Consider the following 53,317-nt stretch of genomic DNA (forward strand, 5'->3'; position numbering starts at 1 on the left):
TTAAAGAGCGTTTGGTTAAGAGCTTTTCGTCTCAACCGAGGCGCGCATTCTACGCTTTCCTCAGAGCCTGTCAAGCGTTTATTTTGAAGTTTTTTGCGAGAAACTCGTTTAGCTTCAAACACTTGGCTCGCTGCGATCTCTCGTAGCGGGAGGCGAATCATACAGCGTTTAAAAGCACTGTCAACCACCATCTTAACCGCTTGCGATCATTCGATCGTAGCCCTTTCAGCACCTTTCGAATCGGCTAACTCATTGAATCTCAAGGAGTTTGTCGTTCCGTTGTCGCTGGAAGTGGGGCGCATTATAAGGGGATTCGAGAGGGCGTCAACCCTTAATTTCAAGAAACTTTAATATCGCTGAAAAACAAAGAAGGGAGGCCTTTCGGCCTCCCCTCTTCTATATAGCTACGCCACCAGGCGCTCACTCGGCCTTGAGTGTCACCCGGCCAAACGACTTCTTGCCCGCCCGGCATACATGGGTAGCACCGAGCGCAAACATGAAGTCCTTGTCGACCACTGCACCATCAACCTTCACCGCACCTGCACCCAGCAGGTCCCGCGCTTGCGCCGAGTTCTTCACCAGGCCAGCCCGGTTGAGCACGGCAGCAATCGGCAGGTCTTCCGCCGCAGCCACTTGGATCTCCGGCAGGTCCTCCGGCAGTTCGCCTTCCTTCATACGGTTACCCGCAGCACGGTGAGCGTTGGCCGCAGCCTCTTCACCGTGGAAGCGCGCAACAATCTCTTCCGCCAGCTTGATCTTGATGTCACGAGGGTTGGCACCATTGGCGACATCGGCACGGAACTGCTCGATCTCTTCCATCGAACGGAAGCTCAGCAGCTCGAAGTAACGCCACATCAAGGTATCCGGGATCGACACCAGCTTGCTGTACATCACCCCGGGCGCCTCCTGGATGCCCACATAGTTGCCCAGCGACTTGGACATCTTCTTCACGCCATCAAGCCCTTCGAGCAACGGCATGGTCACGATGTTCTGCGCTTCCTGGCCGTAGGCGCGCTGCAGTTCGCGCCCCATCAGCAGGTTGAACTTCTGGTCGGTACCACCCAACTCGACGTCCGCCTTCAGCGCTACCGAGTCATAACCCTGGACCAGCGGGTAGAGGAACTCGTGAATGGCGATCGGCTGGTTGGTGGTGTAACGCTTGTCGAAGTCGTCGCGCTCAAGCATGCGCGCCACGGTGTACTGCGACGCCAGGCGAATGAAGTCGGCCGGGGTCAGCTTGTCCATCCAGGTGGAGTTGAACGCAACCTCGGTCTTGGCCGGATCGAGAATCTTGAACACCTGCTGCTTGTAGGTCTCGGCGTTGTCCAGCACCTGCTCACGGGTCAGCGGTGGGCGCGTGGCGCTCTTGCCACTTGGGTCACCGATCATGCCGGTGAAGTCACCGATCAGGAAGATGACTTGGTGGCCCAACTCCTGGAACTGGCGCAGCTTGTTGATCAGCACCGTGTGGCCAAGGTGCAGGTCAGGTGCAGTCGGGTCGAAGCCGGCCTTGATGCGCAGAGGCTGGCCGCGCTTGAGCTTCTCCACCAGTTCCGACTCGACCAGTACTTCTTCCGCGCCGCGCTTTATAAGCGCCAGCTGCTCTTCAACCGACTTCATAGACAAACCCGCAAGGCTCAGATTCAGGGGGAGCCAACCATACAAGATCGGCCGTCAAATACAAGTTTCGCAAAGGAATGTGACCCGGACACAGGCTTGCGGCGTCTACGCGCCCTTGCGTGAAAATGGATTTGGTTATATTTTATACAGTTATTTCATCTTCATCATGTCATTCATCTTTTCCATTTCACTTTTTTCAAAGTCACCTTGCCCATGACCAACGAACCGCCTAAAGCGCCCCCGCTTTATCCGAAAAGCCATCTGTTGGCCGCCAGCGGCATAGCCGCCCTGCTCAGCCTTGCTCTGCTGGTGTTTCCGTCCAGCGAAGTGGAAGCCAAGAAAACCACCCTCAACCTTGAGCTGGAGAGCCCTGCCGAGCAGCTGAAAGACGAATCCCGCGCTGCCCCCCTGGTGCAGGCCGAGGGCGAGCAAGGCTCGCCGTTCGCCCAGATCGAAGAGGCAGCACCCGAGACCCAGAAAGCCGAACAGCAAGCCCCTGCGGTCGAACCCGTCGCCGAGGCTGCCAAGGAGCCTGGCCACCGCGAAGTTACCGTGGCCCGTGGCGATACACTGTCCACCCTGTTTGCCAAAGTTGGCCTGCCGGCCAATGCAGTGCATGACCTGCTGGCAAGTAACAAGCAGGCCAAGCAGTTCAGCCAGCTCAAGCACGGCCAGGTACTGCAGTTCGAACTCGACAAAGACGGCCAACTGGCCAGCCTGCACAGCAAGGTCAGCAACCTGGAAACCATTCGCCTGACCAAGTCTGCCAAGGGCTACACCTTCAACCGTGAGATCAGCAAGCCGGTGGTACGCACCGCCTATGCACACGGCGTGATCAAAAGCTCGCTGTCGGCCTCGGCCCAGCGCGCCGGCCTGTCCCACAGCATGACCATGGACATGGCACGTGTGCTGGGCTACGACATCGACTTCGCCCAGGATATTCGCCCAGGCGATGAATTTGATGTGGTCTACGAGCAGAAGGTGATGGACGGCAAGGTGGTCGGCACCGGCAACATCCTGTCTGCCCGCTTCACCAACCGCGGCAAGACCTACACCGCCGTGCGCTACACCAACAAACAGGGCAATACCACCTACTACACCGCCGATGGCAACAGCCTGCGCAAGGCCTTTATCCGCACCCCTGTAGATTTCGCCCGCATCAGCTCGCGCTTCTCCGCAGGCCGCAAGCACCCGATCCTGAACAAGATCCGCGCCCACAAGGGCGTTGACTATGCCGCCCCTCGCGGTACGCCAATCAAGGCTGCAGGTGACGGCCGCATCGAACTGGCCGGGCGCCGTGGCGGCTATGGCAATACCGTGATCATCCAGCATGGCAACCGTTACAAGACGCTGTACGGCCACATGCAGGGCTTTGCCAAGGGCATCAAGACTGGCGGCACCGTGAAGCAGGGCCAGATCATTGGCTACATCGGCACCACGGGCCTGTCCACCGGGCCTCACCTGCATTACGAGTTCCAGGTCAATGGCGTGCATGTCGACCCACTGAGCCAGAAGGTTCCGATGGCCGACCCGATCGCCAAGAACGAGCGCCAGCGCTTCCTGCAGCAGAGCCAGCCCCTGATCGCCCGCATGGATCAGGAAAAGGCCACCCTGCTCGCAGCGAACAAGCGCTAAGCCCATGGCGCTTTACCTGGGAGTAATGTCCGGCACCAGCCTCGATGGCCTGGACATTGCGTTGATCGAACAAGGCGAGCAGCTTGAACTGCTCGCCACCCATTACCTGCCAATGCCAGGTGACCTGCGTCAGGATCTGCTCGCCCTGTGCAGCAGCGGCCCCGACGAGGTCGCACGTGCGGCGCTGGCGGAAAACCGCTGGGCCAGCCTGGCAGGCGAAGGCATCCGCCAACTGCTGGCCCGTCAGGGTCTGCAGGCCAATGCCATCCGCGCCATCGGTAGCCACGGCCAGACCATCCGCCATGAACCGGCTCGCGGCTTTACCGTGCAGATCGGTAACCCGGCGCTGCTCGCCGAGCTTACCGGCATCAGCGTGGTTGCCGACTTCCGGCGGCGTGATGTGGCTGCCGGCGGCCAAGGCGCGCCACTGGTGCCGGCCTTCCACGAAACCCTGTTCGGCCACCTCGGCCAGCGCCTGGCAGTCTTGAACGTAGGCGGTTTCAGCAACCTCAGCCTGATCGAGCAAGGCAAGCCGGTGCACGGTTTCGACTGCGGCCCCGGTAACGTGTTGCTGGACGCCTGGATCGAGCGCAAGCGCGGCCAGGCCTATGATGCCGACGGCGTCTGGGCCGCGTCTGGCGTGGTGCAGCCCGGCTTGCTCAGCGCATTGCTGGCCGACCCGTTCTTCGCCGGCAGCGGCCCCAAGAGCACAGGCCGCGAGGTGTTCAACCTGCCTTGGCTGGATGGCCACCTGGCCCGCCTGCCTGCCTACCGCGACGAGGATGTACAGGCGACACTTTTGGAACTGACCGCACGCAGCATCATCGATTCGCTGGTCAATGCCCAACAAGGCACGCAAGCACTGTTGGTATGTGGTGGCGGCGCACGCAATGGTGCACTGATGACCCGTCTCGGCCAGTTGTTGCCCGAAGCGCGCGTCACCAGCACTGGCGCCCATGGCGTTGACCCGGATTGGGTAGAGGCCATGGCGTTTGCCTGGCTGGCCCACTGTTGCCTCGAGGGCATCGCCGCCAACCGGCCCAGCGTCACGGCCGCCAAAGGCCTGCGCGTACTGGGCGCGATCTACCCGGCGTAACCGCTACGCCAGAAAGCAAAACGCCGCGCAATTGCGCGGCGTTTTCGTATGGCCAGGCTTCAGATCGAGAACGAAGACCCGCAACCGCAGGTAGTGGCGGCATTCGGGTTCTTGATCACGAAACGCGAGCCTTCCAGGCCTTCCTGGTAGTCCACTTCAGCACCGGCCAGGTACTGGAAGCTCATGGGATCGACCACCAGCGATACGCCTTCACGCTCGACGATGGTGTCGTCTTCGGCCACATCCTCATCGAAAGTGAAGCCGTACTGGAAGCCCGAGCAACCACCACCGGTCACGAACACCCGCAGTTTCAGACGTTCATTGCCTTCCTCGTTGACCAGGTTTTTCACTTTCTGGGCTGCCCCATGGGTGAATTCCAGGCCGGTAGGGGTGAAGGTTTCGACGCTCATGTTGATTCTCCCGGCGCGGTAGCCGCCTTAAAACTCGATGACGCGCATTATCCGCTTCTCCGAGAAAATTGGTCAAGAATTGTGCGGCTTTAGTCGTGACAAACAAAAAGGCCCGCACAAGGCGGGCCCTTTTCTGCACCTCATGATTACGGCAGCAGGCCCGCGTGGGACAGCCCCATGCGCTCGTCCAGGCCGAACAGGATGTTCAGGTTCTGTACCGCCTGGCCCGACGCACCCTTGACCAGGTTGTCGATCACCGACAGCACCACCACCAGGTCACCACCCTGCGGGCGATGAACCGCAATGCGGCAGACGTTGGCGCCGCGCACGCTACGGGTTTCAGGGTGGCTGCCCGCTGGCATCACGTCGACGAACGGCTCATCGGCGTAACGCTTCTCGAACAGCGCCTGCAGGTCAACCGAGGTGTCGACCACATTCGCGTACAAGGTGGCATGGATACCACGGATCATCGGCGTCAGGTGCGGTACGAAGGTCAGGCCGATGTCCTTGCCAGCCGCCAGGCGCAGGCCTTGGCTGATTTCAGGCAGGTGACGATGCCCCTTGACCGCATAGGCCTTCATGCTTTCACCGGCCTCGCAGAACAGCGACCCCACTGCCGCACCACGGCCAGCGCCGCTGACACCCGACTTGCAGTCGGCGATCAAACGCGACGGGTCGGCCAGGCCTGCTTCCAGCAGCGGCAAGAAGCCCAACTGGGTTGCGGTCGGGTAGCAACCCGGCACAGCAATCAGGCGCGCCTGGCGGATTTTCTCGCGGTTGACCTCAGGCAGGCCATATACCGCATCCTTGAGCAGCTCTGGCGCACCGTGCGGCTGGCCGTACCACTTGCCCCACTCGGTGGCATCCTGCAGGCGGAAGTCGGCCGACAGGTCGATCACCTTGGTGCCAGCCGCCAGCAACTCGCCGGCCAGGGCATGGGCAACACCGTGCGGGGTGGCAAAGAACACCACATCGCAGGCAGCCAGGGCCTTGCTGTCCGGCACGCTGAACGCCAGCCCGTCATAGTGGCCGCGCAGGTTCGGGTACATGTCCGCCACCGCCACGCCCGCCTCGGAGCGCGAAGTGATGACCGCCACTTCGGCCTGTGGATGCTGTGCCAGCAGACGCAACAGTTCGACGCCGGTGTAACCCGTGCCGCCGACGATACCGACCTTGATCATAACGCTTGCCCCTTATCAACGAGCCGTCTGGAAAGCGCACGATAATAGGGGCGCAAGGCGCCTGTAACAACTCTTCGGGTGACCCTTCGGCCGCTTGGCCACTACTATCTGACGACCGTGAATACCTGAAGGAACTCCCTCAATGCTTTACTTATGGATCAAAGCGCTGCATATCGTCAGCGTGGTCTGCTGGTTCGCTGGCCTTTTCTACCTGCCCCGGCTGTTCGTCTACCACGCCCAGAGCCAGGACAGCATCAGCCAGGACCGCTTCGTGACCATGGAGCGCAAGCTGTACCGCGGCATCATGAACCCGGCGATGATCGCCACTTATGTGTTCGGTGCGTGGATGCTCTACCTCACCCCCGGCTGGCTGAGCCAGGGCTGGCTGCATGCCAAGCTGACACTTGTCATCCTGCTGACCGGCTACCATCACGTGTGCGGCGCCCAGCGCAAACGCTTCGCCAGCGGCACCAACACCCGCAGCCACGTCTACTATCGATGGTTCAACGAAGTGCCCGTGCTGTTGCTGTTGGGTATCGTAATTCTGGTGGTGGTCAAACCGTTCTGACATAGCCACCCGTTCAAGGAGCCTTGCCATGTCGCTACCCGCCTCGCTCGAACAACGCCTGCGTCTGCCCGTGGTTGCCGCACCGATGTTCCTGATTTCCAACCCGCAACTGGTGCTGGCCTGTTGCGCCAGCGGCGTAGTGGGCAGTTTCCCGGCCCTGAACCAGCGCGACAGTGCCGGCTTCAAGGCCTGGCTGGAAGAGATCGAGGCGGGTCTTGCACAATTGCAGGCGCCCGCGCCCTATGCGGTCAATCTGATCGTGCACCCGACCAACCCACGCCTGCAGGCCGACCTGGCGTTGTGCGTGGAACACCGCGTGCCGATCGTGATCACCAGCCTGGGCGCAGTGAAGGAAGTGGTCGATGCCGTGCACAGTTACGGTGGACTGGTGTTTCACGATGTCACTACACGCCGGCATGCCGAGAAGGCCGCCGAAGCGGGTGTCGACGGGCTGATTGCCGTCGCCGCTGGCGCGGGAGGCCATGCGGGTACCTGGAGCCCGTTCGCCCTGGCCGCAGAGATACGCCAATTCTTCGATAAAACCCTGCTGCTGGCCGGCTGCCTCAACCACGGCCACGAGATCCTGGCGGCGCAACTGCTAGGAGCGGACCTGGCATACATGGGCACACGCTTCATTGCCACCGCAGAAAGCCAGGCCCAGGATGCCTACAAGCAGATGCTGCTCGATGCCCATGCTGCCGATATCATCCACACCCCGGCAGTGTCCGGCATCCCCGCCAGCTTCCTGCGCCCGAGCCTGGAACAGGCCGGCTACGACATGAACGCCCTGAAGGGCGGCCACGAACCAGGCAAACTCAAGCCGATCGACGAAGAAGCCAAAGCCTGGAAGACCGTATGGTCGGCAGGCCAGGGCGTCGGCGAAATCCATGACATGCCCAGCGCCAGTGTATTGATCGAGCGGCTGCACAAAGAGTACCGGGAGGCCCTGGAGCGCTGCCAGGCCCTGCACGCCCGCACCTTGTAGCAAAAGGCAACACCTTGCCCGGCCAAGCTGTACACTAGGCGCCCTCTTCCGCCCCCAGGAGCCTTGCATGACCCGTTACGCCATGATTACTGGTGCTTCCAGCGGCCTGGGCCTGGCCCTGGCGGAAGCCCTGGCACGGCGCGGGCGCAACCTGATCCTGGTGGCACGCCAGCGCGAAACGCTGGAACCGGTTGCCATCGAACTGACCCAGCGCTTTGGTGTCGAGGTGCTGTTCCGCGCCTGCGACCTCAGCCAGCCGCTACGCCTGTCTGGCTTCGTGCTGGAGCTGGAAGAAGGCGAACGGCGTATCGACCTGCTGGTGAACTGTGCCGGCTTGCGTACCTACGGGCCGTTCCTGGCCCATGAGTGGGCCGACGAGCAGGACCTGCTGGAGGTCAACGTATTGGCCCTGAGCCGCCTGTGCCACGCCATCGGCAACCTGATGGCCGTGCAGGGGGGTGGGCAGATCCTCAATGTCGCAGGCCTGGCCGGGGTCGCACCTGGCCCCTGGATGGCAGCCTATGCTGCCAGCAAGGCGTACGTACTGAGTTTTTCCCAGGCCCTGCGCGAAGAGCTCAAGCGTGCCGGCATCAAGGTTTCGGTGCTGTGCCCCGGCCCGGTGCGCTCCTCGCGCCGGCGTATCGCGCGACTCGATGGCAAGTCCCGCTGCCTCAGCCCCGAGGAAGTGGCACTGTATACCGTACGCGCCCTGGACAAGAACCGCGCACTGATCCTGCCTGGCCGGCGCAACCGCTGGCTGGCGTTTGCGCCGCGCCTGCTGCCGCGCTGGCTGGTGTGCAAACTGGCCGGGGCCCTCCACCGGCGCTATTGCCCGGCCGGCATGGAATAGCCACTGGGCGAGCGGCGCCTGGCTGAGTACACTCGGCCCGACCCTCACCATGGAGCAAGTGCTGTGGACGATCTATTCCTCAAAATCATCAACCGGGAAATCCCGGCGGATATCATCTACGAAGACGACCAGATCCTGGCCTTCAAGGACATTGCACCCGCGGCACCGGTACATTTTCTGGTCATCCCGAAAAAACACATCCGTACGCTCAATGACCTGACCGAAGAAGACAAGGCGCTGGCTGGCCACATTCTGTTCACCGCCCAGCGCCTGGCAGTCGAGCAAGGCTGCGAGGAAGGTTTCCGCGTGGTCATGAACTGCAACCCGAAAGGCGGCCAGACCGTCTACCACATCCATATGCACGTGCTTGGCCAGCGCCAGATGAACTGGCCACCGGGCTGATCCACGGCAAGCGACCCCGCCGCTATTGCGGTAAACTGTCGGGCACATTCTTGCGGAGGTGCCCGATGGCTACCGAACGTCACTACTCGCCGCTCGACCGCTTGTTGCTGCAGGCCGATACCGCCATGCGCACCTTGCTGCCCTTCAGCGGCCAACCTGCCCGGCCATCGCCGGCCATCGTCCAGCCGGACGTCGACCTCGACGAGCAGCAGACCCGCCACATCGCCGGGCTGATGCGCATCAACCACACCGGTGAAGTGTGCGCCCAGGCGCTGTACCAGGGCCAGGCCCTGACCGCCAAGCTGCCAGAAGTGCGCAAGGCCATGGAGCATGCTGCCGAGGAGGAAGTGGACCACCTGGCCTGGTGCGAGCAACGCATCCGCCAGCTGAACAGCCACCCGAGCGTGCTCAACCCCCTGTTCTACGGCATGTCATTCGGCATCGGCGCACTTGCCGGGCTGGTCAGCGACAAGGTCAGCCTGGGCTTCGTCGCCGCCACCGAGCACCAGGTGTGCAAGCACCTTGACGAGCATCTGGAGCAGATCCCGCACGAAGACGAAAAGTCCCGCGCCATTCTCGAGCAAATGCGCATCGACGAAGAGCAGCACGCCGAGTCCGCACTGGAAGCCGGCGGTTATCGTTTCCCGGCGCCGGTCCGCTTTGGCATGAGCTTGCTGGCCAAGGTCATGACCAAGAGCACTTACCGCATCTGAAGGCATCACCATGACGGACCGTTTCGACGCCAAGGACCTGGCGCGCGCCGTGCAGGCCGGTATTCTCCAGCCGGGCCAGGACCAAAGCCTGCTGGCATTCCTGCGCCAGCAACCGGCTGCACGTGGCAGCTTCCAACTGGCCCATGTCGCTTTCTATTTTGGCGCCATGCTGATCATGGCGGCCATGGGCTGGTTGCTCACCGAAGCGTGGATGAGCATTGGTGACGGCGCGCTGCTAATCATCGCCAGCCTCTATATCCTGCTGATCACCTTGTTCGCCCTCAACCTGCAGCGCCGTGGCCAGCCTGTTGCTGCCGGGGTGTTGGCGGCGGTGGCGGTCAGCATTGTGCCGTTGGCCGTGTTCGCCATCGAACGTTTGGCCGGCTGGTGGCCGCTGGACGACGCGCAGGCCGACTATCACCAGTACTACACCTATGTGCAGGGCGGCTGGCTGGCCATGGAAGCCGCCACGGTGCTGGCCGGTTTACTGATGCTGCGGCTGATCCCCTACCCGTTCGTCGTCATGCCGATAGCCGTGGCCCTGTGGTTCATGTCGATGGACCTGAGCGAATGGGTGTTCGGCTCGCCGTTCAGCTGGGAGCAGAGGCGCGTGGTTTCGCTGTGGTTCGGGTTGGGCCTGCTGGTGGTGTTCCTGGTGATAGACGGTCGCACGCGTGAGGACTACGCCCGCTGGGGCTACCTGGCCGGGCTTGCGGCATTCTGGGGCGGTTTGACGCTGGTGGACAGTGGCAGCGAACTGGGCAAGGCCCTGTACTGCCTGATCAACATTGCGCTGATGGGTATGGCGGTGCTTCTGCGCCGGCCGGTGTTCATGGTGTTTGGTGCGTTGGGGGTGGCGGCTTACCTTGGGTATCTTTCGTACGACGTGTTTGCCGATTCGTTGCTGTTCCCGGTGGTGGTGACCTTGATCGGGCTTGGGGTTATCTGGCTGGGGCTGGTTTACCAGAAGCGGCGGGAGCGGTTGAGCGAGGTGATGCGGGGTTGCTTGCCGGAATGGGTGCGAGCGGCACTGCCGGCGCTTCGCAGCTGATATTGCCGGGGCCGCTCCGCGCCCCATCGCGACACAAGGCCGCTCCTACAGGAGGTAAGCGCCCCCTGTAGGAGCGGCCTTGTGTCGCGATGGGCTGCGAAGCAGCCCCAAAAATCGTTGCCTTAACCCAGCTCTACAATTTCATACCCATGGGTAATCTCAACCCCGGCACGCTCCAGCATGATCGAAGCCGAGCAGTACTTCTCTGCCGACAGCTCCACCGCCCGCTTGACCTGGGCTTCTTTCAACCCACGCCCTTTCACCACGAAGTTCATGTGAATCTTGGTAAACACCTTCGGGTCTTCACTGGCACGTTCGGCTTCCAGAAACGCCTCGCAGCTCTCCACAGCCTGGCGCGACTTCTTCAGGATGCTCACCACATCAAAGCTGCTGCAGCCACCCAGGCCCAACAGCAACATTTCCATCGGGCGAACACCCAGGTTGCGGCCGCCGGCCTCGGGCGGGCCGTCCATAACGACGACGTGGCCGCTCCCCGATTCGCCGAGGAACATGGCCTCACCGGCCCACTGGATACGTGCCTTCATCTACCCGCACTCCTGATTTTCGGAAAAGGGTGTCAGCTTAGACCTTGTGCGGCTGTGGGAAAAGCGCGAGACGTGTCGGTTTAGTGCCGAAACATCCAGTAGTGTCTGATAAGCTGGCGCCAAATGACTGGCGCCTGGCGCCGGCCAGCCTCTATAAAAAGCCTATGCGTCGTATCGAACAGGATTTCGTGATGGTTGCCTCCGCCCTACCTGCCAAGATCAAGAACATCGACAAGTTGCTGGTACATTGCCAGCGCCGCCGCTACACCGCCAAAAGCAACATCATCTGCGCCGGCGACCGGGCCGAAACACTGTCGTTCATCATCAAAGGTTCGGTAACCATCCTCATCGAGGATGACGAGGGCCACGAAATGATCATCGCCTACCTCAACAATGGCGACTTCTTTGGCGAGCTGGGGCTGTTCGAACCGGTTGACGGCGAACAGCAACGCAGTGCCTGGGTGCGAGCCAAGACCGAGTGCGAAGTGGCCGAAATCAGCTACGAGAAATTTCGTGAACTGGCCCGCCAGGACCCGGAAATCCTCTACGCCCTGGGCAGCCAGATGGCCCAGCGCCTGCGCAACACCACCCGCAAGGTCGGAGACCTGGCCTTTTTCGACGTCACCGGGCGGGTTGCCCGTTGCCTGCTGGAACTGTGCAAGCAGCCCGACGCCATGACCCATCCCGACGGCATGCAGATCAAGATCACCCGCCAGGAAATCGGCCGTATCGTCGGGTGTTCCCGGGAGATGGTCGGCCGCGTCCTCAAAGACCTTGAAGAACGCAGCCTGGTACAGGTCAAGGGCAAGACCATGGTGGTGTACGGTACCCGCTAGTCCTTGGGCAGGTCTGCCAGCACCTTGGCGTAGACCTGCGACAGGCGCTCGAACCAGGGCGCCTCGGGCGCCACTTCGTGCAAAGCGATGTGCGCGTCGGCGCGGCAGCGTTGCTCCAGCTCGCAGCACTCATTGAAGCGGTTGACCGCCGCCACCATCGACTCACGCTCGTTGTCCAGCAACAACGCTCCGTGTACCAGCACAACAGGGCGCTTGCCGCCCAGGCCCTGGCGCCAGCGCTGGGCTGTGCCTACCAGCTTGCGGCCATTGAGGTTGACGTTGTAGCGGCCATCGCAGAACGCCCCATCGATTTCCCCCACCGACGCTACCCCACCCCACTCGCGCAGCACATCGCACAGGGGTAGGCACAGGCGTTCGTAGGCGTTTTCAATACGGCCGTGATCGCCTTCGCTGCGTGGCGCGGCGTAGACCAGTGCAACGTTCACGGTGGCATGTGATTGAGGTACCGGCTCACCGCCGGTTTCGCGCAGCAGCACTGGCCAGCCGCTAATGGCCAGCTCCGAGCAGGCGGCTTCGAAGTTATCCAGGCGGCTCATGCGTCGGGGCATGACCAGCGCATGGTCGGTGGGGCGCCAGAACAGCACGCCACTTTCGCGTTCGCCGCGGCACACGGCGGCGAGCAATTCCTGCTCGGCGTGCAAGCCCTGCTCGACGGTCAGGGCCAGGGGTTGATCGGTCATTGATCCACCTTTGATGTTATTTTCAAGGGCCTATTCGCGGGCACGCCCGCTCCCACAGGTGCATCACAGGTCCACAAGGCGGTGACCATCCTGTGGGAGCGGGCGAGCCCGCGAAAGGGCCATGGCAGGCATACAAAAAAGCCGGCAAGAACGCCGGCTTCATTTGATCAGTCCAGTTGCTGAACAGTCTTCTTCACCTGCTCGGGGAAGAACAACCGCTGCAACTCCAGCCCCGGCTGCTCGGCACGCATGAACGCCTCGCCCACCAGGAACGAGTAAACCTCGTTGATCGCCATCAGCTCCACATCGGCCCGGTTGAGAATACCGCTCTCGGTAATCGCCAGACGGTCACGCGGAATGCGTGGCAGCAGGTCAAGGGTGGTTTCCAGGCTGACCTCAAAGGTATGGAGGTTACGGTTGTTCACCCCCACCAACGGCGTATCCAGGGTTTTCAGAGCGCGCTCCAGCTCATCGCCATCGTGCACTTCTACCAGCACATCCAGGCCGACATCCTTGGCCGTGGCGGCCAGTTCGGCCATCTTCACGTCATCCAGCGCCGACACGATCAACAGCACGCAGTCCGCACCCAAAGCCCGGGCTTCGACGATCTGGTAGGGGTCGACCATGAAGTCCTTGCGGATCACCGGCAGCGACACCGCCGCGCGGGCCTGCTGCAAGTATTCATCGGCACCCTGGAAGTAATCGACATCGGTCAGCACCGACAGGCAGGTAGCGCCGCCCTTTTCGTAGCTGACAGCAATTTCCGCCGGCTCGAAGTGTTCACGGATCACGCCCTTGCTCGGCGAGGCCTTCTTGATTTCGGCAATTACCGCTGGCTGCTTGCGCTTGGCCTGCTCGATCAGCGCGTTGGCGAAGCCACGTGGGGCATCGGCGGCCTTGGCCAGGCTTTCCAGTTCGGCAAGGCTCACGCGCGCGCTGCGCTCGGCCACTTCCTGGAACTTGCGGGCAATGATCCTTTCCAGCACCGTCGGCACACTCATGCTTCGTTCTCCACCTTGAATACTGCTGTAAAGGCACCCAGTTCCTGCAGCTTCTCCCAGGCCAGGCCGGTGTGCAGTACGTCGTGGGCCAGTTCCACGCCCTGAGCCAGGGTCATGGCATGATCGGCAGCATAGAGCGCCGCGCCCGCGTTAAGCACGATCATTTCAGCGGCTTTCTGGCCGTTCTCGGTCTTGCGGCGGCCCAGCGCATCCCGTATCAGCTCCAGCGATGCTTGCGGGTTCTCGACGGCCAGGCCATGCAGGCTCTGGCTCTTCATCCCGAGGTCTTCCGGCTCTACCCAGTATTCAGTGATTTTGTCGTTCTTCAGTTCGGCAACGAAGGTGGGTGCTGCCAGGCTGAACTCATCCAGGCCATCCTTCGAGTGCACCACCAGCACATGCTTGCTACCCAGGCGTTGCAACACCTCGGCCAACGGGCGGCACAGGGCCTGAGCGAACACGCCGACAACCTGGTGCTTCACTCCAGCCGGATTCGTAAGCGGGCCGAGCATGTTGAACAGGGTACGCAACCCCAGGTCACGACGCGGGCCGGCGGCATGCTTCATGGCGGAATGATGGCTTTGCGCGAACATGAAGCCGATGCCCAGGCTGTCAATACAGCGGGCCACCTGAGTTGGTGTCAGGTTCAGGTAGATGCCGGCAGCTTCCAGCAAGTCGGCACTGCCGCTCTTGCCCGACACTGCGCGGTTGCCATGCTTGGCCACGGTGCAACCCGCTGCTGCCAGAACGAATGAAGACGCGGTGGACACGTTGAAAATATTGGCGCCATCGCCGCCAGTGCCGACGATGTCGACCACACCATCGAGGCTTGCAAGTTCAACCTTGTCCGCCAGCTCACGCATCACGGAAACCGCACCGACAATTTCGTCGATGCTTTCGCTTTTCATGCGCATGCCCATCAGAAAGGCGCCGATCTGCGCCTCGCTGCACTGGCCGGTCATGATCTGGCGCATGACATCGCGCATTTCTTCGGTAGAAAGGTCCAGATGGCCGACGATACGGCTCAACGCGCTCTTGATATCCATGTTCGATCCTTAGCGGCGGCCGCCGGTCTGCTTGAGGAAGTTGGCGAACAGCTCGTGGCCCTGCTCGGTCAGGATCGACTCGGGGTGGAACTGCACCCCTTCGATGTTCAGCGTTTTATGGCGCAGGCCCATGATCTCGTCGACCGAACCGTCAGCATGGGCGGTCCAGGCGGTTACTTCCAGGCACTCGGGCAAGGTTTCGCGCTTGACCACCAATGAATGATAGCGGGTGACGGTCAGCGGATTGTTGAGGCCGGTGAACACGCCCAGGTCGCGATGGTGTACCGGGCTGGTCTTGCCATGCATCACCTGGCGGGCACGCACCACGTCACCGCCAAAGGCCTGGCCGATGGACTGGTGACCCAGGCACACGCCCAGGATTGGCAGCTTGCCGGCAAAGTGCAGGATGGCCTCGATGGACACGCCAGCCTCGCTCGGCGTGCACGGGCCCGGGGATACGACGATACGCTCGGGGTTCAGGGCTTCGATCTGGGCGATGGTCATTTCGTCATTGCGAATGACCTTGACCTCGGCTCCCAGCTCGCCAAGGTACTGAACGACGTTGTAAGTGAATGAGTCGTAATTGTCGATCATCAGTAACATGGTGTTAAACCTCTTGAATTTACTGACTTCAGAATTCGAACCTTCTTGCAGCCGGTACAGGCACGGCTTCGCCACAAAGGGCTGTAAATGAAGAAGGTAAACGGGGGCGGGCCGGACGGGCCGGCAGGGGATAAAGTCAGGCGCGCCAACGCCAACGGGCGTGAGCCTTGATAACGCGCATCAAGAGTTTGCTGACGATCAACACAGGATAGGTCTCGCTCATACGTCCCGGCACAGTAGCCTACCGGGGCGGCGGGCGCAATATGCCTGTAAACACGGGGAAACGAATGGACTTGGGAGGCATGCCCCGCGATTTGCTAAGGTCGATCGGGTTGTCCTCATAAAAACAAAGAAAAGGATGTTCCAGGATGCAAAAAGCCCCGTTATTGCGCTTTACCCTCGCCTCATTAGCCCTGGCCTGCAGCCAGGCATTCGCTGCACCGTCGCCTTACTCGACATTGATTGTCTTTGGCGACAGCCTGAGTGATGCCGGGCAGTTTCCAGACCTGACCGGCGGTACAGCCGGGTTGCGCTCCACCAACCGTGATGCCGACGGCAACTATGCGCCAGTGTCGCCGATGATCCTTGGCAGCCGCCTGGGTGTTGACCCGGACGACCTCAACCCATCAACTTCAGTAGGCATCCGCCCCGACGGCAACAACTGGGCAGTGGGCGGCTATACCACGCAGCAGATTCTGGATTCGATCACCAACATCTCCAAGACCGTCATACCACCCGGTAATCAGGGCGCCGGCCAGGTACTGCGCGAACGGCCGGGGTATCTGGCCAATGGCCAATGGGCCGACCCCAATGCGCTCTACTACCTGACTGGAGGCGGTAACGATTTCCTCCAAGGCCTGGTGAACAGCCCTGTCGACGCGGCAGCAGCCGGTGGCAGGCTAGCGGCCAGCGCACAGGCGCTGCAACAAGGCGGGGCCCGCTACATCATGGTCTGGCTGCTGCCTGACCTGGGCCAGACACCCAACTTCAGCGGTACCCCAGGGCAAAACCCGCTGTCGCAGCTGTCCAGCGTGTTCAACCAATCGCTGATCAGCCAGCTCAACCAGATCGATGCTGAAATCATCCCGCTGAATATTCCGGTGCTGCTCGGCGAGGCCCTGGCAAACCCGACACAGTTTGGCCTGGCCAGCGGCCAGAACCTGGTCGGCACCTGTTACAGCGGCGACAGTTGCGTGGAAAACCCGGTGTACGGCATCAATGGCACCACACCCGACCCAACCAAGCTCCTGTTCAATGATTCGGTACACCCGACCATCGCCGGGCAACAGCTGATCGCCGACTACGCCTACTCGATCATCTCCGCTCCATGGGAGCTGAGCTTACTGCCAGAAATGGCTCACGCCAGCCTGCGTGCCCACCAGGACGAATTGCGCAACCAGTGGCAGGCGCCCTGGCAGCCCGTTGGCCAGTGGCAGGCCTTTGTCGCCACCGGCGCACAAGACCTGGACTTCGACGGCCAACGCAGTGCGGCAAGCGGTGATGGCCGTGGCTATAACCTGACCCTGGGCGGCAGCTACCGGTTGAACGACGCCTGGCGACTGGGCCTGGCCGGCGGTGTGTACCGGCAAAAACTGGAGGCAGGCGCCAATGATTCGGACTACAAACTGAATAGCTACCTGGCCAGCGCCTTCGCCCAATACCGCCAGGACCGCTGGTGGGCTGATGCCGCGCTGACCGCCGGGCACCTGGACTACAGCGACCTCAAGCGCACCTTTGCCCTTGGCGTGAACGAGCGCAGTGAAAAGGGCGACACCGACGGTGAGGCCTGGGCGATGTCCGGGCGGCTGGGCTACAACCTGGCAGCCGAAAGCAGCCGCTGGCAGCTGGCGCCGTTCATCAGCGCTGATTACGCGCGAGTGAAGGTGGATGGTTACGATGAGAAGAGCGGGCGTTCGACGGCACTGGGCTTCGACGACCAGGAGCGTAAGTCACGCCGTTTGGGCCTGGGGTTGCAGGGCAGTGTGCAGGTGCTGCCGAGTACCCGGCTGTTTGCCGAGGTGGCGCAGGAGCATGAGTTCGAGGATGACCAGCAGGATGTGACGATGCACCTGACCAGCTTGCCGGCCAATGACTTCACTTTGACCGGTTATACGCCGCACAGCGACCTGACCAGGGCGAGCCTGGGGGTGAGTCATGAAGTGGTGGCGGGGGTGCATTTGCGCGGGAACTACAACTGGCGCAAGAGTGATGAGTTGACGCAGCAGGGGGTTAGCTTGGGGGTAAGCATCGACTTCTAGATTGCCGGGGCCGCTGTGCGGTCCTTTCGCGACACAAGGCCGCTCCTACAGGGGAACGCGAAGGCCGTGGAAATGCGATCCATTGTAGGAGCGGCCTTGTGTCGCGATGGGCTGCAAAGCAGCCCCAAAGGCCGGTGAATTATTTGGCGGAAGTCTGCTCAGCCAACGCAACCGCACGGAACATAGCGCGGCGCTTGTTGATGGTTTCTTCCCACTCCAGCGCCGGCACCGAGTCGGCAACGATGCCGCCCCCCGCCTGCACATGCAGCTCGCCGTCCTTGATCACTGCCGTACGGATGGCAATCGCGGTATCCATGTTGCCGTTCCAGGCGAAATACCCCACGGCACCACCGTAAACCCCACGCTTGACCGGCTCCAGCTCGTCTATGATCTCCATCGCACGAATCTTCGGCGCCCCCGACAGGGTACCGGCCGGCAAAATCGCCCGCAGTGCATCCATTGCCGTCAGCCCTTCACGCAGCTGGCCGGTGACGTTGGACACAATGTGCATCACGTTGGAATAACGCTCGATCACCATCTTCTCGGTCAGGCGCACGCTGCCAGTCGACGACACGCGGCCCACGTCGTTACGGCCCAGGTCGATCAGCATCAGGTGCTCGGCAATTTCCTTGTCGTCCGACAGCAGGTCATCTTCCAGCGCCCGGTCGGCCTCTTCGGTCGCGCCACGCGGGCGGGTACCGGCAATCGGGCGTACGGTAACCAGGTTGTCCTCGACACGCACCAGCACCTCGGGCGAGCTGCCGACCACGTGGAAGTCGCCGAAGTTGAAGAAGTACATGTACGGCGTCGGGTTGAAGCAGCGCAGCGCACGGTACAGGTCGATGGGCGCGGCCTTGAAGTCGATCGACATGCGCTGCGACGGCACCACCTGCATGCAGTCACCGGCCAGGATGTATTCCTTGATGCGGCCGACGGCGTTTTCGTAATCCTCACGGGTGTAGCTGGAGCGGAATTCCGGCTCCGCAGCCTGCGGGCCGCTCAGGTCCAGGCCGCGGCGCGGGGTAATCGGCTGACGCAAGGTTTCCAGCAGGCCTTGCAGGCGTGCCTGGCCCTGCTCGAACGCCTGCTGTTCAGCCGGGTCGACCAGTACGATCGCGTGCATCTTGCCCGCCAGGTTGTCGAACACCACTACCGCATCAGACACCATCAGCAGGATATCCGGCACACCCAACGGGTCCGGGTTGGGGCTGGCACCCAGGCGCTTTTCCACATAACGCACGCAGTCGTAGCCGAAGTAGCCGACCAGGCCACCATTGAAGCGCGGCAGGCCGGGAATATCGGCAACCTTGTAGCGGTCCTTGAAGGCCTCGACAAATGCCAGCGGGTCTTCGACATCGTGGCTTTCCACCTCGACGCCATCCTGCAGGATGCTGACGTGGTAGCCGTGCACGCGCATCACGGTGCGTGACGGCAGGCCGATCATGGAGTAACGGCCCCACTTCTCACCGCCCTGTACCGATTCGAGCAGGTACGAGTTGGGCTGGTCGGCCAGTTTCAGGTAGATCGACAGCGGCGTGTCGAAGTCGGCCAGGGTTTCGCAGGCCAGGGGAATACGGTTATAGCCGGCAGCGGCCAGGCGCAGGAATTCTTCGCGGTTCATGAGTAGCCTCGTGGCAAGCAGCAATAAGTCGGGCAAACGGATGGGCCGGCACGCGCCGGCAGGCAGAAGTCAGGCGCGCCAACGCCAACGGGCCAGGGCCTTGATGACTTTCATCCAGAATTTGCCAGTAACCGCCACGGTGGACTCTCTGTCGTGTGAGGCTTGAAGTTCCGCCAACGTTATCCCAGTGGCCGGGTCTTCGCAACCGGGCAGCAGTGCACGCAGGTCATCAATCACAAGGCTCGGCGATTCGTCATGAATCGGCCGGCCATGGTTGTAGCCGTAGGTCAGCCCCACGCACTGAACGCCAGCCGCCCTGGACGCAAGCACATCACTGCGCGAATCGCCCACGAACAGCGACTGTTGGGGTGTAACGCCAGCCATCTGCATGACGAACAGCAAGGCCGCCGGGTCCGGCTTTTTCTGCGGCAAGGTGTCGCCGCCGATGATCCAGCGGAAGTAGTTGCCGATCTTCATCTGGTCCAGCAAGGGGCCGACAAAGCGCTCGGGCTTGTTGGTGATCAGCGCCATTTCCACGCCCTGCTTGCGCAGCCAGCGCAGGGTGTCCCGCACACCGGGGTAGACCACCGTCAGCTCATGGCTTTCGGCATAGGCGTCCATGAACAGCGCCAGCGCCTGGTCGGCCAGCGCATCGTCCACGGCGGCGTGGTCGATGCCACCCGCCAGCGCCCGGCGCACCAGCACCTGGGCGCCATTGCCGACCCAGTGGCGCACGGCGTCCAGGCCCGCAGGCGGGCGCCCCAGTTCGAGCAGCATGCGGTCCACGGCGGCTGCCAGGTCTGGCACGGAATCGATCAGGGTACCGTCCAGATCGAACATCACCAGCCTGGGCAGCGTCCCCGGGAACAGCTGCTCGAAGCCGCTCATGGGCGGGCCTGGGCCAGTTCGGCGCGCATCTTGGCGATGACTTCCTGATAGTCCGGGGCGTTGAAGATCGCCGAGCCGGCCACGAAGGTGTCGGCGCCAGCGGCAGCGATCTCGCGGATGTTGTTGACGTTGACGCCGCCGTCGATTTCCAGGCGGATATCACGGCCACTGGCGTCGATCAACGCACGCGCTTCGCGCAGCTTGTCGAGGGTGCCGGGGATGAACTTCTGGCCGCCGAAGCCCGGGTTGACGCTCATCAGCAGCACCATGTCGATCTTGTCCATCACATACTTCAGGGCGTCCAGGCTGGTGGCCGGGTTGAACACCAGCCCGGCCTTGCAGCCACCGTCCTTGATCAATTGCAGCGAGCGGTCGATGTGCTGGGTGGCTTCCGGGTGGAAGGTGATGTAGGTGGCGCCGGCCTCGATGAAGTCACCGATGATGCGGTCGACCGGGCTGACCATCAGGTGCACGTCGATCGGCGCAGTCACGCCGTACTTGCGCAGGGCAGTGCACACCATCGGGCCGATGGTCAGGTTGGGAACGTAGTGGTTGTCCATGACATCGAAGTGGACGATGTCGGCACCCGCAGCCAGTACCTTGTCGACATCTTCGCCCAGACGGGCGAAATCGGCAGAGAGAATGGAGGGGGCAATAGCGTAGGGCTGCATGGCGCACCTGTTGGCAGAATCACGGTGGCGCGCATTGTAACTCAGGGAAAGGGATGAGGGCTGATTGGTATCAAAGGGTGTCCGACACATGGGGTGCTTTGCACCCCGATCGCGACACAAGGCCGCTCCTACAAGGAATCACGGTCACCTGCAGGAGCGGCCTTGTGTCGCGATCAAAGGGCAAAGCCCTTCCGACAGTCAGGCCGGCTGCTGGGTCCTCATCTTCTCGCTACGCCCACGCAACCACTCCAGGGTCAGCAGCAATATCACCGAGAAGGCAATCAGCAAGGTCGCCGCCGCCGCAATGGTCGGGCTCAGGTTTTCGCGAATACCACTGAACATCTGCCGCGGCAGCGTCGCCTGCTCGGGCCCGGCCAGGAACAGCGTTACCACTACCTCGTCAAACGACGTGGCAAAGGCAAACAGCGCCCCCGAGATAACCCCAGGCGCGATCAGCGGCAGGGTCACCCGACGGAAGGTCAACAGTGGCGAAGCGCCCAGGCTGGCCGCCGCACGCACCAGGTTGTAGTTGAAGCCCTGCAAGGTCGCCGACACGGTAATGATGACAAACGGCACACCCAGCACTGCATGCACCAGGATCAACGACGTGAAGCTGTTGCCCATCCCCAGCGGGGCAAAGAACAGGTAGCTGGCCACCCCGATGATCACCACCGGCACCACCATCGGCGAAATCACCAGCGCCATCACCAGCGACTTGCCGGGGAAATCACCACGGGTCAGGCCGATAGCAGCCAGGGTGCCAAACACCATGGCCAGTACCGTGGCCGCCGGGGCGACAATGATGCTGTTCTTCAGTGCCCGCATCCACTCGGCCGAGCCGAAGAAGTCCTGGTACCACTGCAGCGAGAAGCCCTGCAGCGGGTACACCAGGAAGCTGCCACTGTTGAACGACAGCGGCACGATCACCAGTACCGGCAAGATCAGGAACAGCAGGATCAAGCCGCAAAGAATGCGCAGGCTGTAGAACCAGACCCGCTCCACGGGCGACATATAAGGGCTCAACATGACAAGCCTCCTCAGCTCAGGCGCAGGCGGCTGGCGCCGACCAGCCAGCTATAGATCAGGTACAACAGCACGGTCGCCAGCAGCAACAGCCCGCCCAGCGCAGTGGCCATGCCCCAGTTGATGCTGGTGTTGGTGTAGAAGGCAACGAAGTAGCTGACCATCTGGTCGTTCGGGCTACCCAGCAACGCCGGGGTGATGTAGTAACCAATGGCCAGGATGAACACCAGCAGGCAGCCGGCACCCACACCCGCGTAAGTCTGCGGGAAGTACACCCGCCAGAAGCTGGCGAACGGGTGGCAGCCCAGCGAGATCGCCGCACGCATGTAGGTAGGCGAAATGCCCTTCATCACGCTGTAAAGCGGCAGGATCATGAACGGCAGCAGGATATGCACCATGGAGATGTACACGCCAGTGCGGTTGAACACCAGTTCCAGCGGCTGGTCGATGATGCCCATGGCCATCAGTGCACTGTTAATCAGGCCACCCGATTGCAGCAGCACGATCCACGCCGCCACCCGCACCAGGATTGAGGTCCAGAACGGCAGCAGTACCAGAATCATCAGCAGGTTGCTCTGCCGGGTCGGCAGGTTGGCCAGCAAGTAGGCCAACGGGTAGGCCAGCACCAGGCAGATGGCGGTGATCACTACACCCATCCACAGGGTACGGGCAAAAATGTCCAGGTAAATGGCCTGGTCCGGGGTGGCCTTGGCCAGTTCGCCAAGGTCGTCGATGCGGTGGTCGACAGAGGCCAGCAGGTAGAACGACGTCACCGAACTGGTATTGCGGCGTATTGCCTGCCAGTAGGCCGGATCGCCCCAACGCTCGTCGACGGCCTGCAACGCGTCTTTATAAGAGGCAGGCTCAGCCTTGAATGGCAGCGCCCGGGCTGTCTTGGTCAACAAACTGCGGTAGCCGGCCAGTTCCATGTTCAAGCGCTTGGAAAGGTCGCCAAGGGTCTGGTTCTTGCGCGACTCGGCCAGGTCCTGGCTCAGTGCCTTGTACACGTCCTCACCGGGCAGGCTCTTGCCATCCCACTGGCTGATGACTTCGACCGTGCGCGGCAGGCCACCGACCACTTCCGGGTTGCCGACGCTCTTGTACAGCAGCGCTGCGATCGGCACCAGGAACACCAACAGAAGAAACAGCGCCAGCGGCGCGATCAACGCCTGCGCCTTCCAGCGGTTGACCCGCTCGGCGTGCTTCAGGCGCTGCTTTAGACTTGGACCTGCGCCTTCATTGAGGGGCACTGCAATGGCCATGGCGAACTCCGCGATACGAACTGAAATTGGGGCTGCTGCGCAGCCCCCTTACGCCGGTGGCTTACTTCTTCGCCGCCCAGGCGTTGAAGCGTTGCTCCAGCTGCTCGCTGTTGTCAGCCCAGAAGGCCACATCGATCTGCACCTGGTTGGCGATGTTCTCAGGCGTGGTCGGCATGTCCTTCTTCACCTCGTCCGACAGCAGGCTCACAGCCTTGGAGTTGGCCGGGCCGTAGGCGATGTTTTCGGAGTAGATCTTCTGCTGCTCGGGCTTGACGCTGTAGGCGATGAACTTCTTCGCCTCATCGGCGTTCTTGGCACCTTTAGGAATCGCCCAGGCATCGAAGTCGTAGATGCCGCCGTTCCACACCACCTTGAGGTTGCTCTCTTTCTGCACGGCGGCAATACGCCCGTTGTACGCAGAACTCATGACCACGTCGCCCGAGGCCAAGAACTGCGGTGGCTGTGCACCCGCTTCCCACCATTGGATGCTGGGTTTGAGCTCATCGAGTTTCTTGAAGGCGCGGTCCTGGCCTTCCTTGGTTGCCAGCACTTTGTAGACGTCCTTGGGCGCAACGCCATCGGCCATCAGTGCGAATTCCATGGTGTACTTGGCGCCCTTGCGCAGGCCACGCTTGCCCGGGAACTGCTTGGTGTCCCAGAAATCGGCCCAGCTGGTGGGTGCGGTTTTCAGCTTGTCGGCGTTGTAGGCCATGACCGTGGACCATACGAAGAAGCCCACGCCGCAAGGCTGGATGGCCCCGGGCACATAGTCGGCCTCATCACCGAACAGTGCCGGGTCGAGCTCTTCGAACATGCCCTCGTCGCAACCACGCGCCAGCTCTGGCGACTCAACCTCTACCAGGTTCCACGACACACTCTTGGTGTCAACCATCGCCTTGACCTTGGCCATTTCGCCGTTGTACTCACCGGCGACGATCTTGCCATTACCTGCCTTTTCCCACGGTTCGTAGAACGCTTTGACCTGGGCTGCCTTGTTGGCACCCCCGAACGAGATCACGGTGAGGTCTGCGGCCATGGCCTGGCCAGCGGCGAACAGCCCCAAGGCCAGGGCGGTCAGTTTCAACTGCTTGCGCATTCTTATTCTCTCCACAGTACAGGGTTGGTGAAGCAATCCATCAATGGGCTTCGGCAATCGGATCGAGCGCGCGGGCGTGCTCCACCTCCCAGCCCAGCGGTACCACATCGCCCACGGCCAAGGCCGGGTCGAGCTCGGCAATCGGCTGTTTCACAAAGAAGTCGCCCTTGCCGCAAACCTCCAGGCGCACCCGCACGTGGTCGCCCAGGTAAATGAATTCGGCCACCCGGCCAGAGAAGCGGTTGACGCAGCTTTCGCTGTGGCCGTTCAGGCGCACGCGCTCCGGGCGGATCGACAGGGTTACCGGCTCGCCGGCCTGGCCCACATTCACCGCCAGCGCCTCCACCCGCTCGCCGCGCGGCAGTTGCACCTGGCAGCGTTTGCCATCGCTGGCCAGCAAAGTGCCGTTGATGCGGTTGTTCTCGCCGATGAAGTTGGCGACGAAGGTGTTGCACGGTTCCTCGTAGAGCGTGCGCGGGTCGGCGATCTGCTGGATTTCGCCCTGATGGAACACCGCCACGCGGTCGGACATGGTCAGCGCTTCACCCTGGTCGTGGGTCACGTAGACCACGGTCACGCCCAGGCGCTGGTGAATGTGCTTGATCTCCATCTGCATGTGTTCACGCAGTTGTTTGTCCAGCGCGCCCAGCGGTTCGTCCATCAGCACCAGCTGCGGCTCGAACACCAGCGCCCGGGCCAAGGCCACACGTTGCTGCTGACCACCGGACAGCTGCCCGGGGTAGCGCTTGGCGAAGGCATCTAGCTGGACCATGTTCAGCACGCGCTTGACCCGCTCGCTGATGTCGGTCTTGCTCAGGTTGCGCACGGTCAGCGGAAAGGCCAGGTTCTCGGCCACGGTCATGTGCGGGAACAGCGCGTAGTTCTGGAACACCATGCCGATGTCGCGCTTGTGCGGCGGCACGTTGTTGATCGAGCGCCCGGCCAGCTGGATTTCCCCTGCGGTGGGTGTCTCGAAGCCGGCCAGCATCATCAGGCTGGTGGTCTTGCCCGAGCCGGACGGGCCGAGCAGGGTGAGGAATTCGCCTTTGCGGATATCCAGGTTGAGGTCTTTGACGATCAGCGACTCGCCGTCGTAGCTCTTCTGCACACCACGGAAGCTGACCAGCGTTTCGCTGGTTGCAGCGTTCGACTTCGCCTCGCTCATGCCTGCACCTTTTTGTTGGATGACTGCGTAGGCAAAAGAGTAGAAGAGGCGCAAGCGCCCGAAAATCGGGGGTGCTGAGAGAATGCCATCATCCGGTTGGAAGATTTGTTGTAGGGATTGCCCTACAAAGATGGCGCATTCAGGACATACACATCCCCGTGTAGGAGCGGCCTTGTGTCGCGATGGGCTGCGAAGCAGCCCCTTGGGCCTCAGCTTAAGTGCACACATTGCTGGGGCTGCTCTGCAGCCCTATCGCGACACAAGGCCGCTCCTACAAAAGACCGAGCAAGCCAGGTGTATGTCGCAATCAGACCAGCTTGTGCTCCATGGCGTACTTCACCAGCTCCGCCAGCGAGTTCACTTTCAGCTTCTGCATCAGGCGCGCCTTGTGCGTGCTGATGGTTTTGCTCGACAGCGCCAGCTGCTGGGCAATGTCGTTGACGTTGGCGCCCTGGGCCAGGCGCTCGAACACCGAGAACTCGCGCTCCGACAGCAACGTGTGCAACGGCCGGGACTCGGTCAGGCCCACTTCGAAGACCATGCGGTCGGCCAGCGAAGGGTCGATGTAACGCCCACCACCCGCCACCCGCCGGATCGCGGTCAACAACAGCGCCGGGTCACTGTCCTTGGTGGCATAGCCCGCCGCGCCAGCCTTCAGCGCCCGCGCCGCCATCTGCGCCTCATCGTGCATCGACAACATCAGGATTGCCGGCGCATCGTGCAGTGCACGTATCCGCGGGATCGCCTCCAGGCCATTCACGCCCGGCATGGAGATATCCAGCAATACCACTTCGCACGGCGTATGACGCAGGGTTTCAAGCAACTGCTCGCCGTTACCGGCCTCCCCCACCACCTGCATGTCCTTGGCCAGGCCAATCAGCTGCTTGATGCCTTCACGGACAATGGTGTGGTCTTCGGCCACCAGCACTCGAATCACGATCGTTCTCCTACTCCAACGGTATGGCCACGCTCAGGCTGGTGCCCTCGCCCGGCTCACTGTCCAGCGCCATGCTGCCCCCCAGCATCAACACCCGCTCACGCACGCCCACCAGGCCAAACGAGGTGGGCCGGGGCTGCTCGCGGCAAAAGCCTTGGCCATCGTCGCTGACAGTCATGCGCAACTGCCCGTGCTCATGCACCAGCTCAATCTCCACGCTGTGTGCCTGGGCATGGCGCATCACGTTGGTCAGCGCCTCCTGCAGAACACGAAACAGCCCAGTGGCCTTGGCATCGCTCAATGCTGGCAGATTATCCGGCACTTGCACCAGACAAGGGATCTGCGTGCGCGCCTCAAAGCGTCGTGCCTGCCACTCGATTGCCGAGGCGATGCCCGCATCAAGGATGGGCGGGCGCAAGGCCGTCGCCACGTCGCGCACCAACTGGAACAGCTGGGCAATCAAGCGTTTCATGCTGGCCAGTCGCTCGTTCAGGCCGGGGTCCAGCTCGGCAAAGGCAAGCTCGCACATCGATACCTCCAGCTTGAGCACCGTCAGCATCTGCCCCAGTTCATCGTGCACTTCCCTGGCGATGCGGGCCTTTTCCTCCTCCCGCACACTTTCCAGGTGGGCAGACAGCTCGCGCAGCTGCTCCTGAGACTTGCCCAAGGCCATTTCCGCGCGCTTGCCCTGGGTGATGTCCCACACCACACCGTCCCATACCACCTGGCCGTTGGCCAGGCGCCGGGTACTGGCCTTGATGTCGGCCCAGCGCTGCTCGCCCTGGCGGGTGAGGATGCGCCCCTGCCACGACCAGTCCTGGTCACTGGCCAGGGCAAGGTCCTGCACCCGGTGATAATCCGCACGATCATCCGGGTGCACCAGGTTGCGCAGGCCCATCTGGGGGTGCTGGATTTCGACAGGCGAATAGCCCACCAGCGCCTCGCTGCCTTCACTGATATAGGGGAATTCCAGATCGCCTTCGGCCGGGTCGCGCTCCAGCCGAAACACCAGCCCTGGCACGTTCCCGGCAATGCCCTTGAGCCGCGCCTCGCTTTCACGCAGCGCAGCCAGGGCACGATGGCGCTCAGTGACGTCGGCGAGGTACACCACCAGGTATTCGGAATCACGAAAACGCAGAAAGCTCAGTGACAGCTCGACTGGCAGCAAGCTGTGGTCGGCCCGTCGGCACTGCGTCTCGAACTGGCCTACACCACCTGCCCCCGTACGCGCGCCCCTCCACAGTTCCAGCCAGCGGTCCATGTTCAGGTTGGGTTCGAAGTCGCTCAGCGGCCGCTCCAGCAGCGCACCCTCGGCGTACCCCAACATGCGCTCGGCGGCGTGGTTGGCGTAGCGCACGTGGCTGTCCCAGTTGACCCAGAGAATGCCCACCGTGCTCTGGTCGATGGCGAACTGGCTCAGGCGCAACGCCTCTTCTCGTACTTGCCGTTCCATCAGGGTTTCCCGCGTCGCCAGCAGGCTGCGCTCCAACTGGCGCTGCTGCCGGCGCTGCCACACCAGGGTGGCCAAAGCGCACAGCAGCAACATGCCAAACAGCAAGGCCAGGTTCTGCCAGAAACCGGGCGACTCACTCAGGCGCGGGTACTTGGGCTGCAACCAGCGCTGGTGCAGTTGCTCCAGCTGCTTGGCCGGCAGCGCCTGCAAGCCCCGCTCAAGCACATCGGCAAGCACTGGCCAGTCACGCCGCGAGCCAATACGCAGCAGCTGAGGCAGGCCGATATCACCCACCACCGCCAGCTCGCCAAACTCGCTTTCGCGTGACAAGCGGCTGAGCTGGGCTTCATCCAGCACCGCGAAACTGGCCTGGCCACCCACCACCAATTGCAGCGCTTCGCGCTCGCTGGGTACCCCCTGCAAGTTCAGGTTGCCGTAGTTGCCACGCAGGTAATCCGCCAGCTGGCTGGGCATACGCACCGCCACGCGCTGTTCGGCCTCAAGTTTTTCCAGCTCCACGGCCATGGCACCGGTTCGCGGCCCCACCACCAGCTGCGGCACGCGCATGTACGGGTCGCTGAACAACCACAGGCGCAGGCTGGCTGGCGTCTGTGTAAGGCCTGGGGCAAAGTCGACTTCCCCGGCTTGCAAGGCATGCTCAAGGCTGGCCTGGTCGGCAAAATTGCGCCAGGTAAGGTCAAGCCGCAGCGCCTGCGCCAGGCTGTCCACCAGTTCCACATTGGCCCCGTACAGCTGCTGCAGACGCCGGTCGAACTGGGCGTAAGGTGCTTGCAGCACCAGGCCGACACGCAAGCTGCGGTGCGTGTCCAGCCACTGCTGCTGCGCAGGTTCCAGCACCACGGCGGGCACCACCTCGGGCCTGGCCAATGCAATCAAGGGCAGCCACAAGCAGCCGATAACCAACAGGCGACGCACTCGCTTCATCTAAACGCTCGTCTTGGCAAAGGCGGCCATGCAGCATGGCCGTCACGGGCAAATACTATTAGGCTGCCGGTATCATTCTGGCCCCGGGTTGACTCATGTCCACACTTTATCGCACGACGCTGGCAATGTGCTGCCTGGCCTCGCTCCTTCCACTCGGTGCCTTGGCCGCCGATGCCGAAAAGCCACCCACTACCACCGAGGCACCGGCCACCGAGGTGCCGCGCCCGCCCCTGCTGGAACGCAGCCAGGAGGATGCCCAAGCGCTGGAGCGGCTGGTGCCCAAGACCGAACAGCAGACATTGCAGGCCGGCGCCGACAGTTTCCTGGCCTTGTGGAAGCCGGCCAATGACAGTGACCCGCAAGGCGCGGTGATCATCGTCCCGGGTGCGGGCGAAACGGCCGACTGGCCAAATGCCGTAGGCCCCCTGAGGCAGAAATTCCCCGATGTCGGCTGGCACAGCCTGAGCCTGAGCTTGCCAGACCTGCTGGCCGACAGCCCGCAGGCGCGGGTCGAGGCCAAACCCCCGGCCGAGCCTGCGAAAGACCAGGGCGAAAGTGCCCCGGCCAAGGACGCGCCGGCCGACGCCAACGCGAATGTTGCCCAGGCCACGGCGGCGGATGCCGACACGGCGGAAAGTACCGACGCCGAACAGGCCAGCGATCAGACCGACCCCGCAGATGCAGAACGCATCTTTGCCCGGCTGGATGCCGCCGTGGCATTCGCCCAGCAGCACAATGCCCGCAGCATCGTGCTGATCGGGCATGGCAGCGGCGCCTACTGGGCAGCCCGCTACCTGAGCGAAAAGCAGCCACCGCAAGTGCAGAAACTGGTGATGGTTGCCGCGCAGACACCGGCACGGGTGGAGCATGACCTGGAAAGCCTGGCACCCACCTTGAAGGTGCCGACTGCCGACATCTACTACGCCACCCGCAGCCAGGACCGCAACGCAGCCCAGCAGCGCCTTCAGGCCAGCAAGCGGCAGAAAGACAGCCAGTATCGGCAGTTGTCGTTGATTGCCATGCCGGGGAACAAGGCGGCCGAGCAGGAGCAGTTGTTCCGCCGGGTGCGGGGGTGGATGAGCCCACAGGGCTGATCCGAGATCGCCAGGGGCGCGTTGCGCCCCTTTCGCGACGCAAGGCCGCTCCCACATGCTCGCGCAAAGGCTCGGGAATGTGCTGTACCTGTGGGAGCAACTGTCTTGCTCAATTTCTAAAGGCTGGCGCGAATCCCTGTGGGAGCGGCCTTGTGTCGCGATGGGGCGCAACGCGCCCCCGCTTTTACAGGCCGCGGCGCTTGCGGATCATGGCGTAGGCCTGGTGCAACTCACGGGTACGCTCGGTGGCTTCACGCACCTGTGCCTCGCTGGCACCAGTGCCCGCCAGCTTGTCAGGGTGGTGGCGGCTGACCAGCCGCCGGTAGGCCTGTTTGACCTTGCCGGCATCGGTATCCGCCTCTACCGCCAGCAGGCGCAGCGCCGCCGCATAGGTCATGGCCACCCCATCCGTCCCGGCTGCCTTGCGCGGCTCGTACTCCAGCGACATGGCCTGCACCTGGCGTCGGCTCAGGCCTAGCTTTTGCCCCCAGTCCAACAGCAGCTCGCGCTCCTTGTTACCCATCTTGCCGTCGGCCCACACCATGCGCCAGCAGGCACGCAAGGTGCCTTCCGCCGCATGCGGCTGTTGGCGGATGCGACGCAAGTGGCTACCCAGCTTGTCCTTGCCTGCTTTGCCGCGGTTGAATGCGGCTATCGCACGCAACCGGGCCGCTTCGGCCAGGTCCAGGCGCACCATTTCCTGACGCGCCTGCTGGATATGCTGCTCACCCACCCGGCCATCGCACTTGGCCAGGCGCCCGAGCATCACGAACAGCAACTCGTCATCGCGCATGGACGGTCGCCCGCCCAGGCGCTCGCGCATGTCATCCCAGCCTTCCAGGCGCAGGCGGCGGTCCAGGGCCTGCCCGAGCAACACGCCAAGCAAGGCGCCCGGAATACTGGCCACGGCAAAGCCGGCTCCGGCGCCAATCAGTGTGCCTGGCCACCACATGTCAGGCGCACTCGCCAATCAAGCGCTCGGCCTCGGCCAGGCGCTCTAGCGTGCCCACGTCCACCCAGTGCCCGCGGTAGTGCTCACCGCTGACCTGCCCTGCCGCCATGGCCTGGCGCAGCAGCGGTGCCAACTTGAATGCACCGGGCTGGCAGCCGTCAAAAAGTGCCGGGTGCAGCACCGAAAGGCCGCTGAAGGTCAACGTGCCAGGCGCGTCATCGCCATCGACGACCTGCTCGCCTGCCAGGCGGAAGTCACCGCGGCCGTGATGGCCAGGGTTGTCGACCAGCACCAGGTGGGCCAGCCCCTGCAGCGGGGCTTGCAAGCGTGCGAAATCGTAGTCGGTCCAGACATCGCCGTTCACCAGCAGGAATGGCGCGTCACCGAGCAATGGCAAGGCCTTGAAGATGCCGCCACCCGTTTCCAGCGGCTCGCCTTCAGGCGAATAGCGGATGCTCAGGCCAAAACGGCTGCCGTCACCCAGGTGGTCTTCAATCATCTGGCCGAGCCAGGCGTGATTGATCACCACTTCGGTAATGCCCGCCGCCGCCAGGGCGCGCAGGTGGTACTCGATCAGTGGCTGGCCAGCCACCGGAACCAATGGTTTGGGGGTATGCAGGGTCAACGGGCGCATGCGCTCGCCCTTGCCCGCTGCCAAAATCATTGCCTTCATGCACGCGCTCCGGCCTGCAACTGCGCAATCAGCTCACCCAACTCCGCCAATTCGGGTCGGCGGCTGATCACTTCTTCTATATAGGCGAAGAAACGCGGCACGTCGCCCAGGTAACGGGGTTTGCCGTCGCGGTGGCAGATGCGGGCGAAAATGCCGATCACTTTCAGGTGACGCTGCACGCCCATCAGGTCGCTGGCACGCTGGAACGCCTCGAAATCGGCCTGCACTGGAATACCGGCAGCCTGCGCCTTCTGCCAATAATCGCGCAGCCAGCCTTCAATCCGTGGTTGCGGCCAGCTGAGGAAGGCGTCCTTGAACAGGCAGGTAATGTCGTAGGTGACCGGGCCGTACACCGCGTCCTGGAAGTCCAGCACGCCGGGGTTAGGGGTGCTCTGCATCAGGTTACGCGGCATGTAGTCACGGTGCACCAGCACCTTGGGCTGGGCCAGGGCACTGTCGATCAGCAACTGGCTGACACGCTGCCAGCTAGCCTTCTGGGCATCGTTGAAGGCCAGGCCCAGTTCACGCCCCACATACCACTCAGGGAACAGTTCCACTTCACGGCGCAGCAGCGCATCGTCGTAGCTGGGCAGCGGCGCATCCATCGGCAGGCGCTGGAAGGCCAGCAAAGCCTCGATGGCGTCGGCGAACAGGCCATCAGCGTTGTCAGCATCAATCACATCAAGGTATGTCTGATGACCCAGGTCGCCCAGCAGCAGGAAGCCGCGCTCCAGGTCCTGGGCGTGGATCAGCGGCACATGTACGCCGGCGCTTGCCAGCAGGTGGTCAATGGCGACGAACGGTCGGCAGTTTTCCTGCGGGGGTGGCGCATCCATGATCACGAAGCTGTGGCCAGCCCCCTGCCAGCGGAAGTAGCGGCGGAAGCTCGCGTCACTGCTGGCAGCCGTCAAGCTGCCTGCAGGCACTTCGCCCCAGGCGTTGTTGCGGAAAAGATCATTGAGCTGCTCATCGAGCCAGACCGTCAGTTGTTGCAGGCGTACATCGTGTTCAGGCATTACAAGGGTCTCCGACGGCCCTAGCCGTCAAGCGGGTCATGCTTTATTATCCAGCATCTTTTTCAGACCATCGAGAGGCGTGCGGCCCCACACGCGGGCAGATGGCACGCAGGAAGCCCGGACTAATAAGATGGCATTGAAATCCCCCGCGTTTCGTAGAAAGTTTCCGTTGCTGGTAACCGGCGGTCTGCTGGCCCTGCAACCTCTGGCCACCTCATACGTAGTGGCAGCCGAACAATTCGACTGCCAAGTGTCCGCCTCCGGTGGTTGGGACTGCAAGCCCAAGGCACCAGTCAACAACCTGCCGCCGCGCCCGGTGCACGAAGGTGCGGCCGTCAGTTCCGGCACAGAAGCCGCGAGCGAAGGCGAAACCGCGGACCGGCCGATGCTGGTCACCGAGGCCAAAGGCCGTGCCCTGAAGTCGCGCAGTGAAGACTACAGCCACCTGGACTGGGTTCCGCGTGAAAAGCTCACTGCCGCACAGCTGGCCGAAACCGGCCCGTACTGCGGTGGTGCGTACGTAGAGCCAACCCGCCCGGGCATGGCCGACACCACGCCGAAGGACGAGTCGCCGACCTACATCAACGCCAAGGTGTCCAAGTACCAGCAGGAGCAGCAGATCGCTACCCTCGCCGGTGACGTGGTGATGCGCCAGGGCAGCATGCAGGCCGAAGCCGACGAGGCCAACCTCTACCAGACCGAAAACCGTGGCGAGCTCAAGGGCAACGTCAAGATCCGTGACAACGGCTCGCTGGTGGTCGGTGACGAGGCACAGATTCAGCTCGACACGGGCGAAGCCCAGGTCGACAACGCCGAATACGTGATGCACAAGTCGCACATCCGCGGCAGCGCCCTGTACGCCAAGCGTGGCGAAAACGCCATCATCCGCCTGAAAGACGGTACGTACACCACCTGCGAACCGGGCAGCAACGCCTGGCAGTTGAAGGGCAACAACATCACCCTGAACCCGGCCACCGGTTTCGGTACCGCGACCAACGTTACGCTGCGGGTCAAGGATTTCCCGGTGTTCTACACACCGTACATCTACTTCCCGATCGACGACCGTCGCCAGTCCGGCTTCCTGCCGCCATCGTTCAGCAGCAGCAGCGACACCGGCTTCATGCTGGTCACGCCGTACTACTTCAACCTGGCGCCCAACTACGACGCCACGTTGTACCCGCGTTACATGACCAAACGCGGCCTGCTGATGGAAGGCGAGTTCCGCTACCTGACCCCTTCCAGCGAAGGCCAGTTCGGTGGCGCGTACCTGAACGACAAGAACGACGACCGCAAAGACCAGACTGACTACAAAGAACAGCGCTGGATGGTCAACTGGCAGCACAAGGGCGGGCTGGACGAGCGCCTGATGGCCGAGGTGGACTACACCGACATCAGTGACCCGTTCTACTTCCAGGACCTGGAATCCGACCAGATCGGTGTTGAAAGCCGGGACCTGCTGAACCAGCAGGGTGCCCTGACCTACCGTGGCGACAGCTACACCGCGCGCCTGAATGTGCATGCCTACGAGATGGCGACCATCTCGCAGATCACGCCGTATGATCGTCTGCCGCAGATTACCTTCAATGGTAAATTGCCGTTCGAGCCGGGCGGGTTGAACCTCGCCTATGAATCTGAAGCCGTTCGCTTCGATCGTGACCTGAAGAACGACCTTGTTTTCAATAAGGATGGCGAGGCAGACAGGACTGCTGGAGTCGTCATCGATCCGGTCACCAACGCGGTACTGGGGGGACGGCGACTTGATGAAAATATTTCAGGCATCGCACGGGCAAATGGCACCCGCCTGAACGTTGCCCCATCCATAAGCCTACCGATGGAAGCCAGTTACGGCTTTATTACGCCGAAGCTGAAGTATGCCTATACGCATTACGATCTGGATCTCGACAGCAAAGGTAAGGCTGAAGCAATTACCCAGTCTGCCAACCCTGCTTATGGCAGCTATAACAGCACGCTGAACCGCGATGTCCCGATTTTCAGCGTTGATAGTGGATTGTACTTCGACCGTAACACGTCGATGTTCGGCACGAGCTACAAGCAGACGCTTGAGCCGCGAATGTTCTACCTCTATGTACCTTACAAAGACCAGCGAGACATCCCGCTGTTCGACTCGGGTGAAACGCTGTTCAGCTACGATTCGTTGTTCCGCGACAACCGCTTCAGCGGCACCGATCGCATCGGCGACGAGAACAAGCTGTCCCTGGGCGTGACCACTCGCTGGATCGAGGACAACGGCTTCGAGCGCCAGAATTTCAGCATCGGTCAGGCGTATTACTTCAAGGACCGCAAAGTCCAGTTGCCAGGCATCAACTACAAGACCCGCACCGACTCGCAATCGGACGTGTCGCCGTACGCCCTGGTGTACAACTACTACTTCAACCGCGACTGGCGCTTCAATTCGGACTTCAACTGGGACCCGGACAGCCGCAGCACCCGTTCGGGCAGCGCGATGTTCCACTACCAGCCTGAAGACAACCCGAACAAGGTGGTCAACCTCGGTTATCGCTACCGCAACGACACCATTTCCTACGATTCCCAGACCGGTACCTGGAAAGTGGGCGGTGGGGACTATGGCGTTCCAGGCAGCGAGAACTACATCAAGGACTACTACAAGATCCAGCAGCATGACTTCTCGGTCATCTGGCCGATCGTTCCGCAGTGGAACGTCATCGCCCGCTGGCAGCATGACTACAACCGCAACCGCACCCTGGAAGCCATGGGCGGTTTCGAGTACGACAACTGCTGCTGGAAGCTGCGCCTGATCAACCGTTACTGGATCGATTACGACGACTTCAGCCAGGCACTTCCGGCGAACGAAAAAGGCGACCACGGTATCTTCCTTCAGATCGTTCTGAAAGGCCTCGGTGGCGTAGTGGGCAACAAGGTCGAATCTTTCCTCGACCAAGGCATTCAAGGTTACCGTGAACGTGAAGACCAAGCTTATTGATCGTCTGCGCCCAGTGTTGCTGGGCGCCGCTTTGCTGAGTGGCGCGGTGCATGCCGCGGTACAACCTCTTGATCGCGTGGTGGCCATCGTCGACAACGACGTGGTCATGCAAAGCCAGCTGGACCAGCGTGTCCACGAGGTCCAGCAAACCATCGCCAAGCGCGGCGGCGGCGTACCGCCGACCGGCGCGCTTGAACAGCAGGTACTGGAACGCCTGATCGTCGAGAACCTGCAACTGCAGATCGGCGAGCGCTCCGGCATCCGCATCACCGACGAAGAGCTGAACCAGGCCATTGGCACCATTGCCCAGCGCAATGGCATGTCGCTGGACCAGTTCCGCGCCGCGCTGGCCCATGACGGCCTGTCGTTCGACGACGCCCGCGAGCAGGTCAAGCGCGAGATGATCATCAGCCGCGTGCGCCAGCGCCGCGTGGCCGAGCGCATCCAGGTATCGGAGCAGGAAGTGAAGAACTTCCTCAACTCCGACATGGGCAAGATGCAGATGTCGGAAGAGTACCGTCTGGCCAACATCCTGATTCCTACCCCGGAAGGCGCCAATTCGGAAGCCATCCAGGCGGCCGCCCGCCAGGTTGGCGATGTGTACCAGCAGCTCAAGCAAGGTGCGGACTTCGGCCAGTTGGCCATTGCCCGCTCCGCCAGCGAAAACGCCCTGGAAGGCGGCGAAATGGGCTGGCGTAAAGCTGGCCAGCTGCCACCTGACTTTGCCAAGATGCTCAGCAGCATGCCGGTGGGTGAAATTACCCAGCCGATCCGCATTCCCAACGGCTTCATCATCCTCAAGCTTGAGGAGAAGCGCGGCGGTAGCGAAAACGTGCTGCGTGACGAAGTGCATGTACGCCACATCCTGATCAAGCCAAGCGAAATCCGCAGCGATGCGGCCACCGAGCAACTGGCCGAGCGCCTGTACGATCGCATCAAGAACGGCGAAGACTTCGGCGAACTGGCGAAGAGTTTCTCGGAAGACCCAGGTTCGGCGCTTAACGGCGGCGACCTCAACTGGGTAGACCCGAACAGCCTGGTACCGGAGTTCCGCGAACAGATGGCCGACGCCCAGCAAGGCGTAGTGACCAAACCGTTCAAGACCCAGTACGGCTGGCACGTTCTGGAAGTGCTGGGCCGCCGCGCCACCGACAGCACCGAGCAGGCTCGCGAACAGCAGGCACTGAGCGTACTGCGTAACCGCAAGTACGACGAAGAGCTGCAAACCTGGCTGCGCCAGATCCGCGACGAAGCCTACGTTGAAATCAAGCTGCCTGGCGCTGACCAGGCCGCCCAGTGAAGCCCCTGCGCTTTGCCGTCACCCCCGGCGAGCCGGCCGGCATAGGCCCCGACCTGTGCCTGCTGCTCGCCACAGACGCCCAGCCCCACCCCCTGATCGCCATCACCAGCCGTGACCTGCTCGCCGAGCGGGCCGCGCAGCTGGGGCTGGCTGTCAGCCTGCTGCCGGTAGCGCCGGGCCAATGGCCCGACCAGCCTGCGCCAGCGGGTAGCCTGTACGTCTGGGATACTCCCCTGGCGGCCCCGGTAGTGCCAGGCCAGCTCGACAAGGCCAATGCCGCGTTCGTGCTCCAAACCCTGACCCGTGCCGGGCGGGGCTGCCTGGACGGGCATTTCGCCGGGATGATCACCGCCCCTGTACACAAAGGCGTGATCAACGAGAGCGGTATCGCCTTCTCCGGGCATACCGAGTTCCTTGCCGAGCTGACCCACACCGCACAAGTGGTGATGATGCTGGCCACCCACGGCCTGCGCGTGGCCCTGGTGACCACGCACCTGCCGCTGCGTGATATAGCCGACGCCATCACTGCCGAGCGCCTGGAACGTGCAACCCGTATCCTGCATGCCGACATGCGCGACAAGTTCGGCATTGCCAACCCGCGCATCCTGGTGTGCGGCCTCAACCCGCATGCGGGTGAGGGCGGCCACCTTGGCCGCGAGGAAATCGACATCATCGAGCCGACCCTGGCCCGCCTGCGCGCCGAAGGCATGGACCTGCGAGGGCCGCTGCCGGCCGATACCCTGTTTACCCCCAAATATCTGGAGCACTGCGACGCGGTGCTGGCGATGTACCACGACCAAGGCCTGCCCGTACTCAAGTACAAAGGCTTCGGTGCTGCGGTCAATGTGACCCTGGGCCTGCCGATCATCCGCACGTCGGTTGACCACGGCACCGCCCTGGACCTGGCCGGCACCGGCAAGGTCGACACCGGCAGCCTGCGCGTCGCGCTGGAAACCGCCTACCAGATGGCCGAGAACCGACCATGAACGAGCAATACCAACACCGGGCGCGCAAGCGCTTCGGCCAGAACTTCCTGCACGACGCCGGCATCATCGACCGCATCCTGCGCGCCATCCACGCCAAGGCCGGCGAACACCTGCTGGAAATCGGCCCGGGCCAGGGCGCCCTGACCGAAGGCCTGCTGGGCAGCGGCGCACAGCTGGACGTGGTGGAACTGGACAAGGACCTGGTGCCGATCCTGCAACACAAGTTTGCTGGCCGCAGCAACTTCCGCCTGCACCAGGGCGACGCCCTGAAGTTCGACTTCAACCAGCTGGGCGTACCGCCGCGCAGCCTCAAGGTGGTGGGCAACCTGCCCTACAACATTTCCACCCCGCTGATTTTCCACCTGCTCAGCCATGCCGGGCTGATCCGCGACATGCACTTCATGTTGCAGAAGGAAGTGGTCGAGCGCATGGCTGCCGGCCCGGGCGGCGGTGACTGGGGGCGGTTGTCGATCATGGTGCAGTACCACTGCCGGGTCGAGCACCTGTTCAACGTAGGCCCAGGCGCCTTCAACCCACCGCCGAAGGTAGACTCGGCCATCGTCCGCCTGGTGCCGCACGAAGTGCTGCCGCACCCGGCCAAAGATGCCAAGTTGCTGGAGCAGGTGGTGCGCGAGGCGTTCAACCAGCGCCGCAAGACCCTGCGCAACACCATGAAAGGCCTGCTCGACAGCGCGGCCATCGAGGCGGCCGGTGTGGATGGCAGCCTGCGCCCCGAACAACTGGACCTGGCGGCCTTTGTGCGCCTGGCTGACCAGCTGGCTGATCAGCAGCAAGCCTGATTCAGCCTGTACCGGCCTCTTCGCGGGCTTGCCCGCTCCCACAGTTACACCACTACCTTCAAATGTGGTGAGATCCTGTGGGAGCGGGCAAGCCCGCGAAGAGGCCGGTACATCCATCCTCACCCTCAAGCCCCTACACCGCTGGCCCTCCCCCCTCCCAATGGCCTAGACTGCATTATTGCGTCAGCTCGCCCAAGGCCCTTGCATGTCCGACCCCCGCTATCAAATCGACGTCAGCGTCGTGACCCGCTACCTGAAAGAACAATCCGACCCCGAAAACGATCGTTTCGCGTTCGCCTACACCATTACCGTGCAGAACAATGGTTCGATCACGGCCAAGTTGCTGTCGCGCCACTGGCTGATCACCAACGGCAATGGCGAAGTCGAGGAAGTGCGCGGTGCTGGCGTAGTCGGCCAGCAACCCAACATCGACCCGGGGCAGAGCCACACCTACAGCAGTGGCGCAGTCATCAGCACCCGCGTGGGTACCATGCAGGGCAGCTACCAGATGTTCGCCGAAGACGGTAAGCGCTTCGACGCCGAGATCGCCCCCTTCCGCCTGGCGGTACCCGGGGCCTTGCACTAATGGCCACGTATGCCGTGGGCGACCTGCAAGGCTGCTTGCAACCGCTCAAGTGCTTGCTCGAACGCGTCAGTTTCAACCCGGCAGTCGACCGCCTGTGGCTGGTCGGCGACCTGGTCAACCGCGGCCCCGAATCACTGGAAACCCTGCGTTTCCTGTATTCGATCCGCCAGTCACTGGTCTGCGTGCTGGGCAACCATGACCTGCACCTGCTGGCCACCTGGCACAACGTCGAGCGACTGAAAAAAAGCGACACCCTGCGCGAAATCATCGAAGCGCCCGACGCCGACCAGCTGTTCGACTGGCTGCGCCAGCAAAAACTGCTGCATTACGACGAGGCACGCGGTATTGCCATGGCGCACGCCGGCATCCCGCCACAGTGGACGCTCGGTCAGGCTCTTGGTCTTGCGGCCGAGGTGGAAGAAGTACTACGCGACGATGGCCGCCTGAAGCTGTACCTCGACGGCATGTACGGCAACGAGCCGAACAAGTGGAGCAATAAACTCACCGGCATCGAACGCCTGCGGGTCATTACCAACTACTTCACACGCATGCGCTTCTGCACCGCCGAGGGCAAGCTCGACCTCAAGAGCAAAGAAGGGCTGGGCAGCGCGCCCAAGGGCTACAAACCCTGGTTTGCCCACAAGGACCGCCGCTCGCGGCATGTGAAGATCATCTTCGGCCACTGGGCGGCCCTCGAAGGCCGCGTCGACGAGCCCGGCGTCATCGCCCTGGACACCGGCTGCGTGTGGGGCGGCGCCATGACCCTGTATAACGTCGACAGCGGCGAATATTACCGCTGCGAATGCGCCGACGACGGCACCCTGCGCCAGCCGGCACAACCCACTACACTCAATGACCACACCTGAAGGAAGTAGTACCCATGAGTGAATTCAAGCGCATCCCTCCCGAGCAGGCCTTGGAGCTTCGCAAGCAAGAAGGTGCGGTCGTGGTCGATATCCGTGACTCGCAAGCCTTCGCTGCCGGCCACATTACCGGCGCCCGGCATCTGGATAACCATTCGGTTGCCGAGTTCATCCGCAATGCCGACCTCGACGCCCCCACCCTGGTGGTCTGCTACCACGGCAACTCCAGCCAGAGCGCTGCCGCCTACCTGGTAGGCCAGGGCTTCTCCGACGTGTACAGCGTCGACGGCGGCTTTGAACTGTGGCGCACCACCTACCCGGCCGAGACAGCCCAAGGCGCTGCCGAATAAATATTTTCATTTTTACTGCAGCCCGCGCCCTGTGCGGGCTTGCGGCTTATCTGACGAACGGTCGTTCGTAACTTCTGCCCACCTCGCCCCTTGACCTTGCAGATAACCAACTACGCTTAAGCTCAGGCCATCCAAAAAAGGGGAGAGCCGGTACACCGGCGTGCGGGTCATCGGTAGCGTTACAGGGTGTTCTGGGGGGTATACAGCAATCGGCGAACCCGATTGCATGCCAGCATCAGCTGACTGATCCGGCGTCGTCTCCACGTATCGAGCGAGGTGACGTCATGAGTATTTTTAGCCACTTCCAACAACGTTTCGAGTCCACGCGCCAGGAAGAACTCTCGCTGCAGGAGTACCTCGAGCTGTGCAAAGGGGATCGCAGTGCCTACGCATCGGCGGCCGAACGGCTGTTGCTGGCCATCGGTGAGCCAGAGCTGATCGACACCTCTACCAACTCCAGGCTGTCGCGCATTTTCTCCAACAAGGTTATTCGCCGCTATCCGGCCTTTGCCGACTTCCATGGCATGGAAGAGTGCATCGACCAGATCGTCTCGTACTTCCGCCACGCCGCCCAAGGCCTGGAAGAGAAGAAACAGATCCTCTATCTGCTGGGCCCGGTAGGCGGTGGTAAATCGTCGCTGGCGGAAAAACTCAAGCAGCTGATGGAAAAGGTACCGTTCTACGCCATCAAGGGCTCGCCAGTATTCGAGTCGCCTTTGGGCTTGTTCAATGCCACCGAAGATGGGGCCATTCTCGAGGAAGAGTTCGGCATCCCACGGCGCTACCTGAACACCATCATGTCGCCCTGGGCCACCAAGCGCCTGCAGGAGTTTGGCGGCGACATCTCCAAGTTCAAGGTGGTGAAACTCTACCCGTCGATTCTCAACCAGGTTGCCATTGCCAAGACCGAGCCCGGTGACGAGAACAACCAGGACATCTCTGCCCTGGTCGGCAAGGTTGATATTCGCAAGCTTGAAGAGTACCCACAGAACGACGCCGATGCTTACAGCTACTCGGGCGCACTGTGCCGGGCCAACCAGGGCCTGATGGAATTCGTCGAAATGTTCAAGGCACCGATCAAGGTCCTGCACCCCTTGCTCACCGCCACCCAGGAAGGTAACTACAACAGTACCGAAGGCCTTGGGGCTATTCCCTATACCGGTATCCTGCTGGCGCACTCCAACGAATCGGAGTGGCACACCTTCCGCAACAACAAGAACAACGAAGCGTTCATCGACCGGATCTACATCGTCAAGGTGCCGTACTGCCTGCGCGTCAGCGATGAAATCAAGATCTACGACAAATTGCTGGTCAACAGCTCGCTGTCCAAAGCCCATTGCGCGCCGGACACCCTCAAGATGCTGGCTCAGTTCACAGTGCTTTCGCGCCTCAAGGAGCCTGAAAACTCCAATATCTATTCGAAGATGCGCGTTTACGACGGGGAGAACCTCAAGGATACCGATCCAAAGGCCAAGTCGATCCAGGAATACCGCGACTCGGCCGGCGTCGACGAGGGCATGAACGGCCTGTCGACCCGCTTCGCCTTCAAGATCCTGTCCAAGGTGTTCAACTTCGACCCACACGAAATTGCCGCCAACCCGGTGCACCTGCTGTATGTGCTGGAACAGCAGATTGAACAGGAACAGTTCCCTGCCGAAGTGCGCGAACGCTACCTGCGCTACCTGAAGGAATACCTGGCACCGCGCTACATCGAGTTCATCGGCAAGGAGATCCAGACCGCTTACCTGGAGTCCTACAGCGAATACGGCCAGAACATCTTCGACCGCTATGTGCTGTACGCCGACTTCTGGATCCAGGACCAGGAGTACAGGGACCCGGAAACCGGCGAAATCCTCAACCGCATCGCCCTCAACGAGGAGCTGGAAAAAATCGAGAAACCGGCCGGCATCAGCAACCCGAAAGACTTCCGCAACGAGATCGTCAACTTCGTGTTGCGCGCACGCGCCAACAACAACGGCAAGAACCCAAGCTGGCTGAGCTATGAAAAGTTGCGGGTGGTGATCGAGAAGAAAATGTTCTCCAACACAGAAGACCTGCTGCCCGTCATCAGCTTCAACGCCAAGGCCAGCAAAGAGGACCAGAAGAAACACAACGACTTCGTCACCCGGATGGTGGAACGTGGCTACACCGACAAACAGGTACGCCTGCTGTCGGAATGGTACCTGCGGGTCAGGAAATCGCAATAAAGCGACAGGCTACGCACCGCACGCCCAAGGCTTGTTGTACCCGCCTTGGGCGGCGGCAGCTGCTTTGCTGCCATTACGTGCAGCAGCTCGTAGCTTGAAGCGTGCAGCTGTTCCCAGCTACCGGAGGGACCATGAGCTACGTTATCGACCGACGCCTGAACGGCAAGAACAAGAGCACGGTCAACCGCCAGCGCTTCCTGCGGCGGTACCGCGAACACATCAAGAAGGCCGTCGAAGAGGCGGTGAGCCGCCGTTCCATCATGGACATGGAACATGGCGAGCAAATCAGCATTCCCGGTCGCGACATCGACGAACCCGTGCTGCACCATGGCCGCGGGGGCAAACAGACCATCGTGCACCCTGGCAACAAGGAATTCACTGCCGGTGAACACATTCCAAGGCCGCAAGGCGGTGGAGGGGGTGGCGGCGGTCGCGGCAAGGCAGGCAATTCTGGCGAGGGCATGGACGAATTCGTCTTCCAGATCACTCAGGAAGAGTTTCTCGAGTTCATGTTCGAAGACCTCGAGCTGCCCAACCTGGTCAAGCGTCACCTGACGGGCGCAGACACCTTCAAGACCGTGCGCGCCGGCATCGCCAACGAAGGCAACCCGTCACGCATCAACATCGTGCGTACCCTGCGCTCGGCCCATGCACGGCGTATCGCCCTGACCGGCAGCAGCCGCGCACTGTTGCGTGAGGCACAAAAGGAACTCGACCGCCTGCGGGTCGAGGAACCGGACAACTTCACTGATATCCAGGAAGTCGAACAGGAAATCGAGCGGTTGAAAGCACGCATCAATCGCCTGCCCTTCCTCGACACCTTCGACCTCAAGTACAACCTGCTGGTCAAGCAGCCCAACCCCAGCTCCAAGGCGGTGATGTTCTGCCTGATGGACGTGTCCGGCTCGATGACCCAGGCCACCAAGGACATCGCCAAACGCTTCTTCATCCTGCTGTACCTGTTCCTCAAGCGTAACTACGACCGCATCGAAGTGGTGTTCATCCGCCACCACACCAGCGCCCGCGAAGTCGACGAAGAAGAGTTCTTCTACTCGCGGGAGACCGGCGGCACCATCGTCTCCAGCGCGCTCAAGCTGATGCAGGAGATCATGGCCGAACGTTACCCGGCCAGCGACTGGAACATCTATGCCGCGCAAGCCTCTGACGGCGACAACTGGAACGACGACTCGCCGATCTGCCGCGAGATCCTCTCCAAACAGATCATGCCGCATGTGCAGTACTACACTTACGTCGAGATCACCCCCCGTGAACACCAGGCGCTGTGGTATGAATACGAACGCATCGGTGAAGCCTACCCCGACACGTTCGCCCAGCAGCAGTTGGTATCGGCCGGCGACATCTACCCGGTCTTCCGTGAACTCTTCCAGCGCAGGTTAGCCACATGACCGCCAGAGCACAGAGACGCCAACCCATTTCCACCGGGTCCGAGTGGACGTTCGAGCTGATCCAGACCTACGATCGGGAAATCAGCCGCCTGGCCGAGCGTTACGCCCTGGACACCTACCCCAACCAGATCGAGGTGATCACGGCCGAGCAAATGATGGACGCCTATGCCTCGGTCGGCATGCCACTGGGCTACCACCACTGGTCCTATGGCAAGCAGTTCCTCAGCACGGAAAAGTCGTACAGCCGCGGCCAGATGGGCCTGGCCTACGAGATCGTGATCAATTCCGACCCCTGCATCGCCTACCTGATGGAAGAAAACACCATGTGCATGCAGGCACTGGTGATTGCCCACGCCTGCTACGGGCATAACAGCTTCTTCAAAGGCAACTACCTGTTCCGCACCTGGACCGACGCCAGTTCGATCATCGATTACCTGGTGTTCGCCAAGCAGTACATCGCCCAGTGCGAAGAGCGCCATGGCATCGATGCAGTGGAAGACCTGATTGACTCTTGCCATGCCCTGATGAACTACGGTGTAGACCGCTACAAGCGGCCCTACCCCATTTCCGCCGAAGAGGAGCGGCGCCGGCAACAGGAACGCGAGGAGCACCTGCAGCGGCAGATCAACGACCTGTGGCGCACCATTCCGAAAAGCGCCGAAAAGGGTAACGAGCGTGATGATGGGCGCTTCCCCGCCGAACCGCAGGAAAACATCCTGTATTTCATCGAAAAAAATGCACCGCTACTCGAGCCCTGGCAGCGCGAGGTGGTGCGCATCGTGCGCAAGATCGCCCAGTACTTCTACCCACAGCGCCAAACCCAGGTGATGAACGAAGGCTGGGCAACCTTCTGGCACTACACGCTGATGAACGACCTGTACGACGAGGGGCTGATCACCGAGGGCTTCATGATGGAGTTCTTGCAGTCGCACACCAGCGTTGTGTTCCAGCCCGGTTTCGACAGCCCGTACTACAGCGGCATCAACCCGTACGCACTGGGCTTTGCCATGTACAGCGACATCCGCCGCATGTGCGAAAACCCGACGGAGGAAGATCGCCACTGGTTCCCCGAAATTGCCGGCAGCGACTGGCTTTCTACCATCAAGTTCGCCATGAGCAGCTTCAAGGACGAGAGCTTCATCCTGCAGTACCTGTCGCCCAAGGTGATGCGCGATCTCAAGCTGTTCAGCATCCTCGATGACGACCAGCGCGACGATCTGCTGGTGCCCGCCATTCATGACGAAGCAGGGTACCGGGTGATTCGCGAGCAGTTGGCAGCGCAGTACAACCTGGGCAACCGTGAACCCAACGTGCAGATCTGGAGCGTCGACCGCCGTGGTGACCGCTCGCTGACCCTGCGCCACCAACAGCACAACCGCAAACCGCTGGGCGAATCCACCGACGAAGTGCTCAAGCACCTGCACCGCCTGTGGGGCTTCGATATCCACCTGGAGACCGTGCAGGGCGATCAGGTGATGAAGACCCACCACATGCCACCGCGCGGCGAGCACGGCGAAAGCGCCGATTACGGTCGCATGGACCTGGCCGTCATCCACCACCTCTAGTGCAACGCAATGACTGCCGGCAGGGTATCCTGTCGGCAGTTATGGAGAGTTGCACATGCACATCTACAAAGTTGGCGGCGCCGTACGCGACCGCCTGCTAGGCCGCCCGGTCAGCGATATCGACTGGCTGGTGGTTGGCGCCACCGTGGACGAAATGCTTGCCAAGGGCTATCGGCCGGTCGGTGCCGATTTCCCGGTATTCCTGCACCCGAAAACCGGCGAGGAATACGCCCTGGCGCGCACCGAGCGCAAGAGTGGACGCGGCTACGGCGGATTCACCTTTCACGCCAGCCCCGACGTTACCCTGGAAGAAGACCTGATCCGCCGCGACCTCACCATCAATGCGATGGCCGAGGACGAAGCGGGCGCGGTATATGACCCTTACCATGGCAAGGCCGATCTTGATCAGCGCCTGTTACGCCACGTTTCCCCGGCATTCGCAGAAGATCCGTTACGCGTGCTGCGCGTTGCGCGGTTTGCTGCCCGCTATGCACCACTGGGTTTCCGGGTTGCCGACGAGACCCTGGAGCTGATGCGCCTGATCAGTGCTTCGGGCGAGTTGCAGGCACTTACTGCCGAGCGCAGCTGGAAGGAAATCGAGCGAGCGCTGATGGAGGCGCAACCGCAGGTGTTCTTCCAGGTGCTGCGTGCCTGTGGGGCCCTGCAACAGCTGCTGCCTGAGCTTGATAACGATACCCAGGCCCTGGCGGCGCTGGAGCAGGCTGCGCTGCATGAGCAGCCCTTGCACGTGCGCTGGGCCTGCCTGCTGCACGCCCTGCCCTCGGCCTCGATCAAGGCGGTCAATCAGCGCCTCAAGGCGCCACGGGAGTGCCAGGAACTGGCGTTGCTGACGGGTGAGTGCCTGGCACAGGCTGACCAGGCGCTGTCGCTACCTGCTACGGCATTGCTGGAGCTGCTGCAAAAGTTTGATGTGTACCGCCGGCCGCAGCGCTTCGAGGATTTCCTCAGCGCTTGCGAAATGACTGCGCTGGGCGTGGGCAAAGCGGGTTATCCACAGGCCGGGTATCTGCGTGGTGCAGCGGCGGCGGCGCGGGCAGTGGATGTGAAGCCGCTGGTGCAGGCCGGGCATACCGGCCAGGCTTTGGGCGAAGCGCTCAAAGGTGAGCGGCTGAAAGCGCTTGAGGCTTACCAGCCCGGTTAGAGCTACCGGCCCTTTCGCGGCTAAAGCCGCTCCCACAGGTGTTGCGTTGCCTTCAAGTTGGCGCGGTCCCTGTGGGAGCAACTGTCTTATTCAAAATCTTCAAGCTCCCACAGGGACTGCGCTGGCTTCGAGTTAACACAGTACCTGTGGGAGCGGCTTTAGCCGCGAAAGGGCCGGTACAGGCTTATGCTGGAGTCAGCTGCAACCCACGCCACTCAAAGGCGACCGGGGCCAGCACCTGATCGATCTGCGCCTCCTGCCACAACTGCGCCATGCGCTTGCCCACCCCCGGGTGCACCAGCTCAGGTGCCAGCAGCGACAGCGGCCACAGCACAAACGCGTTCTTCAGGATTTCGGCTCTGGGCAGTACCAACCCATCGAACGTGCCGTGCAAATCGTCATACATCAGCACGTCGATATCCAGCGGCAACCCTTTGCGATCCGGCGCATAGCGGCCATTGTCGGCCTCGATGAACTTCAGCCGGCGGTCCAGTTCGATCAGCGGCAGCTCGGTTTGCCCGGTCACCACGAAGTTGATGAACGGCCCACTCTTGATCCCCACCGCCTGGCTTTCGAACGCCGGCGAGCAGCGCATGTCGGTCAGGATGCCGGCCAGCGCATCAAGCCCGGCACACAAGTGCGCCTCGCGGTCGATGTTGCTGCCGAGGCCCAGGTAAACCGTGCTCAGAGACATCCGCGCTCGATCTCCACGCCAACACCACCACGGGCCGCCGGCACCGCCCCGGGCTTGGTCAGCTTCAACCGCACCCACGGGATCTGGAACTCATCCATCAAGGTGGCCACCAGGCGCTCGGCAAAGGTTTCCACCAACTCGAAACGCGCCTGCTCGGCAAACGCCTGCACACGCGCCGACACGCTGGCATAGTCCAGCGCCAGGCTCAGGTCGTCACCCGCTGCCGCCGGGCGGTTGTCCCAGGCAAAGCTCAGGTCCAGGCGCAAGCACTGGCGAATATCCCGCTCCCAGTCATAGGCACCGATCACGGTATCGACTTCCAGGCCTTCGATGAACACTCTGTCCAAGCACTTCTCTCCACAGCACGACAAGGGCGACTGGCGCCGTTAGAATCAGGGCGTCCTCGCCCGGAATAGTTAGCATGTTTTGGTTACTGGCGTTGCTCGCCTACCTGCTCGGCTCGCTGTCCTTTGCCATCGTCCTCAGCCGCCTTTCGGGCAGCCCGGACCCGCGCTCCAGCGGCTCAGGCAATGCCGGCGCCACCAACATGCTACGCCTGGCGGGCCGCAAACTGGCGATCCTGACCCTGCTTGGCGACCTGTGCAAGGGCCTTTTGCCGGTATTGCTCGCACGCTTTGCCGGGCTGGACCTGCACGCGCAGGCCTGGGTAGGCGTGTGCGCGGTGCTGGGCCACCTGTTCCCCCTGTACTTCTGCTTCCGGGGCGGCAAGGGCGTGGCCACCGCCGCCGGCATGCTCATGGGCCTGTACTTCCCGGCCGCGCTGCTGGCCATTGGCGCCTGGCTGCTGACCTTCTACCTCACCCGTACCAGCTCGCTGGCGGCACTGATCGCCACACCACTCACCTTGCCACTGCTGGCCTGGCGCGAGCCCGAAGCCCTGCTGCCGATCAGCGTGCTGACGGTGATGATCGTGTGGCGCCACCGCAACAACCTGCGCGACCTGTTTGCCGGGCGCGAACGGCACTTCTGAACCTTACAGCGCAGGCAACTGCTCCATCGGCCAGCGGGCCTGCACACTGATCGCCAGGTCCTGCTGCTGCCCGGCCAACAGGCGCTGACAACCGGCGTAGGCAATCATCGCGCCGTTGTCGGTGCAGAACTGCGGACGAGCGTAGTACACATTGCCCTTCATGCTGCCGAGCATGTCCTCGAGGGATGCGCGCAAAGCCTTGTTGGCACTCACACCACCCGCGATCACCAGGCGCTTGAGGCCGGTCTGCTTGAGGGCACGCTTGCACTTGATGGTCAACGTCTCCACCACCGCCTGCTGGAATGCCAGCGACACGTCGCAACGCGTTTGCTCGCCGTCGTCACCAGCCTGCTTGCATTGCTGCCAGGTATTCAGGGCGAAGGTCTTGAGGCCACTGAAGCTGAACTCCAGGCCCGGACGATCGGTCATCGGCCGTGGGAACACGAAGCGCCCAGGCACGCCCTGCTCGGCCAGGCGCGCGATTTCCGGGCCGCCTGGGTAATTGAGACCGATCAGCTTGGCAGTCTTGTCGAAGGCTTCGCCGGCAGCGTCATCCAGGCTCTCGCCCAACAGCTCGTACTGGCCGATGCCATCGACGCGAACCAGCTGGGTATGCCCGCCTGAAACCAACAAAGCGACGAACGGAAACTGCGGTGGATTTTCTTCCAGCATGGGTGCCAGCAAGTGGCCTTCCATGTGGTGCACGCCAATCGCCGGGATGTCCCAGGCAAAGGCCAGCGCCTGGGCGCACGAGGCGCCCACCAGCAATGCGCCGACCAGCCCGGGGCCCGCGGTATAGGCAATGGCGTCAATCTCGGTGGCGACGCAGCCAGCCTCGTCCAGCACCTGGCGAATAAGCGGCAGCATGCGCTTTACGTGGTCACGCGAGGCAAGCTCGGGCACCACACCGCCAAACACACGGTGCAGGTCGATCTGGCTGAACAGTGCGTCGGCCAACAAGCCGCGCTCACTGTCGTATAATGCGACGCCAGTTTCGTCGCAGGATGTTTCCAATCCCAGTACTAGCATGGGTTCGTCCCTTGTGGGGGCTGAATTCGAAGCCGCGCATGATAGTCCCCGTGTCGGATGCCGACCAGCGGTTTTCGATCAGAGGCTTTGCATTCCTGCTTGCTAAGGGTTAACATCCGCAACCCTTGAAAACCGACGTTCTCCAGCACACCTTTGTTTTGCCAGGAGCACGTCTACCCCGGTAATGAATTAAGGTAGCCCTGGATGCCAGCCGTCAAAGTTAAAGAGAACGAACCCTTCGACGTAGCTCTGCGTCGTTTCAAGCGCTCCTGCGAAAAAGCCGGTGTACTGGCTGAAGTTCGTAGCCGCGAGTTTTACGAGAAGCCGACCGCAGAGCGTAAGCGCAAAGCAGCTGCTGCTGTTAAGCGTCACGCCAAGAAAGTTCAGCGCGAACAGCGCCGCGCCGTTCGTCTGTACTAATACAGGCGTTCAACGCAAAGCTTCTGCCCTGCCCGGCTAACCGCCGGGCGATGGCAGTGGTCGATTCAAGCTTGAGCAGCTAGCTCAAGGCCCTGCACACGCTTTATGCGAATTGCACATGGGCAACCTGCCTGAAACGTCAGAGCTGGTCCTTCTTGCTGTATGACCAGACGTGCACGTCCGACTGACGGGCCCCCAGGGGCTGGCGGCGAGCACACATTCCCTCGCACATCCCCAAACGACACCCGCCCCATTCGGCGCGTGAGCGATTAGACTTGCCAGTTGCCAGATGACGAGACTGCCATGGCCGGGCTGATTCCCCAGAGTTTCATTGACGACCTTATCAACCGCCTCGACATCGTCGACGTGGTAAGTTCGCGCGTCCAGCTGAAAAAAACCGGCAAGAACTACTCTGCCTGCTGCCCGTTCCACAAGGAAAAGACACCTTCCTTCACGGTCAGCCCCGACAAGCAGTTCTACTACTGCTTCGGCTGCGGTGCCGGCGGCAACGCCCTGGGCTTCGTCATGGACCACGACAACCTGGACTTCCCCCAGGCTGTCGAGGAACTGGCCCGCGCCGCTGGCATGGAAGTACCCCGCGAGCAAGGCCGCCGTGACAACAAGCCGCGCCAGCCTACAGACTCGCCGCTGTACCCGCTGCTGGATGCCGCCTCGGAATTCTATCGCCAGGCCCTGCGCAACCACCCGACCCGCAAGGCGGCGGTGGACTACCTAAAGGGCCGCGGCCTGTCCGGGGAAATTGCCCGCGACTTCGGCCTGGGCTTTGCCCCGCCGGGCTGGGACAACCTGCTCAAGCACCTGGGTGCAGACACCTTGCAGCAGAAAGTGATGATCGATGCCGGCCTGCTGATCGAGAATGCCGAAAGCGGCAAGCGTTACGACCGCTTCCGCGACCGGGTGATGTTCCCGATCCGGGACAGCCGCGGGCGCATCATTGCCTTCGGCGGCCGGGTGCTCGGCGACGACAAGCCCAAGTACCTGAACTCGCCGGAAACCCCGGTGTTCCACAAGGGCCAGGAACTGTACGGCCTGTACGAGGCGCGCAAGCACAACCGCAACCTCGACGAGATCATCGTCGTCGAGGGCTACATGGACGTCATCGCCCTGGCCCAGCAAGGCTTGCGCAATGCCGTGGCCACCCTGGGCACCGCCACCAGCGAAGAGCACCTCAAACGGCTGTTCCGCGTGGTACCCAGCGTGCTGTTCTGCTTCGACGGCGACCAAGCCGGGCGCAAGGCCGCCTGGCGCGCCCTGGAGTCGACCCTGTCGAATCTGCAGGACGGCCGCCGCGCGCGGTTCCTGTTCCTGCCCGAAGGCGAAGACCCGGATAGCCTGGTGCGCGCCGAAGGTACCGATGCCTTCATGGCCCGTATCAACCAGCACGCCCAGCCGCTGGCCGACTACTTCTTCGAGCAACTGGGTGTCGAAGCCGACCCACGCTCGCTTGAAGGCAAAGCGCACATGGCGACCCTGGCAGCACCGCTGATCGAAAAGATCCCCGGCGCCAACCTGCGCCAATTGATGCGCAACCGCCTTAAAGAAATCACCGGCCTCGACCCGCAGCAGGTGGAGCAACTGGCGCAACAAGCCCCAGCACCCAGCAGCGTGCCGGACTACGACCCTGGCTACGACTACGACGCCATGGCCAGCTATACCCCCGACTACGGCGACATGCCGCAGCACGACTACGCGCCCGCTCACCAGGAGCAGGCATGGCAGCCGAACAAGGGCGGCGGCAAAAAGCAGTGGAGCGACAAGCCCTGGGACAAGAACCGCAAGGGCGGCAAGCCCTGGCAGCAACGCGACGAAGCACCACCACGCGTGCCTGCCCCGGTCGAGCCGCCCACCCTCGCCGCCCTGCGCACCCTGCTGCACCACCCGCTGCTGGCCGGCAAGGTAGAAGATGCCAGCCACTTTGCCGATGAAGAACACCTGTATAGCCAGCTGCTGGTGGCACTGATCGAAGCCGCGCAGAAAAATCCTGGGCTAAGCTCAATGCAGTTGATCGCACGTTGGCACGGCACCGAACAGGGCCGCCTGCTGCGGGCCCTGGCAGAAAAGGAATGGCTGATCGTGGCCGACAACCTTGAACAACAGTTTTTCGACACTATAACTAGCTTGTCCGCCCGCCAACGCGAGCGCAGCCTGGAACAACTGCTCAGGAAATCACGTCAAAGCGAATTGACCGGCGAGGAAAAAATTCAGCTCCTCGCCTTGCTGAGCCGGAATGTTCCCGCACAAACGCCGACCTCATCTGGCGCGTGAGGCCCATGCTCGGGTATAATCCTCGGCTTGTTTTTTGCCCGCCAAGACCTTCAGTGGATAGGGTGTTATGTCCGGAAAAGCGCAACAGCAGTCTCGTATCAAAGAGTTGATCACCCGCGGTCGTGAGCAGGGCTACCTGACTTACGCGGAGGTCAACGACCACCTGCCTGAGGATATTTCAGATCCGGAACAGGTGGAAGACATCATCCGCATGATCAACGACATGGGGATCAACGTATTCGAGAGTGCTCCGGATGCGGATGCCCTTCTGTTGGCGGAAGCCGACACCGACGAAGCCGCGGCCGAAGAAGCCGCTGCTGCGTTGGCGGCAGTTGAAACCGATATCGGCCGCACGACCGACCCGGTGCGCATGTACATGCGCGAAATGGGTACCGTCGAGCTGCTGACCCGCGAAGGCGAGATCGAAATCGCCAAGCGTATCGAGGAAGGCATCCGTGAAGTGATGGGCGCCATCGCCCACTTCCCGGGCACCGTCGATTACATTCTCGGCGAATATGACCGCGTCACCACCGAAGGTGGCCGCCTGTCCGACGTGCTCAGCGGCTACATCGACCCTGACGACAACATCGCCGCACCGACCGAAGAAGTGCCGATCCCTGGCACCAAGGCCGCTGCAGCGAAGGAAGAGTCCGACGACGAAGATGAAGAGTCCGAAGGCAGTGACGACGAGGAAGAGGCCGAGAGCGGCCCGGATCCGGTAGTCGCAGCCCAGCGCTTCGGTGCGGTATCCGACCAGCTTCAGGCAACCTCCAAGGTGCTGAAGAAAAACGGTCGTGCCCACAAGGAAAGCATCGAGGCCCTGCAGGCCCTGGCCGACCTGTTCATGCCGATCAAGCTGGTACCCAAGCAGTTCGAGGTACTGGTCGAGCGTGTACGTGACGCCCTGAACCGTCTGCGTCAGCAGGAACGCGCCATCATGCAGCTGTGCGTGCGTGATGCCCGCATGCCGCGTGCCGACTTCCTGCGCATGTTCCCAAGCAACGAAACCGACCAGACCTGGAGCGGTGACCTGGCCAAGCGCAACACCAAATGGGCTGCTGCCCTGGGTGAAAAGGACGCTGCCATCGTTGCTTGCCAGCAGAAGCTGATCGACCTTGAGACCGAAACCGGCCTGACCGTTGCCGAGATCAAGGACATCAACCGTCGCATGTCGATCGGTGAAGCCAAGGCCCGCCGCGCCAAGAAAGAAATGGTCGAGGCGAACCTGCGTCTGGTGATCTCCATCGCCAAGAAGTACACCAACCGTGGCCTGCAGTTCCTCGACCTGATCCAGGAAGGCAACATCGGCTTGATGAAAGTCATCTTACAAGCTGAAGCGATGTTTCTCACACAGTCAGCTGGCGCCGGACTGCTGCGCATGGAGTGCCGCATGGCTTTGAATGCGCGTTCACG

General features: G+C 62.1%; 49 protein-coding genes. 26 read left to right on the top strand and 23 right to left on the bottom strand.

The annotated features are described in order from the left end of the window. Positions 1 to 420: 420 nt before the first annotated feature. A complete protein-coding gene (gene tyrS, locus ACQKPZ_RS21675; protein ID WP_427542029.1) occupies positions 421 to 1,620 on the bottom strand; it encodes a tyrosine--tRNA ligase in 1,200 nt (399 codons plus the stop codon). 213 nt (positions 1,621 to 1,833) lie between these two features. Here tyrS and ACQKPZ_RS21680 point away from each other — a divergent pair, with 213 nt between their 5' ends. Both ACQKPZ_RS21680 and ACQKPZ_RS21685 read left to right on the top strand, forming a co-directional pair. Continuing rightward, positions 1,834 to 3,255: a peptidoglycan DD-metalloendopeptidase family protein gene (locus tag ACQKPZ_RS21680; RefSeq protein ID WP_427542032.1), complete on the top strand. Its 1,422-nt coding sequence runs from the start codon at positions 1,834 to 1,836 to the stop codon at positions 3,253 to 3,255. A 4-nt stretch (positions 3,256 to 3,259) separates the two neighbouring features. Continuing rightward, positions 3,260 to 4,351 carry an anhydro-N-acetylmuramic acid kinase gene (locus ACQKPZ_RS21685; RefSeq protein WP_427542035.1) on the top strand — a complete coding sequence of 364 codons (1,092 nt, stop codon included), beginning with the start codon at positions 3,260 to 3,262 and terminating at the stop codon, positions 4,349 to 4,351. 59 nt (positions 4,352 to 4,410) lie between these two features. Here the strand turns inward: ACQKPZ_RS21685 and erpA are convergent, their stop codons facing one another. Further along, complete coding sequence (gene erpA / locus ACQKPZ_RS21690; protein ID WP_003255511.1) at positions 4,411 to 4,761, bottom strand: iron-sulfur cluster insertion protein ErpA; 351 nt, start codon at positions 4,759 to 4,761, stop codon at positions 4,411 to 4,413. Between the two features lie 146 nt (positions 4,762 to 4,907). Further along, positions 4,908 to 5,942, bottom strand: a complete 1,035-nt coding sequence (gene argC, locus ACQKPZ_RS21695) for an N-acetyl-gamma-glutamyl-phosphate reductase (RefSeq protein ID WP_019472953.1) — start codon at positions 5,940 to 5,942, stop codon at positions 4,908 to 4,910. A 142-nt stretch (positions 5,943 to 6,084) separates the two neighbouring features. Between argC and hemJ the strand changes: the two genes are divergently transcribed. The 6 genes from hemJ to ACQKPZ_RS21725 all read left to right on the top strand — a co-directional run bounded on the left by hemJ (position 6,085) and on the right by ACQKPZ_RS21725 (position 10,511). Beyond that, complete coding sequence (gene hemJ, locus ACQKPZ_RS21700; RefSeq protein WP_427542038.1) at positions 6,085 to 6,510, top strand: protoporphyrinogen oxidase HemJ; 426 nt, start codon at positions 6,085 to 6,087, stop codon at positions 6,508 to 6,510. 28 nt (positions 6,511 to 6,538) lie between these two features. Continuing rightward, on the top strand, positions 6,539 to 7,495 hold the full coding sequence (locus ACQKPZ_RS21705; RefSeq protein ID WP_427542041.1) for an NAD(P)H-dependent flavin oxidoreductase: 957 nt from the start codon (positions 6,539 to 6,541) through the stop codon (positions 7,493 to 7,495). Positions 7,496 to 7,562: 67 nt separating this feature from the next. Then, positions 7,563 to 8,345 carry an SDR family NAD(P)-dependent oxidoreductase gene (locus tag ACQKPZ_RS21710; RefSeq protein WP_427542044.1) on the top strand — a complete coding sequence of 261 codons (783 nt, stop codon included), beginning with the start codon at positions 7,563 to 7,565 and terminating at the stop codon, positions 8,343 to 8,345. A gap of 63 nt (positions 8,346 to 8,408) precedes the next feature. Next, on the top strand, positions 8,409 to 8,747 hold the full coding sequence (locus tag ACQKPZ_RS21715; RefSeq protein ID WP_003255518.1) for a histidine triad nucleotide-binding protein: 339 nt from the start codon (positions 8,409 to 8,411) through the stop codon (positions 8,745 to 8,747). Between the two features lie 65 nt (positions 8,748 to 8,812). Beyond that, entirely contained in the window at positions 8,813 to 9,460 is a 648-nt protein-coding gene (gene coq7, locus ACQKPZ_RS21720) for a 2-polyprenyl-3-methyl-6-methoxy-1,4-benzoquinone monooxygenase (RefSeq protein WP_016484635.1), read from the top strand. Between the two features lie 10 nt (positions 9,461 to 9,470). Continuing rightward, positions 9,471 to 10,511: a DUF2157 domain-containing protein gene (locus tag ACQKPZ_RS21725; protein ID WP_427542047.1), complete on the top strand. Its 1,041-nt coding sequence runs from the start codon at positions 9,471 to 9,473 to the stop codon at positions 10,509 to 10,511. A gap of 122 nt (positions 10,512 to 10,633) precedes the next feature. Here ACQKPZ_RS21725 and ACQKPZ_RS21730 read toward each other — a convergent pair whose 3' ends face one another. Further along, positions 10,634 to 11,056, bottom strand: coding sequence for an OsmC family protein (locus ACQKPZ_RS21730; protein ID WP_004376171.1), 423 nt, complete (start codon positions 11,054 to 11,056; stop codon positions 10,634 to 10,636). Positions 11,057 to 11,247: 191 nt separating this feature from the next. Between ACQKPZ_RS21730 and crp the strand changes: the two genes are divergently transcribed. After that, positions 11,248 to 11,892 (top strand): cAMP-activated global transcriptional regulator CRP, encoded by a 645-nt coding sequence (crp, locus tag ACQKPZ_RS21735; protein ID WP_427542050.1) that lies wholly within the window; start codon positions 11,248 to 11,250, stop codon positions 11,890 to 11,892. Here crp and ACQKPZ_RS21740 read toward each other — a convergent pair. The 4 genes from ACQKPZ_RS21740 to ACQKPZ_RS21755 form a co-directional block, all read right to left on the bottom strand. Then, positions 11,889 to 12,593, bottom strand: a complete 705-nt coding sequence (locus tag ACQKPZ_RS21740) for a lipoate--protein ligase family protein (protein WP_427542053.1) — start codon at positions 12,591 to 12,593, stop codon at positions 11,889 to 11,891. The genes crp and ACQKPZ_RS21740 overlap by 4 nt on opposite strands. Before the next feature lie 167 nt (positions 12,594 to 12,760). Beyond that, positions 12,761 to 13,594: an indole-3-glycerol phosphate synthase TrpC gene (gene trpC, locus ACQKPZ_RS21745; RefSeq protein WP_427542056.1), complete on the bottom strand. Its 834-nt coding sequence runs from the start codon at positions 13,592 to 13,594 to the stop codon at positions 12,761 to 12,763. Then, positions 13,591 to 14,640 carry an anthranilate phosphoribosyltransferase gene (gene trpD, locus ACQKPZ_RS21750; protein WP_391137795.1) on the bottom strand — a complete coding sequence of 350 codons (1,050 nt, stop codon included), beginning with the start codon at positions 14,638 to 14,640 and terminating at the stop codon, positions 13,591 to 13,593. Before trpD ends, trpC begins: the two co-directional genes overlap by 4 nt. A gap of 9 nt (positions 14,641 to 14,649) precedes the next feature. Beyond that, the gene (locus tag ACQKPZ_RS21755) at positions 14,650 to 15,243 is read right to left on the bottom strand and encodes an aminodeoxychorismate/anthranilate synthase component II (protein ID WP_391137798.1); all 594 of its coding nucleotides are present in this window, start codon (positions 15,241 to 15,243) and stop codon (positions 14,650 to 14,652) included. Positions 15,244 to 15,611: 368 nt separating this feature from the next. On the opposite strand from ACQKPZ_RS21755, the gene estP reads away from it, so the two are divergent. Further along, positions 15,612 to 17,501, top strand: coding sequence for an esterase EstP (estP, locus tag ACQKPZ_RS21760; protein WP_427542059.1), 1,890 nt, complete (start codon positions 15,612 to 15,614; stop codon positions 17,499 to 17,501). Positions 17,502 to 17,640: 139 nt separating this feature from the next. Here estP and trpE read toward each other — a convergent pair whose 3' ends face one another. From trpE to ACQKPZ_RS21805, 9 genes are all read right to left on the bottom strand, one after another. After that, positions 17,641 to 19,122, bottom strand: coding sequence for an anthranilate synthase component I (gene trpE / locus ACQKPZ_RS21765; RefSeq protein WP_427542062.1), 1,482 nt, complete (start codon positions 19,120 to 19,122; stop codon positions 17,641 to 17,643). Between the two features lie 69 nt (positions 19,123 to 19,191). Then, positions 19,192 to 20,010 (bottom strand): phosphoglycolate phosphatase, encoded by an 819-nt coding sequence (locus ACQKPZ_RS21770; protein ID WP_391137807.1) that lies wholly within the window; start codon positions 20,008 to 20,010, stop codon positions 19,192 to 19,194. After that, on the bottom strand, positions 20,007 to 20,681 hold the full coding sequence (rpe, locus tag ACQKPZ_RS21775) for a ribulose-phosphate 3-epimerase (RefSeq protein ID WP_016484625.1): 675 nt from the start codon (positions 20,679 to 20,681) through the stop codon (positions 20,007 to 20,009). Before rpe ends, ACQKPZ_RS21770 begins: the two co-directional genes overlap by 4 nt. Positions 20,682 to 20,879: 198 nt before the next feature. Next, the gene (locus ACQKPZ_RS21780) at positions 20,880 to 21,707 is read right to left on the bottom strand and encodes an ABC transporter permease (RefSeq protein ID WP_391135818.1); all 828 of its coding nucleotides are present in this window, start codon (positions 21,705 to 21,707) and stop codon (positions 20,880 to 20,882) included. Positions 21,708 to 21,718: 11 nt separating this feature from the next. Next, positions 21,719 to 22,966, bottom strand: coding sequence for an ABC transporter permease (locus ACQKPZ_RS21785; protein ID WP_286112131.1), 1,248 nt, complete (start codon positions 22,964 to 22,966; stop codon positions 21,719 to 21,721). Positions 22,967 to 23,027: 61 nt separating this feature from the next. Continuing rightward, positions 23,028 to 24,062, bottom strand: coding sequence for an ABC transporter substrate-binding protein (locus ACQKPZ_RS21790; protein WP_427542065.1), 1,035 nt, complete (start codon positions 24,060 to 24,062; stop codon positions 23,028 to 23,030). A gap of 40 nt (positions 24,063 to 24,102) precedes the next feature. Continuing rightward, a complete protein-coding gene (locus tag ACQKPZ_RS21795; RefSeq protein ID WP_012270208.1) occupies positions 24,103 to 25,227 on the bottom strand; it encodes an ABC transporter ATP-binding protein in 1,125 nt (374 codons plus the stop codon). Positions 25,228 to 25,534: 307 nt separating this feature from the next. Continuing rightward, entirely contained in the window at positions 25,535 to 26,167 is a 633-nt protein-coding gene (locus ACQKPZ_RS21800; protein WP_177313735.1) for a response regulator, read from the bottom strand. A gap of 7 nt (positions 26,168 to 26,174) precedes the next feature. Beyond that, on the bottom strand, positions 26,175 to 28,562 hold the full coding sequence (locus ACQKPZ_RS21805; protein WP_427542068.1) for a PAS domain-containing sensor histidine kinase: 2,388 nt from the start codon (positions 28,560 to 28,562) through the stop codon (positions 26,175 to 26,177). A gap of 95 nt (positions 28,563 to 28,657) precedes the next feature. On the opposite strand from ACQKPZ_RS21805, the gene ACQKPZ_RS21810 reads away from it, so the two are divergent. Next, complete coding sequence (locus ACQKPZ_RS21810; protein WP_427542071.1) at positions 28,658 to 29,656, top strand: alpha/beta hydrolase family protein; 999 nt, start codon at positions 28,658 to 28,660, stop codon at positions 29,654 to 29,656. A gap of 184 nt (positions 29,657 to 29,840) precedes the next feature. Here ACQKPZ_RS21810 and ACQKPZ_RS21815 read toward each other — a convergent pair whose 3' ends face one another. Genes ACQKPZ_RS21815 through ACQKPZ_RS21825 form a run of 3 tightly spaced genes read right to left on the bottom strand, consistent with a single transcriptional unit; the run spans position 29,841 to position 32,297 of the window. Next, complete coding sequence (locus tag ACQKPZ_RS21815; RefSeq protein ID WP_427542074.1) at positions 29,841 to 30,608, bottom strand: TerB family tellurite resistance protein; 768 nt, start codon at positions 30,606 to 30,608, stop codon at positions 29,841 to 29,843. Between the two features lies 1 nt (position 30,609). Further along, positions 30,610 to 31,281, bottom strand: a complete 672-nt coding sequence (gene murU / locus ACQKPZ_RS21820) for an N-acetylmuramate alpha-1-phosphate uridylyltransferase MurU (RefSeq protein WP_427542077.1) — start codon at positions 31,279 to 31,281, stop codon at positions 30,610 to 30,612. Beyond that, entirely contained in the window at positions 31,278 to 32,297 is a 1,020-nt protein-coding gene (locus tag ACQKPZ_RS21825) for an aminoglycoside phosphotransferase family protein (protein WP_427542080.1), read from the bottom strand. Before ACQKPZ_RS21825 ends, murU begins: the two co-directional genes overlap by 4 nt. Before the next feature lie 130 nt (positions 32,298 to 32,427). Here ACQKPZ_RS21825 and ACQKPZ_RS21830 point away from each other — a divergent pair, with 130 nt between their 5' ends. The 11 genes from ACQKPZ_RS21830 (at position 32,428) to ACQKPZ_RS21880 (ending at position 46,484) form a co-directional block, all read left to right on the top strand. After that, entirely contained in the window at positions 32,428 to 35,259 is a 2,832-nt protein-coding gene (locus tag ACQKPZ_RS21830; protein ID WP_427542083.1) for an LPS-assembly protein LptD, read from the top strand. After that, entirely contained in the window at positions 35,240 to 36,559 is a 1,320-nt protein-coding gene (gene surA, locus ACQKPZ_RS21835; protein ID WP_427542086.1) for a peptidylprolyl isomerase SurA, read from the top strand. Before ACQKPZ_RS21830 ends, surA begins: the two co-directional genes overlap by 20 nt. After that, on the top strand, positions 36,556 to 37,545 hold the full coding sequence (gene pdxA, locus ACQKPZ_RS21840) for a 4-hydroxythreonine-4-phosphate dehydrogenase PdxA (protein WP_427542089.1): 990 nt from the start codon (positions 36,556 to 36,558) through the stop codon (positions 37,543 to 37,545). The genes surA and pdxA overlap by 4 nt, the downstream gene beginning before the upstream one ends. Beyond that, a complete protein-coding gene (gene rsmA, locus ACQKPZ_RS21845) occupies positions 37,542 to 38,345 on the top strand; it encodes a 16S rRNA (adenine(1518)-N(6)/adenine(1519)-N(6))-dimethyltransferase RsmA (protein ID WP_391135852.1) in 804 nt (267 codons plus the stop codon). The genes pdxA and rsmA overlap by 4 nt, the downstream gene beginning before the upstream one ends. 205 nt (positions 38,346 to 38,550) lie before the next feature. Continuing rightward, positions 38,551 to 38,931 (top strand): Co2+/Mg2+ efflux protein ApaG, encoded by a 381-nt coding sequence (gene apaG / locus ACQKPZ_RS21850; RefSeq protein ID WP_391135855.1) that lies wholly within the window; start codon positions 38,551 to 38,553, stop codon positions 38,929 to 38,931. Then, positions 38,931 to 39,797 carry a symmetrical bis(5'-nucleosyl)-tetraphosphatase gene (locus ACQKPZ_RS21855; RefSeq protein WP_427542092.1) on the top strand — a complete coding sequence of 289 codons (867 nt, stop codon included), beginning with the start codon at positions 38,931 to 38,933 and terminating at the stop codon, positions 39,795 to 39,797. Before apaG ends, ACQKPZ_RS21855 begins: the two co-directional genes overlap by 1 nt. 14 nt (positions 39,798 to 39,811) lie before the next feature. Continuing rightward, a complete protein-coding gene (gene glpE, locus ACQKPZ_RS21860; protein ID WP_009685234.1) occupies positions 39,812 to 40,144 on the top strand; it encodes a thiosulfate sulfurtransferase GlpE in 333 nt (110 codons plus the stop codon). A 284-nt stretch (positions 40,145 to 40,428) separates the two neighbouring features. Further along, the gene (locus tag ACQKPZ_RS21865; RefSeq protein ID WP_391135862.1) at positions 40,429 to 42,351 is read left to right on the top strand and encodes a PrkA family serine protein kinase; all 1,923 of its coding nucleotides are present in this window, start codon (positions 40,429 to 40,431) and stop codon (positions 42,349 to 42,351) included. 131 nt (positions 42,352 to 42,482) lie between these two features. Continuing rightward, positions 42,483 to 43,757, top strand: coding sequence for a YeaH/YhbH family protein (locus ACQKPZ_RS21870; protein WP_391135865.1), 1,275 nt, complete (start codon positions 42,483 to 42,485; stop codon positions 43,755 to 43,757). Continuing rightward, positions 43,754 to 45,322 (top strand): SpoVR family protein, encoded by a 1,569-nt coding sequence (locus ACQKPZ_RS21875; RefSeq protein ID WP_391135868.1) that lies wholly within the window; start codon positions 43,754 to 43,756, stop codon positions 45,320 to 45,322. Before ACQKPZ_RS21870 ends, ACQKPZ_RS21875 begins: the two co-directional genes overlap by 4 nt. 55 nt (positions 45,323 to 45,377) lie before the next feature. Beyond that, positions 45,378 to 46,484: a multifunctional CCA addition/repair protein gene (locus ACQKPZ_RS21880; RefSeq protein ID WP_427542094.1), complete on the top strand. Its 1,107-nt coding sequence runs from the start codon at positions 45,378 to 45,380 to the stop codon at positions 46,482 to 46,484. Between the two features lie 184 nt (positions 46,485 to 46,668). On the opposite strand, the gene folK is transcribed toward ACQKPZ_RS21880, so the two are convergent. Then, positions 46,669 to 47,178: a 2-amino-4-hydroxy-6-hydroxymethyldihydropteridine diphosphokinase gene (gene folK / locus ACQKPZ_RS21885; protein ID WP_427542097.1), complete on the bottom strand. Its 510-nt coding sequence runs from the start codon at positions 47,176 to 47,178 to the stop codon at positions 46,669 to 46,671. After that, entirely contained in the window at positions 47,169 to 47,525 is a 357-nt protein-coding gene (folB, locus tag ACQKPZ_RS21890; RefSeq protein WP_391135877.1) for a dihydroneopterin aldolase, read from the bottom strand. Before folB ends, folK begins: the two co-directional genes overlap by 10 nt. A 74-nt stretch (positions 47,526 to 47,599) precedes the next feature. Here folB and plsY point away from each other — a divergent pair, with 74 nt between their 5' ends. Then, positions 47,600 to 48,169 carry a glycerol-3-phosphate 1-O-acyltransferase PlsY gene (plsY, locus tag ACQKPZ_RS21895; RefSeq protein WP_427542100.1) on the top strand — a complete coding sequence of 190 codons (570 nt, stop codon included), beginning with the start codon at positions 47,600 to 47,602 and terminating at the stop codon, positions 48,167 to 48,169. A 3-nt stretch (positions 48,170 to 48,172) separates the two neighbouring features. Here the strand turns inward: plsY and tsaD are convergent, their stop codons facing one another. Then, a complete protein-coding gene (gene tsaD / locus ACQKPZ_RS21900) occupies positions 48,173 to 49,198 on the bottom strand; it encodes a tRNA (adenosine(37)-N6)-threonylcarbamoyltransferase complex transferase subunit TsaD (RefSeq protein ID WP_391135883.1) in 1,026 nt (341 codons plus the stop codon). 204 nt (positions 49,199 to 49,402) lie between these two features. On the opposite strand from tsaD, the gene rpsU reads away from it, so the two are divergent. The 3 genes from rpsU to ACQKPZ_RS21915 form a co-directional block, all read left to right on the top strand. After that, on the top strand, positions 49,403 to 49,618 hold the full coding sequence (gene rpsU, locus ACQKPZ_RS21905) for a 30S ribosomal protein S21 (RefSeq protein WP_003255575.1): 216 nt from the start codon (positions 49,403 to 49,405) through the stop codon (positions 49,616 to 49,618). Between the two features lie 303 nt (positions 49,619 to 49,921). Continuing rightward, entirely contained in the window at positions 49,922 to 51,904 is a 1,983-nt protein-coding gene (gene dnaG / locus ACQKPZ_RS21910) for a DNA primase (protein ID WP_427542103.1), read from the top strand. A 67-nt stretch (positions 51,905 to 51,971) separates the two neighbouring features. Then, on the top strand, positions 51,972 to 53,317 hold a 1,346-nt coding region (locus ACQKPZ_RS21915; RefSeq protein WP_427542106.1), incomplete at its 3' end, for an RNA polymerase sigma factor region1.1 domain-containing protein.

It is taken from the genome of Pseudomonas sp. NPDC089547, assembly GCF_050280665.1.
Taxonomy (GTDB): domain Bacteria; phylum Pseudomonadota; class Gammaproteobacteria; order Pseudomonadales; family Pseudomonadaceae; genus Aquipseudomonas.

What these genes read in the sequence shown, in the direction of transcription:
- ACQKPZ_RS21805 (WP_427542068.1), bottom strand. Translation starts at nt 28,562, where the DNA reads ATGAAGCGAGTGCGTCGCCTGTTGGTTATCGGCTGCTTGTGGCTGCCC.
- ACQKPZ_RS21780 (WP_391135818.1), bottom strand. Translation starts at nt 21,707, where the DNA reads ATGTTGAGCCCTTATATGTCGCCCGTGGAGCGGGTCTGGTTCTACAGC.
- ACQKPZ_RS21830 (WP_427542083.1), top strand. Translation starts at nt 32,428, where the DNA reads ATGGCATTGAAATCCCCCGCGTTTCGTAGAAAGTTTCCGTTGCTGGTA.
- glpE (WP_009685234.1), top strand. Translation starts at nt 39,812, where the DNA reads ATGAGTGAATTCAAGCGCATCCCTCCCGAGCAGGCCTTGGAGCTTCGC.
- plsY (WP_427542100.1), top strand. Translation starts at nt 47,600, where the DNA reads ATGTTTTGGTTACTGGCGTTGCTCGCCTACCTGCTCGGCTCGCTGTCC.
- tsaD (WP_391135883.1), bottom strand. Translation starts at nt 49,198, where the DNA reads ATGCTAGTACTGGGATTGGAAACATCCTGCGACGAAACTGGCGTCGCA.
- ACQKPZ_RS21810 (WP_427542071.1), top strand. Translation starts at nt 28,658, where the DNA reads ATGTCCACACTTTATCGCACGACGCTGGCAATGTGCTGCCTGGCCTCG.
- murU (WP_427542077.1), bottom strand. Translation starts at nt 31,281, where the DNA reads ATGAAGGCAATGATTTTGGCAGCGGGCAAGGGCGAGCGCATGCGCCCG.
- coq7 (WP_016484635.1), top strand. Translation starts at nt 8,813, where the DNA reads ATGGCTACCGAACGTCACTACTCGCCGCTCGACCGCTTGTTGCTGCAG.
- apaG (WP_391135855.1), top strand. Translation starts at nt 38,551, where the DNA reads ATGTCCGACCCCCGCTATCAAATCGACGTCAGCGTCGTGACCCGCTAC.
- ACQKPZ_RS21825 (WP_427542080.1), bottom strand. Translation starts at nt 32,297, where the DNA reads ATGCCTGAACACGATGTACGCCTGCAACAACTGACGGTCTGGCTCGAT.
- ACQKPZ_RS21875 (WP_391135868.1), top strand. Translation starts at nt 43,754, where the DNA reads ATGACCGCCAGAGCACAGAGACGCCAACCCATTTCCACCGGGTCCGAG.
- ACQKPZ_RS21880 (WP_427542094.1), top strand. Translation starts at nt 45,378, where the DNA reads ATGCACATCTACAAAGTTGGCGGCGCCGTACGCGACCGCCTGCTAGGC.
- argC (WP_019472953.1), bottom strand. Translation starts at nt 5,942, where the DNA reads ATGATCAAGGTCGGTATCGTCGGCGGCACGGGTTACACCGGCGTCGAA.
- ACQKPZ_RS21710 (WP_427542044.1), top strand. Translation starts at nt 7,563, where the DNA reads ATGACCCGTTACGCCATGATTACTGGTGCTTCCAGCGGCCTGGGCCTG.
- ACQKPZ_RS21680 (WP_427542032.1), top strand. Translation starts at nt 1,834, where the DNA reads ATGACCAACGAACCGCCTAAAGCGCCCCCGCTTTATCCGAAAAGCCAT.
- ACQKPZ_RS21870 (WP_391135865.1), top strand. Translation starts at nt 42,483, where the DNA reads ATGAGCTACGTTATCGACCGACGCCTGAACGGCAAGAACAAGAGCACG.
- crp (WP_427542050.1), top strand. Translation starts at nt 11,248, where the DNA reads ATGGTTGCCTCCGCCCTACCTGCCAAGATCAAGAACATCGACAAGTTG.
- ACQKPZ_RS21725 (WP_427542047.1), top strand. Translation starts at nt 9,471, where the DNA reads ATGACGGACCGTTTCGACGCCAAGGACCTGGCGCGCGCCGTGCAGGCC.
- ACQKPZ_RS21770 (WP_391137807.1), bottom strand. Translation starts at nt 20,010, where the DNA reads ATGAGCGGCTTCGAGCAGCTGTTCCCGGGGACGCTGCCCAGGCTGGTG.
- dnaG (WP_427542103.1), top strand. Translation starts at nt 49,922, where the DNA reads ATGGCCGGGCTGATTCCCCAGAGTTTCATTGACGACCTTATCAACCGC.
- trpD (WP_391137795.1), bottom strand. Translation starts at nt 14,640, where the DNA reads ATGGATATCAAGAGCGCGTTGAGCCGTATCGTCGGCCATCTGGACCTT.
- tyrS (WP_427542029.1), bottom strand. Translation starts at nt 1,620, where the DNA reads ATGAAGTCGGTTGAAGAGCAGCTGGCGCTTATAAAGCGCGGCGCGGAA.
- rpe (WP_016484625.1), bottom strand. Translation starts at nt 20,681, where the DNA reads ATGCAGCCCTACGCTATTGCCCCCTCCATTCTCTCTGCCGATTTCGCC.
- ACQKPZ_RS21795 (WP_012270208.1), bottom strand. Translation starts at nt 25,227, where the DNA reads ATGAGCGAGGCGAAGTCGAACGCTGCAACCAGCGAAACGCTGGTCAGC.
- ACQKPZ_RS21815 (WP_427542074.1), bottom strand. Translation starts at nt 30,608, where the DNA reads ATGTGGTGGCCAGGCACACTGATTGGCGCCGGAGCCGGCTTTGCCGTG.
- ACQKPZ_RS21755 (WP_391137798.1), bottom strand. Translation starts at nt 15,243, where the DNA reads ATGTTACTGATGATCGACAATTACGACTCATTCACTTACAACGTCGTT.
- ACQKPZ_RS21865 (WP_391135862.1), top strand. Translation starts at nt 40,429, where the DNA reads ATGAGTATTTTTAGCCACTTCCAACAACGTTTCGAGTCCACGCGCCAG.
- rsmA (WP_391135852.1), top strand. Translation starts at nt 37,542, where the DNA reads ATGAACGAGCAATACCAACACCGGGCGCGCAAGCGCTTCGGCCAGAAC.
- ACQKPZ_RS21785 (WP_286112131.1), bottom strand. Translation starts at nt 22,966, where the DNA reads ATGGCCATTGCAGTGCCCCTCAATGAAGGCGCAGGTCCAAGTCTAAAG.
- ACQKPZ_RS21740 (WP_427542053.1), bottom strand. Translation starts at nt 12,593, where the DNA reads ATGACCGATCAACCCCTGGCCCTGACCGTCGAGCAGGGCTTGCACGCC.
- estP (WP_427542059.1), top strand. Translation starts at nt 15,612, where the DNA reads ATGCAAAAAGCCCCGTTATTGCGCTTTACCCTCGCCTCATTAGCCCTG.
- rpsU (WP_003255575.1), top strand. Translation starts at nt 49,403, where the DNA reads ATGCCAGCCGTCAAAGTTAAAGAGAACGAACCCTTCGACGTAGCTCTG.
- trpE (WP_427542062.1), bottom strand. Translation starts at nt 19,122, where the DNA reads ATGAACCGCGAAGAATTCCTGCGCCTGGCCGCTGCCGGCTATAACCGT.
- hemJ (WP_427542038.1), top strand. Translation starts at nt 6,085, where the DNA reads ATGCTTTACTTATGGATCAAAGCGCTGCATATCGTCAGCGTGGTCTGC.
- ACQKPZ_RS21730 (WP_004376171.1), bottom strand. Translation starts at nt 11,056, where the DNA reads ATGAAGGCACGTATCCAGTGGGCCGGTGAGGCCATGTTCCTCGGCGAA.
- ACQKPZ_RS21855 (WP_427542092.1), top strand. Translation starts at nt 38,931, where the DNA reads ATGGCCACGTATGCCGTGGGCGACCTGCAAGGCTGCTTGCAACCGCTC.
- ACQKPZ_RS21685 (WP_427542035.1), top strand. Translation starts at nt 3,260, where the DNA reads ATGGCGCTTTACCTGGGAGTAATGTCCGGCACCAGCCTCGATGGCCTG.
- folK (WP_427542097.1), bottom strand. Translation starts at nt 47,178, where the DNA reads ATGTCTCTGAGCACGGTTTACCTGGGCCTCGGCAGCAACATCGACCGC.
- trpC (WP_427542056.1), bottom strand. Translation starts at nt 13,594, where the DNA reads ATGAGTGTGCCGACGGTGCTGGAAAGGATCATTGCCCGCAAGTTCCAG.
- ACQKPZ_RS21705 (WP_427542041.1), top strand. Translation starts at nt 6,539, where the DNA reads ATGTCGCTACCCGCCTCGCTCGAACAACGCCTGCGTCTGCCCGTGGTT.
- erpA (WP_003255511.1), bottom strand. Translation starts at nt 4,761, where the DNA reads ATGAGCGTCGAAACCTTCACCCCTACCGGCCTGGAATTCACCCATGGG.
- ACQKPZ_RS21790 (WP_427542065.1), bottom strand. Translation starts at nt 24,062, where the DNA reads ATGCGCAAGCAGTTGAAACTGACCGCCCTGGCCTTGGGGCTGTTCGCC.